This is a genomic window from Nocardia sp. NPDC058176, assembly GCF_042883805.1.
In the GTDB taxonomy this organism is placed as follows: domain Bacteria; phylum Actinomycetota; class Actinomycetes; order Mycobacteriales; family Mycobacteriaceae; genus Nocardia.
Map to the genome: position 1 here is coordinate 570,747 of NZ_JBHVVA010000004.1, position 44,304 is coordinate 615,050.

47 protein-coding genes and 1 tRNA gene (1 of these 48 cut by a window edge) are annotated in these 44,304 nt (G+C 67.9%); 28 read left to right on the forward strand and 20 right to left on the reverse strand.

Features of this window, described 5'->3' with window-relative positions:
• Positions 1-1,577, forward strand: partial view of an acyl-CoA synthetase gene (locus tag ACFVVM_RS24010; RefSeq protein WP_387622165.1) — the 3' portion only. Its footprint begins 67 nt before the window's first position; the window shows 1,577 of its 1,644 coding nt (coding positions 68-1,644); its start codon lies off the left edge, out of view; its stop codon occupies positions 1,575-1,577.
• Positions 1,578-1,635: 58 nt separating this feature from the next.
• Here the strand turns inward: ACFVVM_RS24010 and ACFVVM_RS24015 are convergent, their stop codons facing one another.
• A complete protein-coding gene (locus tag ACFVVM_RS24015; protein WP_387622168.1) occupies positions 1,636-2,814 on the reverse strand; it encodes an FAD-dependent monooxygenase in 1,179 nt (392 codons plus the stop codon).
• Between the two features lie 100 nt (positions 2,815-2,914).
• Between ACFVVM_RS24015 and ACFVVM_RS24020 the strand changes: the two genes are divergently transcribed.
• Positions 2,915-3,529, forward strand: coding sequence for a TetR family transcriptional regulator (locus ACFVVM_RS24020; RefSeq protein WP_387622170.1), 615 nt, complete (start codon positions 2,915-2,917; stop codon positions 3,527-3,529).
• 49 nt (positions 3,530-3,578) lie between these two features.
• Here ACFVVM_RS24020 and ACFVVM_RS24025 read toward each other — a convergent pair whose 3' ends face one another.
• The 4 genes from ACFVVM_RS24025 to ACFVVM_RS24040 form a co-directional block, all read right to left on the reverse strand.
• The gene (locus ACFVVM_RS24025) at positions 3,579-3,968 is read right to left on the reverse strand and encodes a type II toxin-antitoxin system death-on-curing family toxin (RefSeq protein WP_387622173.1); all 390 of its coding nucleotides are present in this window, start codon (positions 3,966-3,968) and stop codon (positions 3,579-3,581) included.
• Positions 3,965-4,204: a type II toxin-antitoxin system Phd/YefM family antitoxin gene (locus ACFVVM_RS24030; RefSeq protein WP_387622175.1), complete on the reverse strand. Its 240-nt coding sequence runs from the start codon at positions 4,202-4,204 to the stop codon at positions 3,965-3,967. Before ACFVVM_RS24030 ends, ACFVVM_RS24025 begins: the two co-directional genes overlap by 4 nt.
• Before the next feature lie 62 nt (positions 4,205-4,266).
• Positions 4,267-5,370 carry an acyl-CoA dehydrogenase family protein gene (locus tag ACFVVM_RS24035; RefSeq protein ID WP_387622178.1) on the reverse strand — a complete coding sequence of 368 codons (1,104 nt, stop codon included), beginning with the start codon at positions 5,368-5,370 and terminating at the stop codon, positions 4,267-4,269.
• A gap of 22 nt (positions 5,371-5,392) precedes the next feature.
• Positions 5,393-6,586, reverse strand: coding sequence for an acyl-CoA dehydrogenase family protein (locus ACFVVM_RS24040; protein WP_387622180.1), 1,194 nt, complete (start codon positions 6,584-6,586; stop codon positions 5,393-5,395).
• 190 nt (positions 6,587-6,776) lie between these two features.
• On the opposite strand from ACFVVM_RS24040, the gene ACFVVM_RS24045 reads away from it, so the two are divergent.
• From ACFVVM_RS24045 to ACFVVM_RS24100, 12 genes are all read left to right on the forward strand, one after another.
• The gene (locus ACFVVM_RS24045; protein ID WP_387622182.1) at positions 6,777-6,965 is read left to right on the forward strand and encodes a ferredoxin; all 189 of its coding nucleotides are present in this window, start codon (positions 6,777-6,779) and stop codon (positions 6,963-6,965) included.
• A 43-nt stretch (positions 6,966-7,008) separates the two neighbouring features.
• The gene (locus ACFVVM_RS24050) at positions 7,009-7,911 is read left to right on the forward strand and encodes a 3-oxoacyl-ACP reductase (protein WP_387622183.1); all 903 of its coding nucleotides are present in this window, start codon (positions 7,009-7,011) and stop codon (positions 7,909-7,911) included.
• Positions 7,912-8,235: 324 nt separating this feature from the next.
• Complete coding sequence (locus ACFVVM_RS24055; RefSeq protein ID WP_071926106.1) at positions 8,236-9,000, forward strand: ABC transporter permease; 765 nt, start codon at positions 8,236-8,238, stop codon at positions 8,998-9,000.
• Positions 9,001-9,004: 4 nt separating this feature from the next.
• Positions 9,005-9,856 (forward strand): MlaE family ABC transporter permease, encoded by an 852-nt coding sequence (locus ACFVVM_RS24060; RefSeq protein ID WP_387622187.1) that lies wholly within the window; start codon positions 9,005-9,007, stop codon positions 9,854-9,856.
• Positions 9,857-9,860: 4 nt separating this feature from the next.
• Positions 9,861-11,060: an MCE family protein gene (locus ACFVVM_RS24065; RefSeq protein WP_387622189.1), complete on the forward strand. Its 1,200-nt coding sequence runs from the start codon at positions 9,861-9,863 to the stop codon at positions 11,058-11,060.
• Entirely contained in the window at positions 11,057-12,085 is a 1,029-nt protein-coding gene (locus tag ACFVVM_RS24070) for an MCE family protein (RefSeq protein WP_387622192.1), read from the forward strand. Before ACFVVM_RS24065 ends, ACFVVM_RS24070 begins: the two co-directional genes overlap by 4 nt.
• On the forward strand, positions 12,078-13,145 hold the full coding sequence (locus ACFVVM_RS24075; protein ID WP_387622195.1) for an MCE family protein: 1,068 nt from the start codon (positions 12,078-12,080) through the stop codon (positions 13,143-13,145). Before ACFVVM_RS24070 ends, ACFVVM_RS24075 begins: the two co-directional genes overlap by 8 nt.
• On the forward strand, positions 13,142-14,404 hold the full coding sequence (locus ACFVVM_RS24080) for an MCE family protein (protein WP_387622197.1): 1,263 nt from the start codon (positions 13,142-13,144) through the stop codon (positions 14,402-14,404). Before ACFVVM_RS24075 ends, ACFVVM_RS24080 begins: the two co-directional genes overlap by 4 nt.
• Positions 14,401-15,621 (forward strand): MCE family protein, encoded by a 1,221-nt coding sequence (locus ACFVVM_RS24085; RefSeq protein ID WP_387622200.1) that lies wholly within the window; start codon positions 14,401-14,403, stop codon positions 15,619-15,621. The genes ACFVVM_RS24080 and ACFVVM_RS24085 overlap by 4 nt, the downstream gene beginning before the upstream one ends.
• Positions 15,618-17,021: an MCE family protein gene (locus ACFVVM_RS24090; RefSeq protein ID WP_387622203.1), complete on the forward strand. Its 1,404-nt coding sequence runs from the start codon at positions 15,618-15,620 to the stop codon at positions 17,019-17,021. The genes ACFVVM_RS24085 and ACFVVM_RS24090 overlap by 4 nt, the downstream gene beginning before the upstream one ends.
• The gene (locus ACFVVM_RS24095) at positions 17,018-17,968 is read left to right on the forward strand and encodes a hypothetical protein (protein WP_387622206.1); all 951 of its coding nucleotides are present in this window, start codon (positions 17,018-17,020) and stop codon (positions 17,966-17,968) included. Before ACFVVM_RS24090 ends, ACFVVM_RS24095 begins: the two co-directional genes overlap by 4 nt.
• Positions 17,965-18,450 carry a h domain protein gene (locus ACFVVM_RS24100; protein ID WP_387622208.1) on the forward strand — a complete coding sequence of 162 codons (486 nt, stop codon included), beginning with the start codon at positions 17,965-17,967 and terminating at the stop codon, positions 18,448-18,450. Before ACFVVM_RS24095 ends, ACFVVM_RS24100 begins: the two co-directional genes overlap by 4 nt.
• Before the next feature lie 132 nt (positions 18,451-18,582).
• Here ACFVVM_RS24100 and ACFVVM_RS24105 read toward each other — a convergent pair whose 3' ends face one another.
• From ACFVVM_RS24105 to ACFVVM_RS24120, 4 genes are all read right to left on the reverse strand, one after another.
• Entirely contained in the window at positions 18,583-20,031 is a 1,449-nt protein-coding gene (locus ACFVVM_RS24105; protein WP_387622211.1) for an ATP-binding protein, read from the reverse strand.
• Entirely contained in the window at positions 20,028-20,744 is a 717-nt protein-coding gene (locus ACFVVM_RS24110; RefSeq protein WP_387622214.1) for a response regulator transcription factor, read from the reverse strand. The genes ACFVVM_RS24105 and ACFVVM_RS24110 overlap by 4 nt, the downstream gene beginning before the upstream one ends.
• A gap of 70 nt (positions 20,745-20,814) precedes the next feature.
• Positions 20,815-22,341, reverse strand: coding sequence for a trehalose-6-phosphate synthase (locus ACFVVM_RS24115; protein ID WP_387622381.1), 1,527 nt, complete (start codon positions 22,339-22,341; stop codon positions 20,815-20,817).
• A 65-nt stretch (positions 22,342-22,406) separates the two neighbouring features.
• Positions 22,407-22,565 carry a hypothetical protein gene (locus ACFVVM_RS24120; RefSeq protein ID WP_019044795.1) on the reverse strand — a complete coding sequence of 53 codons (159 nt, stop codon included), beginning with the start codon at positions 22,563-22,565 and terminating at the stop codon, positions 22,407-22,409.
• Between the two features lie 167 nt (positions 22,566-22,732).
• Here ACFVVM_RS24120 and ACFVVM_RS24125 point away from each other — a divergent pair, with 167 nt between their 5' ends.
• The 5 genes from ACFVVM_RS24125 (at position 22,733) to ACFVVM_RS24145 (ending at position 25,470) form a co-directional block, all read left to right on the forward strand.
• The gene (locus ACFVVM_RS24125; protein ID WP_387622216.1) at positions 22,733-23,566 is read left to right on the forward strand and encodes an alpha/beta fold hydrolase; all 834 of its coding nucleotides are present in this window, start codon (positions 22,733-22,735) and stop codon (positions 23,564-23,566) included.
• 106 nt (positions 23,567-23,672) lie between these two features.
• Positions 23,673-23,909 (forward strand): MbtH family protein, encoded by a 237-nt coding sequence (locus ACFVVM_RS24130; protein ID WP_022565839.1) that lies wholly within the window; start codon positions 23,673-23,675, stop codon positions 23,907-23,909.
• Between the two features lie 129 nt (positions 23,910-24,038).
• Positions 24,039-24,110: transfer RNA gene (locus ACFVVM_RS24135), tRNA-Thr, on the forward strand.
• A gap of 180 nt (positions 24,111-24,290) precedes the next feature.
• A complete protein-coding gene (locus tag ACFVVM_RS24140; protein ID WP_387622218.1) occupies positions 24,291-24,701 on the forward strand; it encodes a PIN domain-containing protein in 411 nt (136 codons plus the stop codon).
• Between the two features lie 358 nt (positions 24,702-25,059).
• Positions 25,060-25,470, forward strand: coding sequence for a pyridoxamine 5'-phosphate oxidase family protein (locus tag ACFVVM_RS24145; RefSeq protein WP_387622384.1), 411 nt, complete (start codon positions 25,060-25,062; stop codon positions 25,468-25,470).
• Between the two features lie 31 nt (positions 25,471-25,501).
• On the opposite strand, the gene ACFVVM_RS24150 is transcribed toward ACFVVM_RS24145, so the two are convergent.
• The 8 genes from ACFVVM_RS24150 to ACFVVM_RS24185 all read right to left on the reverse strand — a co-directional run bounded on the left by ACFVVM_RS24150 (position 25,502) and on the right by ACFVVM_RS24185 (position 30,520).
• Positions 25,502-26,020 carry a DUF3558 domain-containing protein gene (locus ACFVVM_RS24150; protein ID WP_387622221.1) on the reverse strand — a complete coding sequence of 173 codons (519 nt, stop codon included), beginning with the start codon at positions 26,018-26,020 and terminating at the stop codon, positions 25,502-25,504.
• 9 nt (positions 26,021-26,029) lie between these two features.
• Complete coding sequence (locus ACFVVM_RS24155; RefSeq protein ID WP_387622224.1) at positions 26,030-26,542, reverse strand: hypothetical protein; 513 nt, start codon at positions 26,540-26,542, stop codon at positions 26,030-26,032.
• Entirely contained in the window at positions 26,543-27,298 is a 756-nt protein-coding gene (locus tag ACFVVM_RS24160; RefSeq protein ID WP_387622225.1) for an ESX secretion-associated protein EspG, read from the reverse strand.
• Complete coding sequence (locus tag ACFVVM_RS24165) at positions 27,295-28,662, reverse strand: hypothetical protein (RefSeq protein WP_387622228.1); 1,368 nt, start codon at positions 28,660-28,662, stop codon at positions 27,295-27,297. The genes ACFVVM_RS24160 and ACFVVM_RS24165 overlap by 4 nt, the downstream gene beginning before the upstream one ends.
• Before the next feature lie 15 nt (positions 28,663-28,677).
• A complete protein-coding gene (locus ACFVVM_RS24170; RefSeq protein ID WP_387622230.1) occupies positions 28,678-29,073 on the reverse strand; it encodes a hypothetical protein in 396 nt (131 codons plus the stop codon).
• A 27-nt stretch (positions 29,074-29,100) separates the two neighbouring features.
• Entirely contained in the window at positions 29,101-29,625 is a 525-nt protein-coding gene (locus ACFVVM_RS24175; protein WP_387622232.1) for a DUF3558 domain-containing protein, read from the reverse strand.
• Between the two features lie 77 nt (positions 29,626-29,702).
• Positions 29,703-30,128, reverse strand: a complete 426-nt coding sequence (locus tag ACFVVM_RS24180) for an HIT family protein (protein ID WP_387622235.1) — start codon at positions 30,126-30,128, stop codon at positions 29,703-29,705.
• 14 nt (positions 30,129-30,142) lie between these two features.
• Positions 30,143-30,520, reverse strand: coding sequence for a PH domain-containing protein (locus ACFVVM_RS24185; protein WP_387622238.1), 378 nt, complete (start codon positions 30,518-30,520; stop codon positions 30,143-30,145).
• 289 nt (positions 30,521-30,809) lie between these two features.
• Between ACFVVM_RS24185 and purD the strand changes: the two genes are divergently transcribed.
• Positions 30,810-32,087 (forward strand): phosphoribosylamine--glycine ligase, encoded by a 1,278-nt coding sequence (gene purD / locus ACFVVM_RS24190; RefSeq protein ID WP_387622241.1) that lies wholly within the window; start codon positions 30,810-30,812, stop codon positions 32,085-32,087.
• A gap of 109 nt (positions 32,088-32,196) precedes the next feature.
• Here purD and ACFVVM_RS24195 read toward each other — a convergent pair whose 3' ends face one another.
• Positions 32,197-33,111 carry a M23 family metallopeptidase gene (locus tag ACFVVM_RS24195; protein ID WP_387622244.1) on the reverse strand — a complete coding sequence of 305 codons (915 nt, stop codon included), beginning with the start codon at positions 33,109-33,111 and terminating at the stop codon, positions 32,197-32,199.
• Between the two features lie 177 nt (positions 33,112-33,288).
• Here ACFVVM_RS24195 and ACFVVM_RS24200 point away from each other — a divergent pair, with 177 nt between their 5' ends.
• The 6 genes from ACFVVM_RS24200 (at position 33,289) to ACFVVM_RS24225 (ending at position 38,754) form a co-directional block, all read left to right on the forward strand.
• Positions 33,289-33,420, forward strand: a complete 132-nt coding sequence (locus tag ACFVVM_RS24200; protein WP_387622246.1) for a hypothetical protein — start codon at positions 33,289-33,291, stop codon at positions 33,418-33,420.
• 313 nt (positions 33,421-33,733) lie between these two features.
• The gene (locus tag ACFVVM_RS24205; protein ID WP_387622249.1) at positions 33,734-34,897 is read left to right on the forward strand and encodes a pyridoxal phosphate-dependent aminotransferase; all 1,164 of its coding nucleotides are present in this window, start codon (positions 33,734-33,736) and stop codon (positions 34,895-34,897) included.
• 157 nt (positions 34,898-35,054) lie between these two features.
• Complete coding sequence (locus ACFVVM_RS24210; RefSeq protein ID WP_071926145.1) at positions 35,055-35,708, forward strand: TetR/AcrR family transcriptional regulator; 654 nt, start codon at positions 35,055-35,057, stop codon at positions 35,706-35,708.
• A gap of 6 nt (positions 35,709-35,714) precedes the next feature.
• Positions 35,715-37,136, forward strand: coding sequence for an adenylosuccinate lyase (purB, locus tag ACFVVM_RS24215; protein ID WP_387622252.1), 1,422 nt, complete (start codon positions 35,715-35,717; stop codon positions 37,134-37,136).
• 99 nt (positions 37,137-37,235) lie between these two features.
• Positions 37,236-37,658 carry an HIT family protein gene (locus tag ACFVVM_RS24220; protein ID WP_387622255.1) on the forward strand — a complete coding sequence of 141 codons (423 nt, stop codon included), beginning with the start codon at positions 37,236-37,238 and terminating at the stop codon, positions 37,656-37,658.
• Between the two features lie 163 nt (positions 37,659-37,821).
• Positions 37,822-38,754 (forward strand): alpha/beta hydrolase, encoded by a 933-nt coding sequence (locus ACFVVM_RS24225; protein ID WP_387622257.1) that lies wholly within the window; start codon positions 37,822-37,824, stop codon positions 38,752-38,754.
• On the opposite strand, the gene ACFVVM_RS24230 is transcribed toward ACFVVM_RS24225, so the two are convergent.
• Complete coding sequence (locus ACFVVM_RS24230; protein ID WP_387622260.1) at positions 38,751-39,530, reverse strand: esterase/lipase family protein; 780 nt, start codon at positions 39,528-39,530, stop codon at positions 38,751-38,753. The two genes, ACFVVM_RS24225 and ACFVVM_RS24230, sit on opposite strands and share 4 nt — an antisense overlap.
• 105 nt (positions 39,531-39,635) lie before the next feature.
• Here ACFVVM_RS24230 and ACFVVM_RS24235 point away from each other — a divergent pair, with 105 nt between their 5' ends.
• Positions 39,636-41,783 carry a S9 family peptidase gene (locus ACFVVM_RS24235; protein WP_387622262.1) on the forward strand — a complete coding sequence of 716 codons (2,148 nt, stop codon included), beginning with the start codon at positions 39,636-39,638 and terminating at the stop codon, positions 41,781-41,783.
• Positions 41,784-42,011: 228 nt separating this feature from the next.
• Here ACFVVM_RS24235 and ACFVVM_RS24240 read toward each other — a convergent pair whose 3' ends face one another.
• A complete protein-coding gene (locus ACFVVM_RS24240; protein ID WP_387622265.1) occupies positions 42,012-42,398 on the reverse strand; it encodes a VOC family protein in 387 nt (128 codons plus the stop codon).
• Positions 42,399-42,510: 112 nt separating this feature from the next.
• Here ACFVVM_RS24240 and ACFVVM_RS24245 point away from each other — a divergent pair, with 112 nt between their 5' ends.
• The gene (locus ACFVVM_RS24245) at positions 42,511-44,007 is read left to right on the forward strand and encodes an Lrp/AsnC family transcriptional regulator (RefSeq protein WP_387622268.1); all 1,497 of its coding nucleotides are present in this window, start codon (positions 42,511-42,513) and stop codon (positions 44,005-44,007) included.
• The last annotated feature ends 297 nt before the right edge of the window (positions 44,008-44,304 follow it).

Consider the following 44,304-nt stretch of genomic DNA (forward strand, 5'->3'; position numbering starts at 1 on the left):
TCGGCGAGCATCGAGAGTCGACCTACGCCGAACTGGAGGAGCGGGCCAACAAGTTGGCCCACTACCTGCTGGAACAGGGTGTGCGTCCCGGCGACAAAGTCGGTATCTACTCCAGGAACACCGTCGAAGCGGTCGAAGCGATGGTCGCCGTCTTCAAAGCACGGGCGGTGATGATCAATGTCAACTTCCGCTATGTCGAGAACGAGTTACTGCACATCTTCGACAACTCCGACATGGTGGCGCTCATCCACGAGCGCCGCTACACCGACAAGGTGTCGGCGATCCGGGCGAAGGTGCCCGGACTGAAGACGGTGATCGTCGTCGAAGACGGCACCGATGCGCCCACCGCGCCCGATTCGGTGGAGTACGAGGCGGCACTGGCGGCCTCGTCGGGCGAGCGTGACTTCGGTGAGCGCTCCCCGGACGACGTCTACATGCTCTACACCGGCGGCACCACCGGCCTGCCCAAGGGCGTGATGTGGCGCCACGAGGACGTGTGGCGCGTGCTCGGTGCCGGCATCAACTTCGTCACCGGCGAATACGTCAAGGACGAGTGGGAGCTGGCCAAGGTCGGCGCCGCCAATCCGCAGATGGTGCGCTACCCGATCCCGCCGATGATCCACGGTGGCTCCCAATGGGCCACCTTCCACAGCCTCTTCGGCGGTGGCAAGGCCGTGATGATCCCCGAGTTCAGCGGGCACAGTGTCTGGCAGGCCGTCGACAAGCACGGGATCAACCTGATCTTCATCACCGGCGACGCCATGGCGCGGCCGATGCTGGACGCGCTGGCCGAGGGCAACCCGGAAACCGGGGAGCCCTACGACCTCTCGACGCTCTACGTGCTGGCCAGCAGTGCCGCGCTGTTCTCCCCGGCACTCAAGGACAAGTTCCTCGAGCTGCTGCCCAACCGGATGATCTCGGACTCCATCGGCTCCTCGGAGACCGGTTTCGGCGGACTCTCGCTGGTCGCCAAGGGCGCCAACCACACCGGTGGTCCGCGCGTGAAGATCGACGGCGCCACCCAGGTGCTCGACGAGGACGGCAACCCGGTGCAGCCCGGCTCCGGTGTCATCGGCCTGATCGCGCGCAGCGGGCACATCCCGCTCGGCTACTACAAGGACGAGGTGAAGTCGGCCGCGACCTTCAAGGAGTTCAACGGCGTCCGCTTCGCCATCCCCGGCGACTACGCCCGCGTCGAGGAGGACGGCACCGTCACCATGCTCGGCCGCGGCTCGGTGAGCATCAACAGCGGCGGCGAGAAGATCTACCCCGAAGAAGTCGAGGGCGCCCTCAAGGCCCACCCCGACGTCTTCGACGCCATCGTCGTCGGCGTCGACGACGAACGCTGGGGCCAACGCGTCGCCGCGGTCGTCCAGTGTCGCGGCGAGAACCGCCCCACCCTCGCCGACCTGAAACCCGTTCTCACCCAGGAGATCGCGTCCTACAAACAACCACGCAGCCTGTGGTTCGTCGACGAGATCAAACGCTCCCCGGCAGGCAAGCCCGACTACCGCTGGGCCAAGGCCCAGACCGACGAGCGCCCCGCCGACGAGCACGCCGACGCGGGCTCTGCCTGACGATCGAAACCCAATGGCCCGTCCAGCTTTTCGCTGGGCGGGCCGTTTCGCGTGTGGTCTAGCGGTTGCCGAGTTCGGAGAGTTGGTAGGCCATGTTCTTGCGGATGGTGGGGATGCGGGTGAGGAGGTGCAGGGCGGTGTTGCGGAGGGTTCGGGTGGGGCGGGAGCGGAGGGTCATCATTCGGGTCATGCGGTCGGTGAGGGCGACGACCTCGAGGGCGATCGGGCGGCGGACCGTCTCGTAGGTGTTGAGGAGGGAATCCGGGGCGCCGGCAATGACTTTCGCCAGGAGGGTGGCGAGGAGGGCGGCGTCCTGGATGCCGGTGTTCATGCCCTGGCCGCCCGCGGGGCTGTGGACGTGGGCGGCGTCGCCTGCCAGGAAGGTGCGGCCTGCGCGGTAGTGGTCGGCGACGCGGTGGTGGACGCGGAAGCGGGAGCTCCACAGGACCTCGTGTACCTGCTTCTCGCCTGCGGGGCCGCGGGTGGTGAGTACCTGCTGGATGTCGTCGAGGGTGGGGTGTTCGGGTGCTTCGTCCACGGTGGCGACGACGCGATAGCGCTCGCCGGCCTGGTCGGGGAGCGGGGCGACCACGGTGGCGCCTTCGGGGGACAGGTGCAGTGAGACCTCGTCGCGGGGCGTCGGCCAGGTCATGCGGACATCGGCCAGGATGAACGACTGGGGGTAGGAGTCGCCGGTGAAGTCGATCCCGGCCTGCTCGCGGACGACGCTGTGCATCCCGTCGGCGCCGATGACGTAGTCGGCGGTGATGGTGCCCGGCTGATCGGAGCCATCCACGTATTCGACAGTGACGCTGTTGTTTTCATCGGCCACACCGGTGACGGTGAACGGTCGGCGGACAGTGCCGCCCAGTTCGCGCAGCCGCTCCAGCAGCACCTGTTCGGTGACGTCCTGCGGCACCAGCAGCGTGTACGGGAACGTGGTCGGCAGATCGCCGAATCCGATGGTGGCCAACGACTTCGCGCCGTCGTGCAGATGGAAGGTCGACACCTTGTTCCCGCGGGCGACGAGCTCGTTCGCGATCCCGAGCTCATCGAGCACCTCGAGCGTCCTGGCGTGCACCACCGCCGCGCGAGAGGTGTTGGCGCCCACTGCCAGTCGGTCGATGAGGACGTGATCCACGCCCGCCTCGGCGAGCACGATCGCGGCGGTGAGTCCGGCGGGGCCCGCGCCGACGATGACGACGGAGGTGGTGGCGGGCAGCGGGGTGGTAGTCATCTCGACTCCTAGGTCAACGTTTGTTTGCCAACGCTTGTAGGCATAACGGTAAACCCGCCTCTGGATGAAAGTCAACAGCTGTTGGCCTACAATCGTTGGCATGACCTCCACCGAGCAGGAGCACCCCGTTCGCCGGTCCGATGCCACCCGGGCCGCCATCCTCGCCGCCGCCCGCGCGCGCTTCGCCACCGACGGCTACGCGAAGGCCACCATCCGCGCCATCGCCGCCGACGCCGCGATCGACCCGTCGATGGTGATGCGCTATTTCGGCAGCAAGGACGGCCTGTTCGCCGCCGCGGTCCAGATCGACCTCGACCTCCCCGACCTGTCCACCGCCGACCCGGACACGATGGGCGAGCTGCTGATCCGCCACTTCCTGGCGATCTGGGAAGACGGCGACAACACCGTCCTGCTGATCCTGCTCCGCACCTCGATCGCCGACGAAGCCGTCGCCCGCCGAGTCCGCGAGATCTTCGCCGCCCAGGTCCTGCCCGCCGTCCTCCGCTTCGGCACCCCCACCGACGCCCCCCACCGCGCCGCCCTCATCGTCACCCAACTCCTCGGCCTGGCCCTGTGTCGCTACATCCTCGAAATCCCCCCGGTAGTAGCCCTCACCCCACAACAAATCGTCACCGACATAGCCCCCACCCTCCAGCGCTACCTGACCGTTGTCACGGAAGGCGAAAATGCCTCAACGAAGGTCGAATGCGTGTAGGTCCCGCCGTCGGCATCACCGGCGGACATGCCCGGCTGGGAGGTCGGGTTCAGTGCTTCAGCACGGTGATCAGTCGCGCTGCGATCGTTTCCACGTCACCGACAAGACCGCTGGCGACATCGATCATGAGGTCGTAAGCGAGATCCTCGTCGAGAGAGTTCGTATCGATGCCGTTGCGGGCGAGGAAGACGATCGCACCGACGAGTGCGAGCCGCTTGTTGCCATCGACCAACGGATGATTGGAGGCGACGGAATGAAGCAGAGCTGCCGATTTTTCCCAGAGGCTCGGGTAGGCATCTCTGCCGAACACTGTCGCTGCGGGGCGGGCGGCAGCGGACGCGAGTAGACCGGCATCACGGACGACGTACTTTCCGGCGACATCCTGGGCAATGGCTCGAAGATCGGCGACCGTGAGGTAGTAGATCGTCGATTCGCTCACTCGGCGAGCCTGTCGAGCAGGCTCCTGTGACGCTCGGCGAATTGTTGCGACAGGGCGCGGACCTGGCTGTCCGCAGTTTCAGCCATGGACTCCGGCACGACAGCGGCCACGCGTCGGCCATGGCGGGTCAAATGGACCACCGTGCCCGCTTCCGCGGCAGCGATGACCTCGGCCAGACGCTCTCGGGCTTCACTCACCGGAAGCTCCCAGTTCTCGGGCACGGGTGCGGCAGCCATGTACAAATCGTACAGGTTGACGTCTATTTCGTACAGAATGCCGGACCCGTGCCCGGATCGAGCTACGCGCCTTCGGCCAGTTCCGCACCCAGGGCGAGGAGGTGGGGGGTGGCTCCGCCGAGGGCGAATTCGTGGTGTTTGGCGGCGGTGAAGTAGTTGTGGACGATGTGGTCGCGGTCGATGCCGATGCCGCCGTGGATGTGGATGACGGTGTGGGCCACGCGGTGGCCCGCGTCGGCGGCCCAGAACTTGGCGATGTGGATGGATTCGGCGGCGGGGAGGTTCTCCGCGACGCGCCAGGCGGCCTGGGTGACGGTGAGGCGCAGGCCCTGGACGTCGATGTAGGCGTCGGCGAGGCGCTGGGCCACCGATTGGAAGGCGCCGACGGGCTTGCCGAACTGTTCGCGGGTGCGGGCGTGTTCGGCGGTGAGCTCGAGTGCGCGTTCGAGGGTGCCCAACTGCAGGGCGGCCAGGCCGAGCCAGGCGTGTTCACGCAGCCAGGTGAGGATCTCGGCACCGGTGTCGAGGGTGCCGATCAATTCCGCTGGGGTGGAAGCGAACTCGACGCCGAACTCGGGACCGAGGTCGACGACCTGCTGGGCTGTGCGTGTCACCGACGCGTCGGACGGATCGACCAGGAAGACGGCCGTCTGCCCGGAAACGCTGGCGGGCACCAGGATTCGCTCCGCCCGGTCGGCGAAGGCGACCGTGGTCGCGGACCCGGTCAGGGCCCACCCCGTTCCGGCGGCCGCGGCCACGATGCCGGGCGCGTCGGTGGCGGCGTGGTTCTGCTCGGCGAGCGCGGCACTCAGTACCACCTCACCGGTCCCTGCCCGGCCGGCGAGCGCGCGCTGCGCGTCGTCACCGAACCGCGCGAGCGCGCCCGCGCCGACGACAACCGACCACAGATACGGCACCGCGGCCACGGAACGGCCGAGTTCACGCAGGATCGAAGCCTGCTCCTGCATGCCGAAATCGCTGCCGCCCAGCTCTTCCGGGAGCGCGGCGGCCAGCACGCCGGTCTCGGCGAGCGCCTTCCACAGCTGCTCGTCGAAGCGGGCGTCGGTGTCGAGTTCGCGCAGCCGGTCGGCGGTGACGAGCTTTGCGCAAACCTCGCCGGTCAGCTGGGCGAGATCGGTCTGGGCTTCGGTGGGAGTGAAATCCATGAGGGGATACCGGCTTTCGGGATCAGCGGGCCGCGGCGGGCTGGCGCAGGGCGGTCATGGCGATGATGTCGCGCTGCACCTCGTTGGTGCCGCCGCCGAAGGTGAGGATCAGCGCGGCCCGGTGCATCCGCTCGAGCCGGCCGAGCAGCTCGGCGCCGGGGGAGTCCTGGCGCAGGTAGGCGTGCGAGCCGAGCACTTCCATCAGCAGGCGATAGGACTCGGTGGCCAGTTCGGTGCCGTAGACCTTGCAGGTGGAGGCGTCCCATGGACGCGGCGCCGCGTCACCACCCTGATCGGCGCGACTGGCGATCTCCCAGTTGAGCAGCTTGAGGTACTCGACCTTGGCGTGCACGCGGGCCAGATTCAGCCGCACCCACTCCTGGTCGATCACCCGCTTGCCGTCGGGCGTCGAGGTCTCTTTGGCCCACTCCACCGTCTGGTTGACGGCCAGCGACAGCGGACCCGCCGAGGTCAACGCGACGCGCTCGTGGTTGAGCTGGTTGGTGATCAGCGACCAGCCACCGTGCTCCGGGCCGACCAGCGCCGAGGCGGGCACCCGCACGTCCTGGTAGTAGGTGGCGCTGGTGTCGGGCCCGGCCATCGTGTGCACCGGTGTCCAGGAGAAGCCCTCGGCATCGGTCGGCACGATGAGCATGCTGATGCCCTTGTGCTTCTTGGCGGCGGGATCGGTGCGCACCGCCAGCCAGATGTAATCGGCGTAAGCGATGAGGCTGGTCCACATCTTCTGGCCGTTGATCACGTAGTCGTCGCCGTCGCGCACGGCCGAGGTGCGCAGCGAGGCCAGGTCGGTGCCGGCGCCGGGCTCGGAGTAGCCGATGGCGAAGTGCAGCTCACCGGCGGCGATGCGGGGCAGGAAGAACTTCTTCTGCTCCTCGGTGCCGTAGTGCATGATCGTCGGCGCGACGGAGTTGATGGTCAGGAACGGCACCGGGGCGCCGGCGATGGCGGCCTCGTCGGTGAAGATCAGCTGATCCATCGTCGGCCGGTCCTGGCCGCCGTACTCCTTCGGCCAGCTGAGCGTGAGCCAGCCGTCGCGACCCATGTCGCGCACGACCTCCCGGTAGACATCGCCCGCGCCGTACTCACCGGTCTGGCTGCGCAGGGCGGCGCGTCGCTCGGGGGTGATCAGGCGGGCGAAGTACTCGCGCAGCTCCGCGCGTAATTCTTCCTGCTGCGGCGTGTACGCGACGCGCATGGGTTCCTACCTCGGTATCTGGCTGCGAAAACGGATGGTGGCGGGGCGGAGGGGGTCGGCCCCGCCGAATCCGATCATTGCATATGAACTGGAACATGTTCCAGTATTGACAGGGATTGGATGGCTGTTCCGCCCCGTGAGCAGCACTGTCTGAGTTAGTCTCGCCGAGACCGCGAGGAAGGAAGTTCCCATGAAGATCATCGTCGATTTCGACCGGTGCGAAGCGAACGGCATCTGTGTAGGAATCGCCCCTGACATGTTCGAACTCGATGACGACGATCTGCTGCACGTGGCCGAGGGTGACGTGGCGCCCGATCGGGTCGCCGATGCGGAGGAAGCCGTCGCGCAGTGTCCCAAGGCCGCGCTGAGGTTGTCGTGATCGACTCTTGTCGGATTGTGGAACACGTTCTAGAGTCGGCCCGATGAGTGTGACGCAGATTTCACTGGAGGGCCGGGTCGCCATCGTGACCGGCGCCGGCGCGGGTCTCGGCCGGGCCGAAGCACTGGCCCTGGCCTCGGCGGGCGCGGCCGTGGTGGTCAACGACCTCACCGAGGACGCGGCCGCCGAAACCATCGCCGCGATCCGCGAGCTCGGTGGCAAGGCGGAGTTCGTCGGTGGCTCCATCGCCGAGCGGTCCACCGCCGACGCGCTCGTCGCCACCGCCCAGGAGTCGCTCGGCGGACTCGACATCGTGGTCAACAACGCGGGCATCACCCGCGATCGCATGCTGTTCAACATGTCCGACGAGGACTGGGACGCCGTCATCGCGGTGCACCTGCGCGGACACTTCCTGCTCTCGCGCAATGCCGGCGCCTACTGGCGCGCCGCGTCCAAGGCGGCGGGCGCGCCGGTGTACGGCCGGCTCGTCAACACCTCTTCCGAGGCGGGCCTGCTCGGTCCGGAAGGGCAGGCCAACTACGGCGCGGCGAAGGCGGGCATCACCGCGCTCACGCTGACCGCCGCGCGCGGCCTGGCCCGCTACGGCGTGCGCGCCAATGCCATCTGCCCGCGGGCGCGCACGGCGATGACCGAGGCGGTCTTCGAATCGGCACCGGAGGGCACGGTCGACCCGCTGGCGCCGGAGCACGTGGCCAAGCTCGTCGCCTATCTCGCCTCGCCCGCCGCCGACGCGGTGAACGGTCAGGTGTTCGTCGTCTACGGACCGATGGTCGCGCTGATGGCCGCACCGACCGTCGAGCGGCGCTTCGACGCCGAGGGCGCCGAATGGTCCGAATCCGACCTCGCCGCCACGCTCGGTGGCTACTTCGCAGAGCGCCCCGCCGACCACACCTTCTCGGCCCGCGCCCTACGCGATCTGGGCTGACTCTCGCACCGGCGGTTTGCCGGATGTTGGCCCACCGCGCGCCCCGCCGCCTCCTTCGCGCCTGTCGTGTTGATCACCGGTCCAGGTATTGGTAGACATGATCGTCGGGGTGTGTGACGGCTCACAGGAGGGCGCTCGAGATCGATCAGCATTCGTTTCAGTTTTAGCGGCAAATTTCGAGAAAAAGTCCTGGTCTAAGTCACCTGAAATGGCAGACATTAGTGGGAACGTGTTCTAGTCTTTGGTCAGTCTTCAGATCGGGGTGGCGGTGAAGTACGGGTACGCGGACATGTCGGTCCGCCCGTCGAATAAGGAGGAATACGCATGAACGACCTCCTTGCTGTCCCGTTGCGGGCGGTCGGCGGATTCTTCCAACTCAGTGCCGATGTGGCGCGAGCATCCTTCCGACGACCGTTCCAATGGCGCGAATTCATCGACCAGGCCTGGTTCATCGCTCGCGTCTCGATCGTGCCGACCCTGTTGGTCGCGATCCCGTTCACGGTGCTGGTGGTCTTCACTCTCAACATCCTGTTGCGCGAGATCGGCGCGGCCGACCTCAGCGGAGCGGCCGCCGCGTTCGGCGCCGTCACCCAGGTCGGGCCGATCGTCACGGTGCTGATCGTGGCCGGCGCCGGTGCCACCGCGATCTGCGCCGATCTGGGCGCCCGCACGATCCGCGAAGAGATCGACGCGATGATGGTGCTCGGCATCGACCCGATCAGCCGGCTGGTCGTGCCCCGCGTGCTCGCCTCGATGTTCGTGGCCCTGATGCTCAACAGCCTGGTCTGCACCGTGGGTATCGTCGGCGGCTTCGCTTTCTCGGTCTTCCTGCAGGGCGTGAACCCGGGCGCGTTCGTCAACGGCATTCCGCTGCTCACGAACCTGCCCGAACTGATTTTGTCCGAGGTCAAGGCCGGCCTGTTCGGATTGATCGCCGGAATGGTCGCCTGTTACCTCGGTTTACAGGTGAAAGGCGGCCCGAAGAGCGTCGGTGACGCGGTCAACCAAACAGTCGTTTTCGCCTTCATGGCGCTGTTCGTGGTGAATGTGGTCGTCACCGCGATCGGCCTGAAATTCACGGTGCGGTGACCACATGGCATTCGTAGTTCGCAGTAAGTTCCCGCGCACGGTCCGCCGTTTCGAACGGACCTCGAAATCGCTGGATTCCCTGGGCGACAAGGCGATCTTCTTCGTCAAAGCGCTCGCCTCGGTACCCCGTGCCCTGGTGCACTATCGCACCGAGACCATCCGGCTCATCGCCGAGATCAGCATGGGCACCGGCGCGTTGGCGGTGATCGGCGGCACCGTCGTGATCGTCGGATTCCTGACGCTGATGGCCGGTGGCACCATCGCGGTGCAGGGCTACAGCTCGCTCGGCAACATCGGTGTCGAAGCGCTGACCGGCTTCTTCGCCGCCTTCCTCAACGTGCGCATCGCGGCCCCCGTGATCTCCGGCATCGGCCTGGCCGCCACCATCGGGGCGGGCGCGACCGCCCAGCTCGGTGCCATGCGGGTGGCCGAGGAGATCGACGCACTGGAATCGATGGCGATCCGGCCGGTGCCGTTCCTGGTGAGCACCAGGGTGCTGGCCGGGATGATCGCGATCGTCCCGCTCTACGCGCTCGCGGTCATCGCCTCCTTCCTCGCCAGCCGCTTCGCGACGGTGGTGATCTACGGACAGTCCGCCGGCGTCTACGACCACTACTTCTCGACCTTCCTCATCCCGAGCGACATCCTGTGGTCGTTCGGGCAGGCGATCGTGATGGCGCTGGCCGTGATGCTGATCCACACCTACTACGGCTTCACCGCCGCGGGTGGTCCGGTCGGCGTCGGTGTCGCGGTAGGCAATGCGGTGCGGGCCTCGCTGGTCGCGGTGGTCATGGTGACCCTGCTGATCTCGCTGGCCATCTACGGCACCTCCGGCAACTTCCACCTCTCGGGATAGCGTGATGGAAACCAACAGGATCGTCGCCGCACTGCAGGGCGGGCTGGGGCGCAAGCTCGCCGCGCTCGCGCTGGTCGGTCTGCTCGTCGGGATCGTGGCGCTGGCACTGGCCATGTTCCAGGGCGCGTTCACCAAGACCGCGCAGGTGCTGGTCGACGCGCCGCGTTCGGGCCTCGTCCTCGACCCCGATGCCAAAGTGAAGGTGCGCGGCGTCGAGATCGGCCGGGTCGCCGCGGTCGACCTGCGCGACGACGGTGCGCAACTGCGGCTGGAAGTCGATCCGAAGCAGCTGAAGCTGGTGCCCGCCAACGCGGGCGTCGACATCCGATCCACGACGGTGTTCGGCGCCAAGTACGTGAACTTCATCATCCCCGACCAGCCCGCCTCGGTGTCGCTGGCGCCGGGCAGCACCGTGGCGGCCAGCGCGGTGACCGTCGAGTTCAACACGCTGTTCCAGCACCTGTCCGATGTGCTCGCCCAGGTGGAGCCCGAAAAGCTCAACGCGACGCTGACCGCCCTCGGCACCGCTCTGGAGGGTCGCGGCGACAAGCTCGGCGATCTGCTCGTGCGCTCGGACAGCTATCTGCGCGAACTCAACCCGTACCTGCCGACCCTGCAGTCGGATCTGGACAAGACCGCCGCGGTGACCGAGCTCTACGCCGAGGTCACCGACCCGCTGTTGCGCACCGTCGACAACGCCACCGGTACCTCGCAGACCATCGCCGAGATGCAGGGCCAGCTCGACAACGTGCTGGTCAATGTGATCGGCCTGTCCGACACGGTCGGCGGGGTCCTGCGCGAGAACGAACACGACCTGGTGACCGCGCTCGACCTGCTGCGCCCGACGACCAGCCTGCTGTTCGAGTACGCGCCCGCCCTGCGCTGCGTCATCGACGGCCTGGGACCACTGGTGCCGATCGCGGAGGAGATGATGGGCGGGCGGATGCCCGGTGTCGGTATGAACGCCAGCTTCATGCTCGGTTCCCAGCCCTACAACCTCGCCGACGACCTGCCCAAGGTGAATGCCACCGGCGGCCCGCGCTGCGACGGTGTGGTGGAGCGGGTACCGGGCAGTCATTCGGACTACCTGGTGACCGATACCAGCCAGGGCAGGCCGTACGCGCCGAGCACCCGTCACGAATTCCACGGGGCGCCAAAGGTATTCCAGCTGCTGTTCGACGGACTGCCGGGAGTGACGGAGTGAGGAACACGGGGACGACGATCAAACTGGCGATCTTCACCCTGGTGATGACGCTGGTGTTCGCCGGGCTGGCGATCGTGCTGAGTCAGGCGCGGTTCTCCAGCGAGACCGGCTATCGCGCGGTGTTCACCAGCTCCTCGGGCATGCTGCCCGGCTCGAAGGTGCGCATCGCCGGGGTGCCGGTGGGCTCGGTGACCTCGGTGAAGGTCGGCGAGGACAACCTCGCCCACGTGAAGTTCGATGTCGACCGCAAGTACTCGCTGCTGGCGAGCACCCGCCTGGCGATCAGGTACGAGAACCTCGTCGGCGATCGCTACCTGGAACTGCTGGAGGGCCCCGGCTCGTCCAAGCGGCTCGCCGGCGGCGCCACCATCAGCACGGAGCAGACCTCGCCCGCGCTGGATCTGGATCTGCTGCTCGGTGGCTTCAAGCCGCTGCTGCGCGGCCTCGACCCCGATCAGGTCAACGACCTCACCGCGGCGCTGCTGCAGATCTTCCAGGGGCAGGGCGGCACACTGGTCTCGCTGCTCAACAGCGGCGGTAACTTCGCCAAGACACTGTCGGACCGGGACGCGCTGATCGGCAGCGTGATCGACAACCTGAACACCGTGCTCGCCACCATCGACGACCGGGGCGACCAATTCGCCACCACCATCGACGAACTGCAGCGCCTGGTCAGCGACCTGTCCGCCGAGCGGGACCCGATCGGTGCCGCATTGCCCCGGATCGCCGGTGCGACACAGGAAATCAACGACCTGCTCGTGCAGGCCCGGCCCGATCTGCGCAACACCATCGAACAGACCGGCCGACTCGCCACGAACCTGGACGAGGGTTCCGACCACCTCGACTGGGTGCTCGGAAAGCTGCCGGACACCTACAAGAAGCTCATCCGGATCGGCTCTTACGGCTCGTTCCTGCAGCTGTACATCTGCGGCACCAACATCTTGGTCACCGCCCCGGACGGCAGTCCGATGGAAGTCGGCTTGCCGGGTTCGCAGGATACCGGAAGGTGCGCGCCCAATGAATAAGGACAAATCGCCATCGGCGACGGTCGGCATCGTCGGCATCGTCTTGGTGGTGGCCATCTCGCTCGCGACCCTGCAGTTCTCCGACCTGCCCTTCATCCGCTCGGGCGCGACCTTCACCGCGAACTTCCTCGACGCGGGCGGCCTGGTGCCGGGCGACCCGGTGCACGTGGCCGGTGTGCGTTCCGGCGAGGTACGACAGGTCGGCCTCGACGGTGACAAGGTCCTGGTGAAGTTCGACCTCGACGAGTCGATCGTGCTCGGCGAGAAGACAACCGCCGCGATCAAGACCAATACGGTGCTCGGCCGCAAATCGCTGGACGTGGTGCCGTCGGGCACCGGCGCGATCGGTGCCGACGACACCATCCCGCTCGACCGCACCACCTCGCCCTACTCGCTCAACGAAGCGCTGAGTGATCTCGGTGGGACCGTGCGTGATCTCGATCTGGACCAGGTCGACGAGACCCTGAACGTCTTGTCCGAGGCCTTCGCCGATACCCCCGGCCCGTTGCGCAACGCCCTCGACGGCGTCACCGCCCTGTCGCGCAGCATCAATGTGCGCGACCAGGCGCTCACCGACCTGCTGGCCAGAGCACAGAACGTCACCAGCATCCTGGCCGACCGCAGCACGCAGCTCAATGCCCTGCTCCTGGACGGCAACGAGCTGCTCGGCGAGCTCGACCGGCGCCGCGCCGCGATCAATCAGCTCGTCGTCTACATCGACGATGTGGCGCGGCAGCTCTCGGGTCTGGTCGCCGACAACGAGCCGCAGATGAAGCCGACGCTGGACCGCCTGAATTCGGTCCTCGCCCTGCTCCAGCGCAACGAGCAGAACCTCAACGACGCCCTCGACGGCCTCGGCCCCTATGCCGCCGCGCTCGGTGAGCAGGTCGGCAGCGGGCCCTGGTTCAACGCCTACGTGGTGAACGCGACGAGTACCCAGCTGCGCGGGCTCGTCGACGCGCTGGTCTGGCCCGAACAGCTGCCGCAGGACCTGATCGACATCTTCACCACCCCGCAGCCGCCCTACATCGCTCCCGCCCAGGAGGAACCGCCGCGATGAGCTTGACTCAGCAGGTGCGCGGGCTTCCGCGCTGGACGATCGCGGTGGCGGTCGTGGTGATCGCGGCATTGGTCGCGGTCGGTGTCTACTTCGCCACCGGCGGTGGAAAGAACACGGTGACAGCCGCTTTCACCTCGACCACCGGCCTGTACAAGGGTGATGAGGTGCGGGTACTCGGCGTCACCGTCGGCAGCATCGACTCGGTCGAACCGGGTAGGGGCCAGACCCTGGTGAAGATGAGCATCGACAGCAGCGTCGAGCTGCCCGCGGACGCCCGCGCGGTGATCATCGCGCCGTCGCTGGTGTCGGCCCGGTTCGTGCAACTCGCCCCCGCCTACACCGGTGGTCCGAAACTGGCCGACGGAGCGCAGATTCCGCTCGAACGCACCGCGGTGCCGGTGGAATGGGACGAGATCAAGGCCGAACTGACCAACCTGTCGGTGGCGCTGGGTCCGGTCGGTGACGACGAGCAGGGCTCCTTCGGCCGATTCGTCGACACCGCGGCGGACAATCTCGACGGCAACGGACAGAAGTTCCGCGACACCCTGCGCGAACTGTCCGCGACGGTGACCACCCTGTCCGACGGGCGCGACGATCTGTTCGGCACCATCCGCAATCTGCAGAAGTTCGTCGAGGTGCTCTCGGCGAGCAATGAGCAGATCGTGCAGTTCAGCGGTCGGCTGGCCTCGGTGTCCTCGGTGCTGGCCGGCGCGTCCGAAGAGCTCGGCGTCGGGCTGGAAGCACTCGATGTGGCGCTGGCCGATGTGAAGCGCTTCCTCGAAGGCGCCGGTGGGGAATTGACCGAGGGTGTCGAGCGGCTCGCCGATGTCACCCAGACCCTGGTCGACAAGCGGCCCGAGATCGAACGGGTGCTGCACTCCGGCCCGACCGCGATGGTGAACTTCTACCAGCTCTACAAGCCGGCGCAGGGCTCGCTCACCGGCGCGGTCGCGCTGAACAACACGGCCAGTCCACTCAGCTTCCTGTGTGGTTCGATCCGGGCGATCGAGAACAACGACTCGGACCGGTCCGCGGATCTGTGCGCGGAGTTCATCGCGCCGGTGATCAGCTCGCTGGCCATGAACTATGTGCCGATCATGACCAACCCGGGCACCGGCGTGCAGGCCTTCCCCGAACAGTTGGTGTACAGCGACCCGGCCCTCGAGGGCCAGGTCCAGCAGAACCAGGCGCCCGCCGCGGCGCCGATCACCGTGCCCGAAGGACTTGCCGGGCTTGCCGTTCCAGGAGGACAGCGATGAGACGGCAACGCATACTCGCGGGGGTGGCCGTCGGCGCCGCGGTGGCGCTCGGCACCACCGGTTGTCAGTTCGACGGGTTGAACTCCCTGCCCCTGCCCGGATCCGAGGGGCGCGGGCCCGGCTCGTACACGGTCCAGATCCAGATGCCCAATGTCACCACGCTGACCCGGAATTCGCCGGTTCGCGTCGATGACGTCAACGTCGGCAACGTCACCGGGATCGAGGTCGAGGGCTGGCACGCGCTGGTGACGGTATCGCTCAATCCCGAGGTGAAACTGCCCGCGAACGCGGAGGCCAAGATCGGCCAGACCAGTCTGCTCGGCAGCAATCACGTCGAGCTGTCGGCGCCGACCGACATTCCGCCGACCGGGCAGCTGCGCGGCGGCGATGTCATCCCGCTCGAGCGAGCGGGCGCCTACCCGACCACCGAGCAGGTGCTGTCCTCGCTGTCGGTGGTGCTCAACGGTGGCGGGATCGCGCAGCTCGAGACGATCACCACCGAGCTGAACGCGATGGTCAACGGGCGCGAGGCCGAGATCGCCGACCTGCTGCCGCAGCTCAACGAACTGACCACCGGCCTCGAACGCCAGACCGGCAGCATCATCGCCGCGATGGAAGGCCTGGACCACCTCGCGGGCAAATTGTCCGGTCAGCGTGACGTGATCGCCGAGGCGATCGAACAGATCCATCCCGCGCTCACCGCGCTGGCCGACCGGTCGGCCAACATCACCAGGGCGATCACCGCGCTCGGCGAACTCGGTGACGTCAGCGAACGACTCATCCAGACCAGCGGCGAAGACCTGGTGGCCAACCTGCGCAGCCTCGGTCCGGTGCTGCAGACGCTGGCCGACACCGGAAACAACCTCGTCGTGGCGACGGGCATCCTGCCGACCTTCCCGTTCCCGATCAGGAACATCGACAACGCGATCATGGGCGACTACATGAACTTGTTCATCACCTTCGACCTGAGCGCCCCCCGCCTGGACAGCAACTGGCTCACCGGCACCCCGCTCGGCGGCCGGTTCGGCGGTGTCGAGGGCGTCGTCGGTTCGTTCGCGCCGTCGACCGCGACCGATGCGAGCGACCCGGCCACCGCGCCGCTCGCGCCGCCACCGCCGCTCGCGCCCGCACTGCCCGGGCTGCCCGCCATCCCGGGTCTGCCCGCCATCCCCGGTCTCACCGCGCCGCTGCCCGGTCAGGAAGGGGCGGGTCGATGAAACTCACCCGGTTCGTCCGCATCCAGCTCGTCATCTTCTCGGTGCTCACGGTGGTCGGTCTCGTCGTGATGAGCGGCAGCTACCTGCAGGTCCCCGCGATGTTCGGCATCGGCCGGTACGCGGTGACCGTGCAGCTGGCCGCCACCGGTGGGCTCTATCCCACCGCCAATGTCTCCTACCGCGGCCAGAACATCGGCAAGGTCGAGGCGGTGCGGCTCACCCCGGCCGGGGTCGAGGCGGATCTGTCGATCGACAGCGACTACAAGGTGCCCGCCGATTCGAGCGCGTGGGTGCGCAGTGTCTCGGCCATCGGCGAGCAGTACGTCGACCTGGTGCCCTCCGATCAGCCCGCCGATGCGCACCTGCGCGACGGCTCGGTGATCCCGGAGCAGCGCACCCAGCTGCCCCAGGATGTCGGCACCATGCTCGACCAGGCCGACAAGTTGCTCGCCTCCGTCGCCGACACCCGGCTGCGTCAGGTGATCGACGAGGCGTTCAAGGCGTTCAACGGCGCCGGACCCGACCTGCAACGCTTCATCGACTCGGCGTCCCTGCTGGTGCAGCAGGCCGAAGACGACATCGAGCCCACCAAGCAGCTGCTCGACCAGATCGGCCCGCTGCTGGACACCCAGACCCGCTCCGCCGACGACATCCGTTCCTGGACAGCGGATCTGGCCACGCTCACCGATGAGCTGCGCGAGCGCGATCCGGCCTTGCGAAACCTGTTGAACAACAGCCCTTCCGCGATGGCGGTGGTGAACGCGCAGTTCCAGGACCTGCGCCCGACCCTGCCGTTGCTGGCCACCAACCTGGTGAGTCTCGGGCAGGTCGGGGTGACCTACAACGCGAGCCTGGAACAGCTCATGGTCGTCTTCCCGCCGCTGATCGCGGCGCTGCGGACCGCGATCCGCGGACCGATCGACTACGGCGTGATGGTCGACTTCATGACCGTGCTCAACGACCCGCCCGCCTGCACCACCGGCTTCCTGCCCGCCGACCAGTGGCGTCAGCCCAGCGAACTGAGCCAGGTGGACTCGCCCCCGGGTCTGTACTGCAAGGTCCCGCAGGACTCGCCCATCGCGGTCCGCGGTATCCGCAACACGCCGTGCATGGAGTTCCCCGGCGTCCGGGCACCCACGCCCGAACTGTGCCGGACCGGGTTCGTGCCGGAAGGCAACAACCCGCCGTTCGGACCGGTGGAGCCGGTCGCGCCGGCATCGGCACCCGCAGGCGCATCGACGGGTGGTGTGACCCCCGCCGCAGCGCGCCCTTATGATCCGTCCACCGGCAGCTATCTGGGCACTGACGGACGCACGTACCGCCAAGGCGACATCGCGGCCAACGGTTCGGGCACCGTCCCGGCCAGCTGGCAGGCGATGTTGGAGGAGCAGCAACGATGAACGACGACGACAACCGCCGCCCGCGCAGGCGGGCCGCACGCTCGGCCGGTCCGCCGGTCGAGGAGACGGCGGCCGGGACGGTCACCATCAGTAAGAGCGAAACCGCATCACCGGTGGACGGTGGTGCCGAGGTCACGGCGAAGGCTGTCGATGCCACGCCGAAGTCCGGGGATGCCACGGTGAAGCTCGCCGAGGCGACCGCGAAGTCGGAGGTCACCGCGAAGTCGGGGGCCACCACCAATTCCACGGACGCCGCGAAATCTGCGGATGCCGCGAAACTCGCGGACGTCGCGAAGTCCACGGATGCCGCGAAACTCGCGGACGTCGCGAAGTCCACGGATGCCGCGAAGCCCGAGAGCGTCGGGAAGTCCGAGGGCAGCCCGAAGCCCGTGGACACCGCGAAACTCGCGGCGGGCGAGCTGCCGGTCGACCTGGCCGAGTCGGCCGACGACGCCCCCCAGGGTTCGCGCGGTCGCATCCTCGCCCTCGCCGCCGCGATCGTGCTCGTGCTGGCCCTGGTCGCCGGTGCGGGATTCACCGCCTTCACCGCCTACTCGGCGAACCAGGACGAAGACCTGCGCGCGCAGTACACCGAAACCGCCCGCCAGGCGGTGCTGAACCTCACCACCATTCGCGCCGAGACCGCCAAGGAGGACATCGACCGGATCCTGTCGGTGGCCTCGGGCGACTTCAAGACCGAGTTCGACGGTCGCGTCGATCCGTTCATGGACGTCGTCAAGCAGGCGAACGTGGTCTCCACCGGCGAGGTGGTCGAATCGGGCATCGTCACCGCCGATGCCGATTCCGCGCAGGTGCTCGTCGCCGCGAAGCAGACGGTGAGCAACAACGGCTCGCCCGAACCGCAGTCGCGGCAGTATCGGTTCCGGGTCACCGTGTCCAACAGCGACACCGGGATGACCGTGTCGAAGGTGGAGTTCGTCGGATGAGTCAGCGTATGAAGATCGTCTTCGGTGGCCTCACCGCCCTCGGCCTGATCGCCGCGATCGTGCTGGGGGTGAGCGGTTATCAGATCTGGCAGCACGACCGGACCGAGCAGGCCCGCACCGACGCGATGAGCGCGGCGAGCAGCACGGTCAGCGCCATGTTCACCTATGAGTCGGCCACCGTCGACACCGAGCTGCCCAAGGCGGCCGACGGCCTGACCGAGTCCTTCCGCAACGACTACCTGCAGCTGATCAACGAGGCGATCGCGCCCGGCGCCAAGGAGAAGCAGCTCGCCGTCAAGGCCACCACGCAGGCCGAGGGCGTGGTCGAGGCCGACCCCGAGCGCGCCGTGGTGCTGCTCTACCTGAACCAGCTCACCACCAGCAAGGACACCCCGGACGGCACCACATCGGGCAGCCGGGTGCGGGTGTCGCTGGAGAAGGCCGATGACCGCTGGCTGGTCGCCCAGGTGACGCCGGTCTGACTCCCGCCGGATGTCGGCGCCCGGTCAGGCGGGCGGTGACGACGCCGGACATGGTGACTGCGGAACGGTCGCGGCGGCCCTGACTCTCGTCGCCGCGCCCGAGGTCCGATCGCGGAGACCTGGTCGAGCGGGTCAGGAGCCGGTGCGGGGGAGACGGACGGTGAACGTGGTGCCGATGCCCGGAGCGCTGGCGACCTCCACGGTGCCGCGATGGGCGGCGACCAGGGCCGCGACGATGGACAGGCCGAGACCGGTGCCGCCGCTGGCGCGGGTGCGGGAGGCATCGGCACGGTAGAAGCGCTCGAAGACGCGGGCGGCGTCGGCAGGGTCAAGGCCCGGGCCGGTGTCGGCCACCTCGAGGCGGACTTCGTCCTCGGCCGGTGTGAGCCGGACGGTGATCGCCGTGCCGTCGGGGGTGTGGGTTCGGGCATTGTCGAGCAGGTTGGTGAGGATCTGGCGGAGGCGGTGATCGTCGCCGAGGATCTCCAATGTGCCGGTTCCCTCGGCGATTTCGAGTTCGATCGGTCCGCGCCGACCCTCGGCTGCCGCGATCGCGCGGGCACTGTGCACCGCGTCGCCCGCCAGCGCGAGCAGGTCCACCGGTCGCAGGTCGACCGGCCGTTGCGCATCCAGCCGGGCCAGCATCAGCAGGTCCTCGACCAGTAGCCCCATCCGCTGCGCCTCGTGTTCGATCCGCCGCATGAACGTCGCCGGATCGTCGGTGGCACCCTGCCGATACAGCTCGGCGAAGCCGCGGATCGTGGTGAGCGGGGTGCGCAGTTCGTGACTGGCGTCGGCGACGAAACGGCGCATCCGCGCCTCGGATTCGCGCGCGGCCGCCTCGGAGGCCTCGGTGGCGGCGAAGGCCTGCTGAATCTGGGTGAGCATGCTGTTGAGCGAGCGGGACAGCCGGTCGACCTCGGTATCGTTGCCGCGCACCGGAACTCGACGGTGTAGGTCGCCCTCGGCGATCGCCGCCGCGGTGGCCTCCACCCTCCGCAGCGGGCGCAGACTGCCGCGCACGACGAAGTAGGCCGCGATCGCCAGCGCGGTCAGCACGATCACGCCGACCAGCAGTTGCAGGACGACGAGATTGCGCACCGTTTCGATGTTCTCGGCGAGCGGCCAGGCGACCGTCGCCGACGCCCGGGGCCCGTGCACGGTCAGTACCCGCCACTGATCGCTGGAGTCGACCGAACCGACCGTGACCGGTTGCAGCGCGGGCGGATCGGGGAGCGCGGGGGTGGAGTCGGTACCGAAGACATTGTCCTGGGTGAAGTTCCGGGTGCCGTCGGAGCTCTCGGCCTGGAGGTAGTAGCGGCCGGGCGGCTGACGCTCCGGTGACGGCGCGGGCAACGCGGGCGCAGGCATCCCGACCCGGCGCTCCCATTCGATCGCCGCGTCGGTCAGCTGCTGATCGGTGCGACGCTGCAGCGAGTTCTCCATCGCCGTCGTCACCACGAAACCCGAAGCGACCAAACCGGATCCGGCCAGCACGACCAGCACGAGGACCAGCGTCACCCGAAGCGGGATCGCCGCGAAGCCACGCGCGAAGCGCGCGCGCACCCCCGCGGCGCTCATCGCCCGGTCGGCTCGCGCAACACGTACCCGACGCCGCGCAGGGTGTGGATCAACCGCGGCTCACCGTTGTCGATCTTCTTGCGCAGGTACGACACATAGGTCTCCACCACGCCCACCTCGCCGCCGAAGTCGTAGCGCCACACGTGATCCAGGATCCGTGGTTTGCTCAGCACGCTGCCCGCGTTCACCATGAAATAGCGCAGCAGCGTGAATTCGGTGGGGGACAGGGCAACCGGTTCGCCTGCCTTCCACACCTCGTGGGTGTCGTCGTCGAGTTCGATGTCGGCGAACCGCAGCCGGGTGTCGGCCCGCTCCGGCTCGGCCCGGCCGGCCCGGCGCAGGATCACCCGCAACCGCGCCACCACCTCTTCGAGGCTGAACGGCTTGGTGACGTAGTCGTCGGCGCCGAGGGTGAGGCCGGTGATCTTGTCGTCCACCTCGTCGCGGGCGGTCAGGAACAGTACCGGCGCGTCGATGCCGTCGGCGCGCAGGCGGCGCAGCAGGCCGAAGCCGTCCATGCCGGGCATCATCACGTCGACGATCAGCGCCTGCGGCCGGAACGTGCGCGCCCGGTCCAGGGCCTCGGCGCCGTCGGCCGCCGTGGCCACCTCGAAGCCCTGGAAGCGCAGGCTCACCGCCAGCAACTCCACGATCATCGGTTCGTCGTCGACGACGAGCACCCTGGCCTCGGGCGCATCAGGCACACCGCTCATGGGTTCATGCTCCACCACCCGGCTGGGAAGTGGCTGGATCGACGCTGTGAGGTCGCTGTGTGCCCCCGCGTCACCGCGATTCGGGGTAGACGTCCTCGTCGCTGAGCAGCGCCGACCCGGCGACATTGCTCTGGGAGAGGGCGTCGAGGAAGGCGCGGGCCCAGCGTTCGACGTCGTGGGTGAGCACCTGGCGGCGCATGGAGCGCATCCGGCGGCGCTTGGTGTCACGCTCGTCGTCGAGCGCGCCGACGATGGCGTCCTTGACGCTGTCCAGATCGTGCGGATTGCACAGGTAGGACTGGCGCAGCTCGGCCGCGGCGCCGGTGAACTCGCTGAGCACCAGCGCGCCGTTGAGGTCGCTGTGGCAGGCCACGTACTCCTTGGCGACCAGATTCATGCCGTCGCGCAGCGGGGTGACCAGCATGGCGTCGGCGGCCACGAAGAAGGCGATCAGCTCCTCGCGGGGGATCGGGCGGTGCAGGTAGTGCACGACCGGGTAGCCGACCCGGGCGAACTGGCCGTTGATCCGGCCCACCTGGCGTTCGATGTCGCCACGCATCTTGATGTAGCTCTGCACGCGCTCACGGCTCGGCGTGGCCAGCTGCACCATCACCGTCTCGCCCGGATCGACCCGGCCCTCTTCCAGCAGCTCCCACAGCGCGTTGAGGCGGATGTCGATGCCCTTGGTGTAGTCGAGGCGGTCGACGCCGAGCATGATGTTCTTCGGATTGCCCAGTTCGGCGCGGATCTTGGCGGCCCGCTCCCGCACCGACCGGCGCCGCGAGAGCTCGTCGAGATCGGCCGAGTCGATCGAGATCGGGAACGCGCCGACGCGCACCGTGCGGAAACCCACCTGGACGACGCCGAGCTTGGAACGAACGCCGATCGTGCCCCGCGAGGTGGGCTGACCGGCCAGTCTGCGGGCCAGATACAGGAAGTTCTGGGCCCCGCCGGGTAAGTGGAAGCCGATCAGATCGGCGCCGAGCAGACCCTCGACGATCTCGGTCCGCCACGGCATCTGCATGAACAGCTCGACCGGCGGGAACGGGATGTGCAGGAAGAAGCCGATGGTCAGATCGGGGCGCAGCATCCGCAGCATCTTGGGCACCAGCTGTAGCTGGTAGTCCTGCACCCAGACCGTCGCGCCCTCGGCGGCCACCTTCGCGGTCTCCTCGGCGAAACGCCGGTTGACCTCGACATAGGCGGCCCACCAGGCCCGGTCGTACACCGGGCGCACGATCACGTCGTGATACAGCGGCCACAGCGTGCCGTTGGAGAACCCCTCGTAGTAGTCCTCCACCTCCTGGGCCGTCAGCGGCACCGGGTACAGCTCGAGGCCGTCCTCGATGATCGGCTCGACCTCGACGTCGGGCACCCCGGCCCACCCGACCCAGGCCCCCTTGTTGCTGCGCAGCACCGGTTCCAGCGCGGTCACCAGGCCGCCCGGGCTGCGCTTCCACCTGGTCGTGCCGTCGGGCAGCCGTTCGAGGTCGACCGGAAGCCGGTTGGCGACTACTACGAAGCCCGAGCCCGCACCGCTGGGGACGACGGGTTCGGTGTTCTCGGACGGGCGGTCGTTGGACTGTTCATCGATCATCTGGTCCACTCACGCATCCTTCGCGCGTCGCAGGGGCCGCTTTGAGGTTGTGGTTCGTCGCAGGGTCAGCTGGGGCCGATGCCGAGCATCGACAGCAGCATCCGGCACTCGTCGGCGTCTTCGGCGTATGCCGCGACGACGCGCTGTGCCTGGCGAGCGGTCTCGTCGGCCAGTGGCTCGAGCTCGTCGTCGGCGATGTCGTTGGCGCTGCTCTTCGCGGCCATAGTGGTTCGTCCTCCCGGTTTCCATACGCTCTGCGTGCGAGTAGTCAATACTATCGGGCGCCGGTGCACAGCCGTTGAACTCCCGACCCGATCACCCCGCCCCGGTGCAGTGTCGTGGCGCGGCCGTTACCGTGGATTCGATCAGCAACTCCAGGAAAGGTTCTTCCATGCCACTGGCCACGGTGAACGGCATCGCACTGAACTATCAGGTCAAGGGCGACCGTACCAAGGGCACCGACATCAGGGGCGGTGGTCCGCTGGTGGTGTTGATCATGGGCACCGGCTCGCCCGGCCGGGTGTGGGAGCTGCACCAGGTGCCCGCGCTGGTCGCCGCCGGGTATCGGGTCTGCACCTTCGACAACCGTGGCATCGCGCCGTCGTACGAGGCGGCGGGCGGGATGGCCATCGAGGAGCTCGTCGCCGACACCGCCGCGCTGATCGAGCTCATCGACGAGGGCCCGGCGCTGGTCGCGGGCACCTCGATGGGCGCTCGGGTGGCCCAGGAGCTGGCGCTGGCCCGCCCCGACCTGGTCCGCAAGGCCGTGTTCATGGCCGGGCACGGCCGCCTCGACCAGTTCCAGAAGACGCTCTCGATCGGCGAGCAGGACCTCGACACCGCGGGTGTGCAGCTGCCCGCCAAGTTCGAGGCCGCGCTCACCGCAGTGATGAACCTGTCCCCGGCCACCATGGCCGATGCCCCCGCCGCCCGCGACTGGCTCGACCTGTTCGAGTTCACCGGCGGGGCCGCCACCCCCGGAATCCGCGCCCAGCGGGCGATGGACCACGAGTTCAACCGCCTCGCCGCCTACCGGGCGATCACCGTGCCCAGCCTGGCGATCGGCTTCGCCGACGACCGGATGATCCCGCCCTACCTGTCGCGCGAGGTGGCCGAGGCCATCCCCGGTGCCAGGTACCAGGAGATCCCCGATACCGGGCACTACGGCTACCTGGAGCGACCCGAGGCGGTCAACAAGATCCTGCTCGATTTCTTCGCGGCCTGAGGTAACTGCCTACCAGTAACGGTTGCCTTGCTAGGGTCGACACAACGCTCGGGGCTTCGCGCCCCACAGCGATCCCGTACACAGCGCCAGTATCCAGTGAGGTGAAATGAGCACCAACCCCTTCGACGACGAGGACGGCCGCTTCTTCGTTCTGGTCAACGACGAAGAGCAGCACTCCCTGTGGCCCGCATTCGCGGAGGTCCCGGCGGGTTGGCGTGTCGTGTTCGGCGAGGAAAGCCGGGCCGCGTGCGTCGAGTACGTCGAGAAGAACTGGACCGATATGCGACCCAAGAGCCTGCGCGACGCGATGGCCGCCGACGATGCGGCCCGCGCCCAGTCCTGAGCAGTAACTTCCGATACTGCGTCCGGGACTCTCGCTGAGTACGTCACCGCGTGGCACCGATCTCGGTGTCACGCGGTAGACGTGCCCGGCTATGATGATCGCTGCCCGCCAGGGCACCATCAGTACCCCGCCTCCTTAGCTCAGTGGTAGAGCACCGCTCTTGTAAAGCGAAGGTCGTCAGTTCAATCCTGACAGGGGGCTCAAACAGAACCTGACCTGCCGAACTGGGCAGGTCTGCTCTCCTTCTGGTGCGCATATTGCTCGGGTCAAGCGTGTCGAAGCGGCTCAGCGACTGTTCGACCGCGGGCAGCGTGGCGACTTCGATGATGCCGCCGCAGCGCACAAAGCAGCGAAGGTGGCGCGCAAGCAGGCATTCACCCGGTGACCGGGTGCTTGCTGGACATCTCTGCCCTGTGGCACCTGTTTCGTCAGCAAGAGGTATTCGCCGCGTGGCGCCCGGAGATCGATGCCGGTGTCCTGCGGATCTGTGAAGCCACTCGGACCGAGTTCTTGTTCTCGGCAACCGGTCCCGCCGATCGTGACGACCTGGCCGACGACCTCGACCTCGTGTGCAAGCCGGCGACCGTACCCAAGAACGGCTGGCGGTGGGTGGACTCCGCCCAGTACAAGCTGACCCAGCGTGGACAGCACCGCTCGGCAGGCGTAGTCGACCTGATCGTTTGCGCGACAGCGGTCCACCACGACCTGACAGTCCTCCACACCGACGACGATTTCGCCACTGTCGCCCGCGTGATGCCCGAATTGCGGCAGCGTGACATCCGTCTGGGTTAGCCACGGACGACCACCCTTGAGCGCTGCCACCCCTATTCCGGCGGAGGTCGGCTGCTGTGGGTCGTCGTCGGTGCAGGCGGCAGTGGCGATTCGGCAGGCATCCTCGGTGTTGGAAATCCTGCACAGCTATAGCGGGACTGTATAGCTCTTCCTGCGGGCAGGTATGCCACACACGCTGGCACGATAATTGTCAGGTTGGCATGACCGTTGGGTCCTGACGCAATTTCTGTGCCATGCCTGAGAAGAGTTGTGCCGCTCAACTGGTGGGTGCGAGGGAGCTGCGTGAGGAATAGCTGGTCCGTGAGGATGTTGGACTGAAGCACGTCCTAGTGAAGGAGAGTGTCGGGTGTCGTTTGTGATGACCGCTGCGGAGCGTGAGGCGTTTCTGTCCGCCGTCCATGTCGGTGTGCTCGCCGTGGGGCGTGAGGGGCGGGCCCCGCTGGCTGTGCCGATCTGGTACGCCTACGAGGACGGCGAGATCCTGTTGTGGATGGAGCGTGACACTGTGAAGGATCGCTCGATTCGCGCGGCGGGGCGGTTCAGCTTCGTGGTGCAATCCGAGACGGCGCCCTACCGGTACGTCACCGCGGAGGGCTCGGTGATCTCCGCCGATGTTGCGCCTACGCGGGCGCAGGCGCTGTCCATCACCAGACGCTATCTCCCGGAGGGAGATGCTGCGGTTTATGTGGATGCTGCTCTCGATGAGAAGTCGGTGCTGGTTCGGATGCGGCCCGAGAAGTGGTTGAGCAACGATCAGAGCAAGGGCTGATCGTTGGCCTGAGGCGTTGGTTGCATTGTTGCTATGGGGGAAGGACTTCCATGAAGTTCGGCGCAGCGTTGTTGGCCAACAGGCAAGGATCCGTCGATGATTTGTTGTCAACGAACTTGCTGGCCTGCAATGTGATTGTTCCCTGACTGCTTCCGAACGCTATTCCACACTGATGCGGGGGGTCCCAGGTTCCGAGGAGATACTGCAGTCCTTCTCGGCCACCTACAGTGACGGTCTGAAAGTCGTGCAGGTAGTCGTTCTCGCGGAACTGCTGCACGGTGTTGGTGGTGCTGAAGAGGGATATGAAGTAGCCGTCGGCCGTCCACCGACACCCCTTCCAGTCTGGACGCGGTGACGAGAACGGATTGTCGTCTCTTGTCGCAGGGTCAGCGCCCGCGGCTTGCACCACGCTGTCTCGAACCGTGCACGGATCGAACAACCGCTCCTTGGTCAGCGGGCTGATCACCGCCTGCCCGTCAACAGTCTCGGAGCATCCGGCGAGCACCACCGCAGCAGCGCACACCGCGGCTGTCAGGTAGGCCAGTCGCATCGTCTCTCCTTACGGGCGTTCATTTGGACGCCAGGGAGGATTCGTTTGGCGGCGCTGTTTTTCGGTGTAGGCGCGGAGTCGTTGGGTGATGGGTTGTGCGCGGTGGGGGGCTATCGAAGCGAAGAGCATCAGGGCGAAGGGGACGCCGAAGAGTGCGGTGGGGATGAGCCAGAGGAGGTCTTCGGCTGCGCGGAGGGGGCTGTGGTGGATGTACGGCTTTCCGCCGAAGCTGATCAGGCGGGGGTGTGCGGTGAGGGTTTCGCCTGCTTGTGCTCCGTATAGCAGTACTTCGGTGTCATCGGTGACGACTCGGCCTTCGCCCGGGCTGCCGCGGCCGATGCTCGAACTCGTGGAGCCTTTGGTGACCTCGACCTGGATGGGGTCGCCGTAGCCGAGCCAGTAGGCGACCACGTTGATCGGTTGGCTCAGTGAGAACAAGGTTGCGGAGCCGAGGCACAGGCCGATGAGCGCGGTGAGCACGATCCATGGGATGCGCTTGCCAAGATTCTTGGTACCTGACATTCACCACGCCGTTTCGCGGTCGCGGGCGGTTGCCTTGTCGATCATGCGATTCAGTTCCGTGGCGATGTGGTCGGGGCCGGCGGGGGTGGCGATGACGCGTTCGCCCTCGTGGACGAGGTAGCGGCCGTCGTCGGTGTAGTCGACTAGTTGGAGGGTGGTGCCGCCTTCTTTCCAGCCGTCGAGGGCGGGGCCGAGGTCTACGCGGAATTCGGCGTAGGTGCGGAACGGGCGCTGCAGGAAGTTCAGTGCGCGTTCGCCCTCGGTGCGGTGGTGGGAGTAGCGGTCGGGGGTGGTGGTGATGTCGTCGCGGTGGACGTTGATGCCCTGGTTGGTGCCGGGGCCGACCGACGGGAGGATGGCGATCAGGCGTTGGGTGACGGTGTGGGCGGGGCGCAGGTAGATCAGGATGTTGCCGCCCTCGCCGTATTCCTCGCCCGGGATCTGGGCGGCGACCACGCCGTTGCCCGACTCGGTCGCGGCGCAGGCGCGGACCATGCGCTTGCGGCCGTCGAGCCGGTGGCCGAACAGTTCGATCCGCACTTCGGGATGAGCCAGCGCGTGCAGGGCGTGATAGAGCGACTCGTCGGTGCCGATCTTGGCGATCAGCGAATCCGCGGCCAGGCGGCACTGCTGATCGAACTCCACCTGGGTTTCGCAGCCGGAGCGGAAGGTCAGCGGCCACGGCATCCGGTCGCGGCCGAGGGTTTCCCAGGCGACCCAGAACTCGAACGGGGTCAGCTCCCAGGTGTCGGTCATGCGTCGCCGCCGATCACCGGGGGAACGTGCAGGCGGTCGGGGCCGAGCAGTTCCTCGTGGACACCGCGCAGGTAGTCGGGGGCGTTGTGCTCGTTCTCGTCGTCCTTGCCGCCGCCGCGCGCACCGGGGGCACCCATGCCGCCCATGCCGGCCATGCCCGCGCGACCGCCTGCTGCGCCGGTGCCGGTGCCCGCCGAGGCGGCGATGGGCTGGCCCTGGCCGCCGCCGGGCAGGCTCTGGCCCGCGCCCGGTGTGCCGCTGCCGCCAGAGCCGAGGCCGCCTCCGCCGCCGCCCGAACCGAGGCCACCGCCGCCTGTGCCGAGGCCGCTGGGTGTTGTGGCGGCCGGCGTGGTGGGGGCGGTGCTGGCCGGAGTGGTCGCGTTCGGGTCGGTGGTTTCCGGGGTCGTCGTGTTCGGCGTGGTCGTCGACGGGGTGGTGTCGTCGCCGCCGTCCTCGTTGCCCGGGTCGATGGTGGAGGGGTCTTCCGGGGTGGTTGTGGCGGGCTGCGTGCCGTCGCCGTTGGACCCGTTGTTGCCGTTATTCCCGTTGTTGCCGTTGGTGCTGCCGTCGCTGCCGGTCTTCCTGCCGCCGTCGTCGATGATCGGTTTGTCGGACTGCGGTTTCGTGAGCTCGGGAACCTTCGGGACCTGGGTGTCTGATTGTTGGGTGACCGGCCGGTAAACGGTTTGCATCACCTGGCGGGCGGCATTCTGGGCCGCCTCGGCTCGCGCATTGCTGGCGCTGTCGATGAAGTATCCGGTGCCAGGGGATAGAACCGAGACGAGAATCCCCATTTTCGAACTGCTCTGATTATCGGACTCGTGGGGGACCTGGAACCTGACCTGCTGCAGCCCCGTCCGCGCCTCTTCCATCTTGTTCGCGATCAGACTGACGGCCTGTTCGACCTTACTCACATCGGCGAGGTATGCCTTGGTACTCGCCAGAGCTTGGGTGGCAGCACTGCCTGCCCAGCCCCGCTCCATTTCCTTCTCGATGTTCTTGTGGAAATCGGTTGCCTTGGTCGTGGTGTCCTCGGCCAGTTTATGCCAACCCTCGACGCTGGTGTGGAGATCTTCGAGTCCGATCGAGTTGACGAACTCCATGATCCGAGAATGAGACATGTCGGTGAAGTCTTCCATCAGCGGCGGCACGACTTCCGGGGCGAATTCACCGGAGAATCCATTGCTCAGCGCTTTATTCTGATCGTAGAGTCGACTGCGATCGTTGTTTCCGGTCGACTGAGCATCCCGCTCTACATCGGTCGTCTCGATATCGCTGTCGAACAGCGACCCGACCCTCCCCGCAAGTGTCTCGGCGAAGGTGGACGTATTGCTGAGACCGGCTATGAATTCTCCGAAAGACATGTACTCCCCCTGGCGTCAGTCTATGTTGTTCGTCTGCTGCTGGATGGCAAGCTGTGTGGCCTCATCGCAGTTCTTGTATGCGGCACCGGCTTTGCGGTACATGTCAGCCATCGCGGTGAGGACTTCGATGTGCTGGCGTATGGCCTCCGTATACGATCCGGAACCGGCCTCGGAGTCTTCTGCAAGCTTGGCGAACTTCGCGCCGAGCGCCTTGGCGGACTTGAGATCCCCGAAGGAATCGGCTCGGACCATACTCCTGGTGCGAAGAGACAAGTCGCGCAGGTCGGAGATGTAGTTGTCGCAATGCGTGGCACAGTTCTCGGCCGCGGTGTGCTCGATCATCAGCCGACCCTCTGCCGCTTCGCCGGCGAGCCTCTGAAACTCTTTTGTTTGCGCGTTCAAATCTGCCATCGTCGGAACTTCCTGTGGATTCTACGACTATCGCGGGATCAAGTCGACAAAGAACGGAGCGGCATTCTCTGCAAGCGAGCATGGATCGGTTGTCGACTTGTCGTCGACAAACTTGTTGGCATTCAACATGATTCTGCCTTGCCCCGTCTCGAACGTGATGTCACACTCCACCGGTGCTGTTTCATTTCCGACGTAGTACTGAACCGCAGTTCGGTCGCCTACGGAGACGTCTTTGAATCCGTGGTGTCTGTCGTTCGCGCGAACCTCGTCCATGGTGTAGGTGGTTGAAATAAGGGATATGTAGTAGCTGTCCGCGCGCCAGGCGCAGCCCTTCCAGGCCGCGCGGGGTACCGAGAACAGGTTATCGTTCTTCGATGCGGGATCGAGGCCCGCAGCCTCGAGTGCTGAATCCGGCACCGTGCACGGATCGAACAGCTGCTCCTTCGTCAGCGGAGCCCCACTGACCTCCGGTTGCCCATCCACAGTCTCGGAGCACCCGGCGAGCGCCAGAACCACAGCACACACCCCGGCGGCAACGCCAACCAGTCGCATCGTCTCTCCTCTTCCGAACAAACCCACTCGATGACTTTGACGTACGGCCGGCCGATTCGGTTCCCCCGAGTTCCGCATCAGTCCGGGACACCCGCTCCGTAGCCGAGGTCGCGCAGGGCGGCCTTGATCTTGGTCTGGGCCTCGTCGAGGGATTCGGGGGAGGGGTTGGGGTCGGCGCCGGAGATGTCGAAATCGCCCATCGTGTAGGCGGGGAAGACGTGGGTGTGCAGGTGGGGGACCTCGAGGCCGGCGATGAGGAGGCCGGCACGGGGGGCGTCGAAGGCGATGCGGACGGCCTGACCGATCTTCTGGGCGACGCCGTTGAGGCGGGTGAAGACCTCGGGGTCGACGTCTTGCCACTGGTCGATCTCGGCGCGCGGGACGATCAGGGTGTGGCCCTGTGTCACGGGGGCGATGGTGAGGAAGGCGACGAATTCGTCGTCGGACCAGACGAAGCGGCCGGGCAGTTGGCCTGCGATGATCGCGCTGAAAACGGATGCCATACCGGCGAGCCTAATCAGACCGCCACGAAATGCGACAGGATGCCCTGGACCTCGTAGATGTCGACCTGACGGTTGAAACGCTGCTTGACCGGTTCGTGCTGGCTGCTGATCCAGATGTAGAGCTCGGCGTCGAGGTCGAAGGTGCCCGCGGTCTCGACGGCGAAATGCGAGATGGAGCGGTAGGGGATGCTGTGATAGCTGACCTTGCGGCCGGTGACACCCTGCTTGTCGATCATGATCAGGCGGCGGTTGGTGAACAGCATCGCGTCGCGTACCAGCAGGAACGCCGCGTAGACCTGTTCGCCCTGGCCGAACAGTTTGGCGTATTCCTGCTGGGCGGCACCGGGCTCGATGCGTCCGGCGTTGCCCATCATCCCGTCGAGCAGACCCATGCTGTGCTCCCATCGCGCGATGTCGGCGGGCGCGCTGCCACACCAAGCCCATTGTCCCCCAGGTGAACCCGGTGCGGGTGGATGTTCCGGTGGAGTCAACGGCGGACATCGTGTCCGGGGACGAGCCGGTGTTGCGCGTAACAAACTGCGTAACACCTGCGAGATTTCGTGCGAAGCGAGCGCGGTCTGGGCGTGCGTAATACGTGCGAAATGCGTGGTCAGAGGCGTGGGAAGTGCTCGACAAGGGGCGTGCGCAACGCGTGCGCAATGCGCGGCTAATCTGACTCCCGTGCGCGTACTCGTCATCGGTTCCGGAGCCCGTGAACATGCCCTCGTCCTGGCGCTGCGCCGGGATCCCTCGGTGACGGCGGTGATCGCGGCCCCTGGCAATCCGGGGATCGGTCAGCACGCCGAGCTGCGCGCGGTCGACCCGTGCTCGGCCGAGGCCGTGGTCGCGCTGGCCGCCGAGGTCGCCGCCGACCTGGTGGTGATCGGGCCCGAGGTGCCGCTGGTGCTCGGCATCGCCGACGCGGTGCGCGCGGCCGGGTTCCCGGTGTTCGGCCCGTCGGCCGATGCCGCGCGGATCGAGGGCTCGAAGGCGTTCGCCAAGGATGTGATGGCGGTGGCCGGTGTGCGGACCGCGCACAGCGAGATCGTCGACAGCCCGGCCGAGCTGGACGCGGCGCTTGACCGCTTCGGCCCGACCTGGGTGGTCAAGGACGACGGGCTCGCCGCGGGCAAAGGCGTCGTGGTGACCGACGACCGTCGCGCGGCCCGCGATCACGGCGCCGAACTGCTCGAACAGGGTCATCCGGTGCTGCTGGAGTCGTTCCTCGACGGCCCCGAGGTGTCGCTGTTCTGCCTGGTCGACGGCGAGACCGTGATCCCGCTGCTGCCCGCCCAGGATCACAAGCGTGTCGGTGACGGCGATTCCGGCCCGAACACCGGCGGCATGGGCGCCTACACGCCGCTGCCGTGGCTGCCGGCGGCGACGCTCACCGAGATCGTCGAGGACGTGGTGAAGCCGGTCGCGGCCGAGCTGGTCGCGCGCGGCAGTTCCTTCTCCGGCCTGCTGTACGCGGGTCTGGCGATCGGCACCGACGGTCCCGCCGTCGTCGAATTCAACTGCCGCTTCGGCGATCCCGAGACCCAGGCCGTGCTCGCCCTGCTGGACAGCCCCTTCGCCGAACTGCTGCACGCCACCGCGACCGGTCGCCTCGCCGAGGTCGACCCGCCGCGCTGGAAGGACGGCTCGGCGATCACGGTCGTGCTGGCCGCGGAGAACTACCCGGCCCGCCCGCGCACCGGTGACGTGATCAGCGGCGCCGACGACGGTGCGCTCGAGGGCGAGACCCTGGTGCTGCACGCGGGCACCGCGCTGCGCGAGGACAAGGCTCTGGTCTCGGCGGGCGGCCGCGTGCTCAACGTGGTCGGCGTCGGCGCCGACCTCGCCCAGGCCCGCGAGCGCGCCTACGCCCGCCTGGAGCGCATCAAACTCCCCGGCAGCCATTTCCGCACCGACATCGGCGCGACCGAGGTCGTCATCCCCGAACACCGCACCAGCTAGCGATATTGGACGGTTGATCACCAGGCGCTCAGGTAAATATCGGCCGAGTAGCGAAAGCCACCAGTGCCTGGTGATCAATAGTCCAGTTCGGGCCGGTCATCTTTGGCGGTCAGGTCAGGCGTAGGCCGTGCATGGCGAGCCAGACTTGTGGGTCCACGTGTTGGTTGTTCTGGACGATTTCGAAGTGCAGGTGGGGGCCGGTGGAATCGCCTCGGTTGCCGATGCGGGCGATCTGCATGCCCGCGGGGACGCGCTCGCCCTGGGAGACGAAGAAGTCGTACATGTGGCCGTAGATGCTGATGGTGCCGTCGTCGTGCCGGATGCGGACCCACAGCCCGAAACCCTGCGCTGGGCCGGCCTCGATCACCGTGCCGTCGGCGACGGCGTAGATGGGACTGCCGATCGGGGCGGCGATGTCGATGCCGCGGTGCATGGTGCCCCAGCGTGAGCCGAAGCCCGAGGTGAACGCACCCTTGGCGGGCAGGCTGAACCCGCCGGTGGACGGGGTGGAACCGGGGGTCAGCACACCGGGGACGACCGGCGCGCGCTCGCCCATCCAGTCCTGCCACTCGCCGGACACCGCGGCCGCTGCCTCCGCTTTCGCCCGCTCCAGAGTTGCCCGCGCCGCAGCTGCCACCACGGCGGCCTCGCGACGCTTCTCGCCCGCGGCGATGGCATCGAGCATCGGCCGCACCGATTGCGGGTTCGGCTGGATCTGCGGGGGATAGGCGATCGCCACCCGCTGCGCCTCACCCGGCGCCAGCGGACGGTCACTGAGTGCGGCCCCGAACTGGGCATCGGCCGTCACGAACAGCGCGACCACCGCGACCCCGGCGATCAGCACCCGCCGCTCGATCAGCGCCGCCCGCACCCGCTCCTGACTCGGCCGCCGCGCCCACACCGCCTCCGCCTGCGTCCTGGGCCGCTCCCAGAACACCTTGCGGAACTCGCCGCCGCGCAGTTCACCCGCGACCGCGCCGACCGCCGGATACTGGTCGACCCAGGTCGATACACGATCACGCACGGAGATCTTCGCTGGCAGCTGACTGCGCCAATTCGACTGCAGGACACGTCCATTGACCAACCGGCGGCCGCGTTGAGCAGCCCCATCGCGCGGGTCATGCCGATCGCGACTCGGCACTCCGCTCGCGTTGCTGGTGCCGTGCTCGCGCGGTGCGGTCGCGTTGGCATCGGGTCGCCCGTGACCGCGCCCCTGGCCTGTGCCGGGCGCGCGCTTTCCGGCAACTTCACGGTGTGTGTCGACGGCACCGCTCGGCTCGGCAGTGTCGACTGCCGCCTGCGCGATCCCCTCGGCCGCAGCTTGCTTCGCTGATCCCGGCAAGCTCGCCCCGTCGGTTTCGACGGCAGCGGGCTCGACGCGCTCGGCATCGGCGGGAGCCAGGGGCCCGACTGCCTTCGTCCGCTTCATCCCGAGCCTCGGCCACCGTCGCCGCCCCGCCGTCCCGGGCTCGACATGGTCGGCATCGACGGGAGTCACGTCCCCCACCGTCTCGATCCGCTTCATTCCGCCCCCCACCCCCGGCGCGCCCGCCCCGGCCGCGTCGGTGGCTGCGTCTTCGCTGTCGGAGCCATTGTGCCGACAATATCTGTGCGTGCGCGCGATCGGGTGCTCTACCGTCTCTCGGGTGTCCAGAGAATCGCGCCGGTCGACCATTCCCCCTTTCTACGTGATGGATGTGTGGAAAGCGGCAGCCGAACGGGCCAGGTCGCACGGAGATGTGCTGGTCCTGGCGGCGGGGCAGCCGTCGACGCAGGCGCCTGCACCGGTGTTGCGGGCGACCAAGGCCGCGATCGATGACGAGTTGCTCGGCTACACCGAGACCTTCGGCATCTTGGCGTTGCGCGAGGCGATCGCCCGGCACCACACCGAGACCTACGGCTACGACGTGCACCCCGACGAGGTGGTGGTGACGACCGGATCCTCCGGCGCGTTCACGCTGATCTTCCTGGCCGCCTTCGACGCGGGCGACACGGTCGTGGTGGCCCGCCCCGGCTACCCCGCCTACCGCAACACGCTGACCGCGCTCGGCTGCACCGTCGTCGAACTCGACTGCGGCCCGCAGACCAGGTTCCAGCCCACGGTCGCGATGCTCGAGGCGCTGCCCGAACCGCCCGCGGGCCTGGTGGTGGCCAGCCCGGCCAACCCGACCGGCACCATGATCGACCCGGCCGAGCTGGCCGAGCTGGCCCGCTGGTGCGAACAGCACGGCACGCTGCTGATCTCCGATGAGATCTACCACGGCATCACCTACGCGGGCGCCAGCACGCCGACCTCCTCGGCCTGGGAGTTCTCCCGCGAGTCGGTGGTGATCGGCTCGGTGTCGAAGTACTTCTCGATGACCGGCTGGCGGCTGGGCTGGATGCTCGCCCCGGCCGACCTGCGCCCCGCGCTGCAGCGGCTGGCCTCCAACATGACCGTGTGCCCGCCCGCCATCTCCCAGTACGCGGCGGTGCACGCCTTCGGCGCGGAAGCCAAGGATGAACTGGACGGGCACGTGCGCCGCTACGCGCGCAACCGGGCACTGCTGCTGGAGGGTCTGCCCGCCCTCGGTATCACCGAGTTGGCCCCCGCCGACGGCGCCTTCTACGCCTACGCGGAAATTGGTCATCTGACCGACAATTCGCTCGCCTGGTGCGCCGACGTACTCGCCGAAACCGGCGTCGCACTGGCTCCCGGACTCGACTTCGACACCGTGCACGGCAGCCGCACCGTCCGCTTCTCCTTCGCAGGATCCACAAACGACATCGCCGCAGCACTGGACCGTCTCGGGCCGTACTTGAAGGCTTGATCTGGGCCCGTGTCAACAGTGATGTGCGACAACAACTTTGCCTAGTACGAACACTTCCGGACCGGGATACGGTAAAACTCAGTTATCCCGAATTCCCAGTGTTTCCCCGATGACGATTGCGCACGGTTGAACTGATGATGACTGGCACGATGGCACGGTGACCACCGCGACGACCCCGAAAGGCGAACGACGTCGCCAGGCTCTGGTGGCGGCGGCGGCTGAACTGTTGCTCGAGGGCGGCTTCGACGCCGTGCGACATCGCTCGGTGGCCTCACGGGCCGATCTTCCGCTCGCGTCGACCACCTACTACTTCGAATCACTGGAAGATCTGATCGCGCGCGCCGTCGAGTTCAGCGGGGCGATCGAACTCGACGCCATGCGCCGCCGGGTCGGCGAGGTCAGCCACCGCAGGCGCGGCACCGACGCGACCGTCGACCTCGTCCTCGACCTGCTGGTCGGCCCCGACGACGGCGACCTCGACGCCCGCGGTCAGCTGATCGCCCGCTACGAGCGCTCGGTCGCCTCCGCACGCCACCCCGAGTTACGCGAGGTCCAGCTCCGACTACGCACCCAGCTCGAAGACCTGCTCGCCGACGTGCTGCGCCGCTCCGATCGAGTGGTGCGCCCCGAGCAGCTGCGCCGGCTGGTCGCCGTGGTCGACGGCGCGGTGGTCGCCGCCCTCATCGAGGGCCATCCCGAACCCCGCCGCCCCGCCAGAGCCGGACTGCTGGAAATGATCGACATCGTCGCCCCGCCCGTGGTGCCCAACATGATGCCCCAGCAGGCCGAACGGGTGCGCCAACTAGACTGAGCATTCGTGAGCCTCGTCCCGAATGTCCTCGCCACCCGTTACGCCAGCCCGGAGCTCGTCGCGCTCTGGTCGCCCGAGCACAAGATCGTGCTCGAGCGCAGGCTGTGGCTCGAGGTGCTGCGGGCGCAGTCCGAGCTCGGGATCGACATCCCCGCCGGAGTGCTCGACGATTACGAGCGCGTGATCGACCAGGTGGACCTGGCCTCGATCGCCGAGCGCGAGCGGGTCACCCGCCACGACGTGAAGGCGCGCATCGAGGAATTCAACGCACTGGCCGGGCACGAGCACGTGCACAAGGGCATGACCAGCCGCGATCTCACCGAGAACGTCGAGCAGCTGCAGATCCGGCTCTCGCTCGAGCACGTGTACAACCACGGCATCGCCATCGCGGCCCGGCTGGCCGAGCGGGCCGCCGAGTACCAGACGCTGGTGATGGCCGGTCGCTCGCACAATGTCGCCGCGCAGGCCACCACGCTCGGCAAGCGCTTCGCCTCCGCCGCCGACGAGGTGCTGGTCGCGCTCACCCGCGTGCGTGAGCTGATCGAGCGTTACCCGCTGCGCGGGATCAAGGGCCCGATGGGCACCGCCCAGGACATGCTCGACCTGCTCGACGGCGACGCGGGCAAGCTGGCCGCGCTCGAACAGCAGGTGGCGCGCCACCTCGGCTTCGCGACCGTGTTCACCAGCGTCGGCCAGGTGTACCCGCGCTCGCTCGACCACGATGTGCTCTCGGCGCTGGTGCAGCTGGGCGCCGGACCGTCCTCGTTCGCGCACACGATTCGCCTGATGGCGGGCCACGAGCTGGTCACCGAGGGTTTCCAGCCCGGCCAGGTGGGCTCCTCGGCGATGCCGCACAAGATGAACACCCGCTCCTGTGAGCGCGTCAACGGCCTGCAGGTGGTGCTGCGCGGCTACGGCTCGATGGCCGCCGAGCTGGCGGGCGCGCAGTGGAACGAGGGTGACGTGTTCTGCTCGGTGGTGCGCCGCGTCGCGCTGCCCGACGCCTTCTTCGCCATCGACGGCCAGTTCGAGACCTTCCTGACCGTGCTCGCCGAGTTCGGCGCCTACCCGGCGGTGGTCTCCCGCGAACTCGACCGCTACCTGCCGTTCCTGGCCACCACCCGCATCCTGATGGCGGCGGTGCGCGCGGGTGTCGGCCGCGAGACCGCGCACGAGGTCATCAAGGAGCACGCGGTCGCGGTGGCGCTGGCCATGCGCGAGCAGGGTCGCGAACCCGATCTGCTCGATCGCCTCGCCGCCGACGAGCGGATGCCGCTGGATCGGGCCGCGCTCGACGCGGCGCTGGCCGACAAGTCCGCCTTCATCGGCGCGGCGGCCGACCAGGTCTCCGAGGTCATCGCGCAGGTGCAGAAGCTGGTGGAGGCCAATCCCGAGGCCGCGCGCTACTCGCCGTCGCCGATTCTGTAGAGCGTCGTAGTGCGAACCTCGCCGCCGCTGCCATTGTTCCGGCGCCGGTGGCGGGGATTCGCGCGAAAGGCGCACGCGCGGTTTCGATACCGTACGCGCGTGAATCCGTACACGATCTTCGCCGACATCATCGCCGGGTCGGCGCCTGCTTCCAAGGTCTACGAGGACGAGGATGTCCTGGCGTTCATGGACATTCGTCCGGTGACGCCGGGGCACGTGCTGGTTGTCCCCAAGGCCGCCGCGCCGAGCCTGGCCGATCTCGATCCCGAGTTGGGCGGCAAGCTCTTCCGGGTGGGCCAGCAGATCGCCGCCGCGCTGCGGTCCAGTGAAGTGGCCGCGGACGGTGTGAATTTCTTCCTCGCCGACGGTGTCACGGCCGGGCAGGAGATCTTCCATGTGCACCTGCACGTGATCCCGCGGACGCCCGGTGACGGCTTCGGTCTGCGCGCCCGGCCCACCTCGCCCGCGCGCGCCGATCTCGACTATCTCGCCGGGTCGATCCGGGGCGCGCTCACCCGCTGAGCCGCGCATCGGGCGAACCGGGCATTGCAAACCGGGAAGTTTGCTGAAGAAACGCCGGGGCCGTGAAATGCCTCACATTCGTACGCTGGTGGGTTATTTTGGACTGTCATTGGCTTGCGGTTATGGAGGGTGGGACGTGCGTCGTACAGGTGTTGCTGCTTCAGTGCTGGCTTTCGCCATCGCGTTGATCGGACCGGCGGTCGTGCACACGGCACCCGCATCCGCCGCGGACTTCGTCGCGGTGAACTCGCTCAGTGCCACGCGGACCGCGATCACGGTCGCCTCGCCCGCCATGGGCCGCAATGTCGACCTACAGGTCCTGCACCCCGCCGGTGGCGGATCCCGCCCCACCTACTACCTGCTCGACGGACTCGACCCCGGCATCGGCCAGAGCACCTGGACCAACGCCACCGACGCCGAAGCCTTCTTCCGCGGCAAGCACATCAATGTGGTCCTGCCGATCGGCGGGCAGGCCAGCTACTACACCGACTGGCTCACCGACGACCCGCGGTTCGGCCGGTACAAGTGGGAAACCTTCCTCACCCAGGAACTGCCGGGCCTGATCAACGCGCGCTTCGACGGCAACGGCGTCAACGGCATCGGCGGCCTGTCGATGGGCGGCAACGCGGCCTACATCCTCGCCGCCCGCCACCCCGGCCTGTACCGGGCGGTCGCCGGCTACAGCGCCTGCCCCGACACCGCGATGGCGGCGAGCGCGATCATGTTCTCCATCGCCACCCGGGGCGGCAACCCCGGCAACATGTGGGGTGCGCCGGGTAGCCCCGAGTGGGCCGCTCACGATCCGGCGCTGATGGTCGAAGGGCTGCGCGGCAAGGCGCTGTACATGTCCACCGGCACCGGTATCCCCGGGCCGCACGAGGCCCAGCTCAAGCCGCAGCTCGCGGAGAACATCTTCCTCGGCGGGCCCATCGAGCTCGGCGTCAACACCTGCATGGTCGCCTTCGACCAGCGCCTGCGCGCGGCCGGGATCGGCGCCAAGATCGATTACCACCCCGTCGGCACGCACTCGTGGTCCTACTGGCAGGACGCGCTGCACGCGTCCTGGCCGACCATCGGCCCCGCGCTCGGGGCCTAGTTGTAGGGGACCGGCGGTGCCGTCTCGGTCATGGTGTCCTGCCACGTGATGGTGCCGTCGGCCTCGTCGACGTAGGTTCCGGTGCACTCGCCGTCGGCGGCCGCGCCGAGTTCGGCCAGCAGCGTGGGATCGGCCACCTCGACGACGTGGTCGAAGCCGGTGCCGCTGCCGAGGATGCCGTCGACGTAGACCCGGCACTGGCCGCCGTCGAGTCGGCCGTCGGCCCATTCGCCCGAGCTCTGGACCACGGTGTACCTGGTGTCGCCCGGGGTGTCGTCACCGGCGTTGAGCTGGGGGAACAGATCCGAGTACACGCAGGCGTCGTAGCCGTCGGCCGGGCCCTGGGTGCAGCCGCCGGGGGAGCCGTACTGCGCGGTGCCGATCGCGATCGAGGAGTCGACGAGCGTGTGCCCGCCCAGCTCCTTGAGGAACCACCGCGCGCTGACGCCGCCGACGCTGTGGCCGATCAGCGCCACCTCGTCGGCCTCCTCGGCGATCGAGGTGACGGTCGCGCGGATGAGCTCGGCGTCCTCGCGCAGCACCCTGCCGGGCACGTCGATGTAGTGCGTCTCGAAGCCGCGCTGCTCGAGCGAGGTCCGCATCGGCTGGAACAGGCTCTCCCACACCGGCCCGCTGGCATAGAGCTGCTGACCGGGCACGATGAACGCGATCTTGCGCGGCGCGGGTGGTTCGGCCTGCGCGGCGGCGGCGCCCATGGCGAGCGCCGAGAACACGGCGAGCTGCGCGGCGACGACGAATCGCACGGTCCTGCCCATGACGGCCTCCTTGTGGTTTTGGTTTGGGTACCCTAACATTCCCTGCTCCATCGTCCGCGGCCGAGTTGGCGGGCCGGGGTGGGGCGCGGCGGCTACGGTGGACCCATGGCTGGCGAGAATCAGACGGTGTCGGCGCCGATCGCGAAGAAGGTGCCCTTCGAGCGCGTGCACCACGGCGACACGTTCGTCGACGAGTACGAATGGCTACGGGACAAGGAGGATCCCGAGGTCATCGCGTACCTGGAGGCGGAGAACGCCTTCACCGAGGCGCGCACCGACACGTTGCAGCCGTTGCGGGACAAGATCTTCGACGAGATCAAGGCGCGCACCCAGGAAACCGACCTCTCGGTGCCCACCCGGCTGGGCGAATACTGGTACTACTCGCGCAGTTTCGAGGGCAAGCAGTACGGCGTGCACTGCCGCTGTCCGATCGACGCCGCGGCCGACGGCATCGACGCGTGGACCCCGCCGCAGCTCGAGGTGGACTCGGTGATCGAGGGCGAGGAAGTGCTGCTCGACAGCAATGTCCTCGCCAAGGGTTTGGACTTCTTCGCGCTCGGCGCGTTCTCGCTGAGCCACGACGGCAATCTGCTGGCGTATTCGGTCGACAGCACCGGTGACGAGCGCTACACGCTGCGGATCAAGGATCTGCGTACCGGCGAGCTGCTGCCCGACGAGGTGGCCGGTGCCGCGCCGGGGGCGACCTGGTCGCTGGACGGCACGCACATCTTCTATCAGACCGTCGACGAGTCGTGGCGCCCCGACACCGTGTGGCGCCACCGCATCGGCACCGGCTCCGACGCCGATGTGACGGTCTTCCACGAGCCCGACGAGCGGTACTGGGTGAGCGTGGGCGCCACCCGCTCGGAGAAGTACCTGATGATCTGGCTCGGTTCCAAGATCACCACCGAGGGCTGGGTGCTGGAATCGGACAACCCCGAGGGCGCGTTCCGGGTGCTGCTGCCCCGGCGTGAAGGCGTGGAGTACTCCGCCGAACACGCGGTGATCGGCGGCGAGGACCGGTTCCTGATCCTGCACAACGACGTGGTCGACGGCGTGAAGGCGGAGAACTTCGTCCTCGCCGAGGCGCCGGCCACCGACCCCTCGGACATGACGATCCTGATCGGTCATCGCGAGGATGTGCGGCTCGAGGACATCGATGCCTTCGCCAACCACCTGGTGCTCGGCTACCGGCGCGACGCGCTGCCCCGCATCGCGGTCTGGCCGCTGAACGCGCAGGGCTACGGCGAGCTGACCGAACTCGAGTTCGGGCTCGAATTGTTCTCCGCCGGTGCGGGTTCGAGCCCGGAGTGGGAGCAGCCGACGCTGCGCGTGGGCGTCACCTCGTTCATCACCCCGATGCAGGTGTTCGACTATGTGCCCGCGACCGGTGAGCTGCTGCTGCGCAAGGAGCAGCCGGTGCTCGGCGGTTATGACGCGAACGACTATGAGCAGCACCGGGATTGGGCGGTCGCCCACGACGGCACCCGGATCCCGATCTCGCTGATCCAGCGGCGCGGCCTGCCCGCGGGGCCGAAGCCGACGCTGCTGTACGGCTACGGCTCCTACGAGGCCAGCATCGACCCGTCGTTCTCGGTGTCGCGGCTGTCGCTGCTCGATCGCGGGATGGTGTTCGCGGTGGCGCACGTGCGCGGCGGCGGCGAGATGGGCAGGCTCTGGTACGAGCACGGCAAGACGCTGTCGAAGAAGAACACCTTCACCGACTTCGTCTCCGTCGCAAGCCATCTCGTCGACAGTGGGGCCACCGCGCCGGACCGGCTGATCGCCGACGGTGGCAGCGCGGGCGGGCTGCTGATGGGCGCGGTCGCCAACCTGGCGCCGGAACTGTTCACCGGCATCCTCGCCAACGTTCCCTTCGTCGACCCGCTCACCTCGATCCTGGACCCGTCGCTGCCGCTGACGGTGATCGAATGGGACGAGTGGGGAAACCCGTTGGCGGACAAGGACGTCTACGAGTACATGAAGTCGTACTCGCCGTACGAGAACGTCGAGGCCAAGAACTACCCGGCCATCCTGGCCATCACCAGCCTCAACGACACCCGCGTGCTCTACGTGGAGCCGGCCAAGTGGGTCGCCAAGCTGCGCGACACCAAGGCCGGTGACAACGAGGTGCTGTTGAAGACGGAGATGAGCGCGGGTCACGGTGGGGTGAGCGGGCGCTACGAGAAGTGGAAGGAAGTCGGCTTCGAGTACGCGTGGGTGCTCGACAAGGTGGGCTTGGCCGACGCCTGATCGGTGCCCCGACTCCGGGATTGTGATTGCCGGAGGTCTGCGGTGTCGGCGAAGGTGAGCTGCCGTGCTCGCGGGCGCCGTGTTGGCGAGGTGGGCTGCCTCGACGCCCGACCGTGCTCGCGCCGGACGGGGCGTTCTTGTAGGAACGCTGTGCTGTTGGTGGGGTGGGCTGCCCTGACGCCCGGCCGTCGGCGGCGCACCTCGCCAGGTGGCCGCCGTCGGCAGTGCTCAGGCCTTGGCGGCGACGGCTTCGGCGGAGTCGAGCATGGTCTCGATGATCAGCTGCTGGATCTGCACCACGACGCCGTCAGGGTCGGTGACGCGCAGGCTGCGGCCGAAGTCCTCGTCGTGCAGGGTGAGGGCGTAGCCGGCGGCGGTCAGGCGTGCGGCGATGTCTTCGAGCGGCTCGTCGGTAGCCAGGTTCAGTTCGGTGGTGCCGGGCGGGCGGCCTTTGGACACCGATGCGTCGTGGATGCCGAGTGCGCCCGCGCCCGCCTCCAGATGCGCCCACACCGGGACGCTGAGTTCGGGGCGGAAGGTGAGGCCGAGGCCCGCGTAGAAGGCGCGGGTCGCCTCGACATCGGCGACGTAGCGGATGGGCAGAACGGTCAGCATTTCCGAGCTCCTTCGTGTGGGGGACTGGTCCCAGCATCAGGGCGCCGATGCGGGATCAGACGCTAAAATCGGCTGAGGTTTTCCGAATCCGACATCCGGGGGTCCGCACGTGATGGAATCCGTCGACCTCGATGAGCTCGATCGGCGCCTGATCCACGCCTTGCAGATCGACGGTCGCGCCCCCTTCCGGCGCATCGCCGATGTCCTCGGCGTCTCCGAACGCACGATCGCCCGCCGCTACCAGCGCCTGCGTTCCCGACTCGTACTGCGCGTCGTCGGCCGCGTCGACAGCGCCCGCGCCGGCCTCGTCGACTCGGTCGTCCTGATCCGCTGCGCCCCCGGCACCGAGGAGCACCTCGCCGCCGCCCTGTCCCGCCGCCCCGACACCTCCTGGGTGGCCCTGACCGGCGACGGCCCCAACCTCACCTGCATCTTCGCCACCCCCACCGGCACGGACCTCACCGCCGCCCTCAGCCGCCTCCCCGACATCCGCGACCTGACGGTGAGCACCATCCTCCGCTTCGTCGCGGGCACCGAAGGCTGGCCGGGCCGCACGAACGCCCTGACCGCCACCGAGCAGGCGGAACTGTCCACCTCGAGACCGAACCCGGTCGAGCCCGGCTCGCTGCTCCGGGCCGAGCGGGAGGATCGCGCGGTCCCACGGGGGTCGGCTGTGCCACGGTCGGATTCGGTCGAGACCGGCTCGCCGTTCGCAGCCGAGCGGGAAGATCGCGCCTTCTCGTCGTCGGGGTCGACTGTGCCACTGCGGGGTTCGGCCGGGACCGGCTCGCTGCTCGTGGCCGAGCGGGAGGATCGCGCCTTCTCGTCGTCGGGGTCGACTGTGCCACTGCGGGATTCGATCGGGACCGGCTCGCTGCTCGAGGTCGAGGGGGAGGATCGCGCGGTCCCGCTGGGGTCGACTTTGCCACTGTCGGACCCGGTGTCCGATGCGGAGCGGATGGCGGCGGTTGCGACGAAGCCGGATCCACCTGCGCAACAGTCGGATTCGACCCTCGCTGGCGGCACCGCGGTAGGTGCGGACGTGGCCGATCCAGAGTTCTCGGCGCCGATCGCCGCTGCCGCTCGTGAGTTCGACAGCGGACCCGCGCGAGGTTCGGCAGCGGCGCCTCGGCCTGACTGGACCGATCAGGATGCCCTGCTCGCCGCCGAGCTCGCCGTCGACGGGCGGGCCGAACTGCACCGGCTGGCTGCCCGGACCGGGTGGTCGGAGCCGACCGTGCGGCGCAAGCTCGCGACCTGGCGGGCGGCGGGGGTGCTCGACTTCGAGGTCGAGATCGATCCCGCGCTGTTCGGCTATCGCGAGGAAGCGCTGGTGTGGCTGGCGGTGGCACCCGCCGGACTCCGCGAGGTGATCGACGCACTCCGCGGCCACCCCGGCGTCGCGTTCGCGGCCACGATCACGGGCTCCTGGACGATCTTCGCGATCGTCGAATTGCCCACGGTGGCAGACTTGCACGACTTCCTCACCCACGACCTCGCCGCCCTCCCCGGCATCACCCGCGTCGACACCACCCTGATCCGCCACCGCACCAAACGCGCCGGCCCACTCCTCGTCTCCCCGGCGCCGAAGCCGCAGCGCGGCCGCTGACCCCCCGAACGCGCGGGCCTCCTTCTCGTCCCGCGACGCCACACACGGCGGCACAGCGACGGCCAATCCGCGCGCCATCCATCCCGCGGGCGCCGAGCCCACCGGGCTGAACGCTGCCGGGCTGAACGCTGCCAGGCCGGACGCTGCCAGGCCGGACGCTGCCGGGCTGAACGCTGCCGGGCCGGAGGCTGCCGGGCCGGACGCTGCCGGGCCGGACGCTGCCGGGCCGGACGCTGCCGGGCCGGACGCTGCCGGGCCGGACGCTGCCGGGCCGGACGCTGCCGGGCCGGACGCTGC

What these genes read in the sequence shown, in the direction of transcription:
- ACFVVM_RS24015 (WP_387622168.1), bottom strand. Translation starts at nt 2,814, where the DNA reads ATGACTACCACCCCGCTGCCCGCCACCACCTCCGTCGTCATCGTCGGC.
- ACFVVM_RS24020 (WP_387622170.1), top strand. Translation starts at nt 2,915, where the DNA reads ATGACCTCCACCGAGCAGGAGCACCCCGTTCGCCGGTCCGATGCCACC.
- ACFVVM_RS24030 (WP_387622175.1), bottom strand. Translation starts at nt 4,204, where the DNA reads ATGGCTGCCGCACCCGTGCCCGAGAACTGGGAGCTTCCGGTGAGTGAA.
- ACFVVM_RS24035 (WP_387622178.1), bottom strand. Translation starts at nt 5,370, where the DNA reads ATGGATTTCACTCCCACCGAAGCCCAGACCGATCTCGCCCAGCTGACC.
- ACFVVM_RS24040 (WP_387622180.1), bottom strand. Translation starts at nt 6,586, where the DNA reads ATGCGCGTCGCGTACACGCCGCAGCAGGAAGAATTACGCGCGGAGCTG.
- ACFVVM_RS24045 (WP_387622182.1), top strand. Translation starts at nt 6,777, where the DNA reads ATGAAGATCATCGTCGATTTCGACCGGTGCGAAGCGAACGGCATCTGT.
- ACFVVM_RS24050 (WP_387622183.1), top strand. Translation starts at nt 7,009, where the DNA reads ATGAGTGTGACGCAGATTTCACTGGAGGGCCGGGTCGCCATCGTGACC.
- ACFVVM_RS24055 (WP_071926106.1), top strand. Translation starts at nt 8,236, where the DNA reads ATGAACGACCTCCTTGCTGTCCCGTTGCGGGCGGTCGGCGGATTCTTC.
- ACFVVM_RS24060 (WP_387622187.1), top strand. Translation starts at nt 9,005, where the DNA reads ATGGCATTCGTAGTTCGCAGTAAGTTCCCGCGCACGGTCCGCCGTTTC.
- ACFVVM_RS24065 (WP_387622189.1), top strand. Translation starts at nt 9,861, where the DNA reads ATGGAAACCAACAGGATCGTCGCCGCACTGCAGGGCGGGCTGGGGCGC.
- ACFVVM_RS24075 (WP_387622195.1), top strand. Translation starts at nt 12,078, where the DNA reads ATGAATAAGGACAAATCGCCATCGGCGACGGTCGGCATCGTCGGCATC.
- ACFVVM_RS24080 (WP_387622197.1), top strand. Translation starts at nt 13,142, where the DNA reads ATGAGCTTGACTCAGCAGGTGCGCGGGCTTCCGCGCTGGACGATCGCG.
- ACFVVM_RS24085 (WP_387622200.1), top strand. Translation starts at nt 14,401, where the DNA reads ATGAGACGGCAACGCATACTCGCGGGGGTGGCCGTCGGCGCCGCGGTG.
- ACFVVM_RS24090 (WP_387622203.1), top strand. Translation starts at nt 15,618, where the DNA reads ATGAAACTCACCCGGTTCGTCCGCATCCAGCTCGTCATCTTCTCGGTG.
- ACFVVM_RS24095 (WP_387622206.1), top strand. Translation starts at nt 17,018, where the DNA reads ATGAACGACGACGACAACCGCCGCCCGCGCAGGCGGGCCGCACGCTCG.
- ACFVVM_RS24100 (WP_387622208.1), top strand. Translation starts at nt 17,965, where the DNA reads ATGAGTCAGCGTATGAAGATCGTCTTCGGTGGCCTCACCGCCCTCGGC.
- ACFVVM_RS24105 (WP_387622211.1), bottom strand. Translation starts at nt 20,031, where the DNA reads ATGAGCGCCGCGGGGGTGCGCGCGCGCTTCGCGCGTGGCTTCGCGGCG.
- ACFVVM_RS24110 (WP_387622214.1), bottom strand. Translation starts at nt 20,744, where the DNA reads ATGAGCGGTGTGCCTGATGCGCCCGAGGCCAGGGTGCTCGTCGTCGAC.
- ACFVVM_RS24115 (WP_387622381.1), bottom strand. Translation starts at nt 22,341, where the DNA reads ATGATCGATGAACAGTCCAACGACCGCCCGTCCGAGAACACCGAACCC.
- ACFVVM_RS24120 (WP_019044795.1), bottom strand. Translation starts at nt 22,565, where the DNA reads ATGGCCGCGAAGAGCAGCGCCAACGACATCGCCGACGACGAGCTCGAG.
- ACFVVM_RS24125 (WP_387622216.1), top strand. Translation starts at nt 22,733, where the DNA reads ATGCCACTGGCCACGGTGAACGGCATCGCACTGAACTATCAGGTCAAG.
- ACFVVM_RS24130 (WP_022565839.1), top strand. Translation starts at nt 23,673, where the DNA reads ATGAGCACCAACCCCTTCGACGACGAGGACGGCCGCTTCTTCGTTCTG.
- ACFVVM_RS24145 (WP_387622384.1), top strand. Translation starts at nt 25,060, where the DNA reads ATGACCGCTGCGGAGCGTGAGGCGTTTCTGTCCGCCGTCCATGTCGGT.
- ACFVVM_RS24150 (WP_387622221.1), bottom strand. Translation starts at nt 26,020, where the DNA reads ATGCGACTGGCCTACCTGACAGCCGCGGTGTGCGCTGCTGCGGTGGTG.
- ACFVVM_RS24155 (WP_387622224.1), bottom strand. Translation starts at nt 26,542, where the DNA reads ATGTCAGGTACCAAGAATCTTGGCAAGCGCATCCCATGGATCGTGCTC.
- ACFVVM_RS24160 (WP_387622225.1), bottom strand. Translation starts at nt 27,298, where the DNA reads ATGACCGACACCTGGGAGCTGACCCCGTTCGAGTTCTGGGTCGCCTGG.
- ACFVVM_RS24165 (WP_387622228.1), bottom strand. Translation starts at nt 28,662, where the DNA reads ATGTCTTTCGGAGAATTCATAGCCGGTCTCAGCAATACGTCCACCTTC.
- ACFVVM_RS24170 (WP_387622230.1), bottom strand. Translation starts at nt 29,073, where the DNA reads ATGGCAGATTTGAACGCGCAAACAAAAGAGTTTCAGAGGCTCGCCGGC.
- ACFVVM_RS24175 (WP_387622232.1), bottom strand. Translation starts at nt 29,625, where the DNA reads ATGCGACTGGTTGGCGTTGCCGCCGGGGTGTGTGCTGTGGTTCTGGCG.
- ACFVVM_RS24180 (WP_387622235.1), bottom strand. Translation starts at nt 30,128, where the DNA reads ATGGCATCCGTTTTCAGCGCGATCATCGCAGGCCAACTGCCCGGCCGC.
- ACFVVM_RS24185 (WP_387622238.1), bottom strand. Translation starts at nt 30,520, where the DNA reads ATGGGTCTGCTCGACGGGATGATGGGCAACGCCGGACGCATCGAGCCC.
- ACFVVM_RS24230 (WP_387622260.1), bottom strand. Translation starts at nt 39,530, where the DNA reads ATGGGCAGGACCGTGCGATTCGTCGTCGCCGCGCAGCTCGCCGTGTTC.
- ACFVVM_RS24235 (WP_387622262.1), top strand. Translation starts at nt 39,636, where the DNA reads ATGGCTGGCGAGAATCAGACGGTGTCGGCGCCGATCGCGAAGAAGGTG.
- ACFVVM_RS24240 (WP_387622265.1), bottom strand. Translation starts at nt 42,398, where the DNA reads ATGCTGACCGTTCTGCCCATCCGCTACGTCGCCGATGTCGAGGCGACC.
- ACFVVM_RS24245 (WP_387622268.1), top strand. Translation starts at nt 42,511, where the DNA reads ATGGAATCCGTCGACCTCGATGAGCTCGATCGGCGCCTGATCCACGCC.